At 50.4% G+C, this 57,671-nt stretch carries 42 protein-coding genes, 1 tRNA gene and 1 rRNA gene (1 of these 44 running past the window's edge); 25 read left to right on the top strand and 19 right to left on the bottom strand.

Annotation, left to right across the window (positions count from 1 at the left end):
• A protein-coding gene (leuB, locus tag BZG78_RS04590) for a 3-isopropylmalate dehydrogenase (RefSeq protein WP_077660507.1) crosses the window boundary here: on the bottom strand, nt 1-628 show its 5' portion. The gene continues 464 nt to the left of window position 1, outside the view; 628 of the gene's 1,092 nt are visible here — the first part of the coding sequence; it begins with the start codon at nt 626-628; its stop codon lies off the left edge, out of view.
• Nucleotides 629-630: 2 nt separating this feature from the next.
• Nucleotides 631-2,193 carry a 2-isopropylmalate synthase gene (leuA, locus tag BZG78_RS04585; protein WP_021023371.1) on the bottom strand — a complete coding sequence of 521 codons (1,563 nt, stop codon included), beginning with the start codon at nt 2,191-2,193 and terminating at the stop codon, nt 631-633.
• 529 nt (nt 2,194-2,722) lie between these two features.
• Here leuA and BZG78_RS04580 point away from each other — a divergent pair.
• From BZG78_RS04580 to ilvN, 5 genes are all read left to right on the top strand, one after another.
• The gene (locus tag BZG78_RS04580) at nt 2,723-3,262 is read left to right on the top strand and encodes a phosphatase PAP2 family protein (RefSeq protein WP_077660506.1); all 540 of its coding nucleotides are present in this window, start codon (nt 2,723-2,725) and stop codon (nt 3,260-3,262) included.
• Nucleotides 3,259-4,386: an MJ1255/VC2487 family glycosyltransferase gene (locus tag BZG78_RS04575; protein ID WP_077660505.1), complete on the top strand. Its 1,128-nt coding sequence runs from the start codon at nt 3,259-3,261 to the stop codon at nt 4,384-4,386. The genes BZG78_RS04580 and BZG78_RS04575 overlap by 4 nt, the downstream gene beginning before the upstream one ends.
• Before the next feature lie 177 nt (nt 4,387-4,563).
• Nucleotides 4,564-6,351 carry a long-chain fatty acid--CoA ligase gene (locus BZG78_RS04570; RefSeq protein ID WP_108743357.1) on the top strand — a complete coding sequence of 596 codons (1,788 nt, stop codon included), beginning with the start codon at nt 4,564-4,566 and terminating at the stop codon, nt 6,349-6,351.
• A gap of 397 nt (nt 6,352-6,748) precedes the next feature.
• Nucleotides 6,749-8,467, top strand: a complete 1,719-nt coding sequence (locus tag BZG78_RS04565; RefSeq protein ID WP_077660503.1) for an acetolactate synthase 3 large subunit — start codon at nt 6,749-6,751, stop codon at nt 8,465-8,467.
• Nucleotides 8,467-8,964 carry an acetolactate synthase small subunit gene (gene ilvN / locus BZG78_RS04560; protein ID WP_021023377.1) on the top strand — a complete coding sequence of 166 codons (498 nt, stop codon included), beginning with the start codon at nt 8,467-8,469 and terminating at the stop codon, nt 8,962-8,964. The genes BZG78_RS04565 and ilvN overlap by 1 nt, the downstream gene beginning before the upstream one ends.
• A 59-nt stretch (nt 8,965-9,023) precedes the next feature.
• Here the strand turns inward: ilvN and treC are convergent, their stop codons facing one another.
• The 4 genes from treC to pykF all read right to left on the bottom strand — a co-directional run bounded on the left by treC (nt 9,024) and on the right by pykF (nt 15,067).
• Nucleotides 9,024-10,688: an alpha,alpha-phosphotrehalase gene (treC, locus tag BZG78_RS04555; RefSeq protein ID WP_077660502.1), complete on the bottom strand. Its 1,665-nt coding sequence runs from the start codon at nt 10,686-10,688 to the stop codon at nt 9,024-9,026.
• 60 nt (nt 10,689-10,748) lie between these two features.
• Nucleotides 10,749-12,167 (bottom strand): PTS trehalose transporter subunit IIBC, encoded by a 1,419-nt coding sequence (gene treB, locus BZG78_RS04550; protein ID WP_077660501.1) that lies wholly within the window; start codon nt 12,165-12,167, stop codon nt 10,749-10,751.
• A gap of 151 nt (nt 12,168-12,318) precedes the next feature.
• Complete coding sequence (gene treR / locus BZG78_RS04545) at nt 12,319-13,275, bottom strand: trehalose operon repressor TreR (protein ID WP_077660500.1); 957 nt, start codon at nt 13,273-13,275, stop codon at nt 12,319-12,321.
• Nucleotides 13,276-13,654: 379 nt separating this feature from the next.
• Nucleotides 13,655-15,067 carry a pyruvate kinase PykF gene (gene pykF / locus BZG78_RS04540; RefSeq protein WP_021023382.1) on the bottom strand — a complete coding sequence of 471 codons (1,413 nt, stop codon included), beginning with the start codon at nt 15,065-15,067 and terminating at the stop codon, nt 13,655-13,657.
• Between the two features lie 575 nt (nt 15,068-15,642).
• On the opposite strand from pykF, the gene BZG78_RS04530 reads away from it, so the two are divergent.
• From BZG78_RS04530 to BZG78_RS04515, 4 genes are all read left to right on the top strand, one after another.
• Nucleotides 15,643-17,091 carry a sensor domain-containing diguanylate cyclase gene (locus BZG78_RS04530; RefSeq protein ID WP_199877161.1) on the top strand — a complete coding sequence of 483 codons (1,449 nt, stop codon included), beginning with the start codon at nt 15,643-15,645 and terminating at the stop codon, nt 17,089-17,091.
• 173 nt (nt 17,092-17,264) lie between these two features.
• Entirely contained in the window at nt 17,265-17,957 is a 693-nt protein-coding gene (gene imuA, locus BZG78_RS04525; RefSeq protein WP_077660497.1) for a translesion DNA synthesis-associated protein ImuA, read from the top strand.
• Complete coding sequence (locus BZG78_RS04520; RefSeq protein WP_077660496.1) at nt 17,957-19,360, top strand: DNA polymerase Y family protein; 1,404 nt, start codon at nt 17,957-17,959, stop codon at nt 19,358-19,360. Before imuA ends, BZG78_RS04520 begins: the two co-directional genes overlap by 1 nt.
• 11 nt (nt 19,361-19,371) lie before the next feature.
• Nucleotides 19,372-22,437 (top strand): error-prone DNA polymerase, encoded by a 3,066-nt coding sequence (locus BZG78_RS04515; RefSeq protein ID WP_077660495.1) that lies wholly within the window; start codon nt 19,372-19,374, stop codon nt 22,435-22,437.
• Here BZG78_RS04515 and BZG78_RS04510 read toward each other — a convergent pair.
• From BZG78_RS04510 to BZG78_RS04495, 4 genes are all read right to left on the bottom strand, one after another.
• Nucleotides 22,434-23,684: a multifunctional CCA addition/repair protein gene (locus tag BZG78_RS04510; protein ID WP_077660494.1), complete on the bottom strand. Its 1,251-nt coding sequence runs from the start codon at nt 23,682-23,684 to the stop codon at nt 22,434-22,436. The genes BZG78_RS04515 and BZG78_RS04510 overlap by 4 nt on opposite strands.
• Nucleotides 23,685-23,966: 282 nt before the next feature.
• Entirely contained in the window at nt 23,967-24,581 is a 615-nt protein-coding gene (locus BZG78_RS04505) for a TIGR04211 family SH3 domain-containing protein (RefSeq protein ID WP_077576470.1), read from the bottom strand.
• Between the two features lie 127 nt (nt 24,582-24,708).
• Nucleotides 24,709-25,965 carry an inorganic phosphate transporter gene (locus BZG78_RS04500; protein WP_077576469.1) on the bottom strand — a complete coding sequence of 419 codons (1,257 nt, stop codon included), beginning with the start codon at nt 25,963-25,965 and terminating at the stop codon, nt 24,709-24,711.
• Between the two features lie 28 nt (nt 25,966-25,993).
• Nucleotides 25,994-26,674, bottom strand: coding sequence for a TIGR00153 family protein (locus BZG78_RS04495; protein WP_077660493.1), 681 nt, complete (start codon nt 26,672-26,674; stop codon nt 25,994-25,996).
• A 224-nt stretch (nt 26,675-26,898) separates the two neighbouring features.
• On the opposite strand from BZG78_RS04495, the gene BZG78_RS04490 reads away from it, so the two are divergent.
• The 3 genes from BZG78_RS04490 to glnE all read left to right on the top strand — a co-directional run bounded on the left by BZG78_RS04490 (nt 26,899) and on the right by glnE (nt 33,352).
• The gene (locus BZG78_RS04490; RefSeq protein WP_077459936.1) at nt 26,899-28,422 is read left to right on the top strand and encodes an inorganic triphosphatase; all 1,524 of its coding nucleotides are present in this window, start codon (nt 26,899-26,901) and stop codon (nt 28,420-28,422) included.
• A 372-nt stretch (nt 28,423-28,794) separates the two neighbouring features.
• The gene (locus tag BZG78_RS04485; protein ID WP_077660492.1) at nt 28,795-30,396 is read left to right on the top strand and encodes a methyl-accepting chemotaxis protein; all 1,602 of its coding nucleotides are present in this window, start codon (nt 28,795-28,797) and stop codon (nt 30,394-30,396) included.
• 97 nt (nt 30,397-30,493) lie between these two features.
• A complete protein-coding gene (gene glnE, locus BZG78_RS04480) occupies nt 30,494-33,352 on the top strand; it encodes a bifunctional [glutamate--ammonia ligase]-adenylyl-L-tyrosine phosphorylase/[glutamate--ammonia-ligase] adenylyltransferase (protein WP_077660491.1) in 2,859 nt (952 codons plus the stop codon).
• Between the two features lie 22 nt (nt 33,353-33,374).
• Here glnE and lpxL read toward each other — a convergent pair whose 3' ends face one another.
• Nucleotides 33,375-34,295, bottom strand: a complete 921-nt coding sequence (gene lpxL, locus BZG78_RS04475) for an LpxL/LpxP family Kdo(2)-lipid IV(A) lauroyl/palmitoleoyl acyltransferase (protein WP_077660490.1) — start codon at nt 34,293-34,295, stop codon at nt 33,375-33,377.
• Nucleotides 34,296-34,492: 197 nt separating this feature from the next.
• Here lpxL and hldE point away from each other — a divergent pair, with 197 nt between their 5' ends.
• The gene (gene hldE, locus BZG78_RS04470; RefSeq protein ID WP_077660489.1) at nt 34,493-35,920 is read left to right on the top strand and encodes a bifunctional D-glycero-beta-D-manno-heptose-7-phosphate kinase/D-glycero-beta-D-manno-heptose 1-phosphate adenylyltransferase HldE; all 1,428 of its coding nucleotides are present in this window, start codon (nt 34,493-34,495) and stop codon (nt 35,918-35,920) included.
• 133 nt (nt 35,921-36,053) lie between these two features.
• Here the strand turns inward: hldE and tolC are convergent, their stop codons facing one another.
• A complete protein-coding gene (gene tolC / locus BZG78_RS04465) occupies nt 36,054-37,367 on the bottom strand; it encodes an outer membrane channel protein TolC (RefSeq protein WP_077660488.1) in 1,314 nt (437 codons plus the stop codon).
• A gap of 231 nt (nt 37,368-37,598) precedes the next feature.
• Here tolC and nudF point away from each other — a divergent pair, with 231 nt between their 5' ends.
• The 8 genes from nudF (at nt 37,599) to idi (ending at nt 45,997) form a co-directional block, all read left to right on the top strand.
• Entirely contained in the window at nt 37,599-38,225 is a 627-nt protein-coding gene (gene nudF, locus BZG78_RS04460) for an ADP-ribose diphosphatase (protein WP_077660487.1), read from the top strand.
• A gap of 102 nt (nt 38,226-38,327) precedes the next feature.
• Nucleotides 38,328-38,774: a DUF1249 family protein gene (locus BZG78_RS04455; RefSeq protein ID WP_021023397.1), complete on the top strand. Its 447-nt coding sequence runs from the start codon at nt 38,328-38,330 to the stop codon at nt 38,772-38,774.
• Nucleotides 38,775-38,835: 61 nt separating this feature from the next.
• On the top strand, nt 38,836-39,621 hold the full coding sequence (cpdA, locus tag BZG78_RS04450) for a 3',5'-cyclic-AMP phosphodiesterase (RefSeq protein WP_241824030.1): 786 nt from the start codon (nt 38,836-38,838) through the stop codon (nt 39,619-39,621).
• A 5-nt stretch (nt 39,622-39,626) separates the two neighbouring features.
• Nucleotides 39,627-40,205 (top strand): esterase YqiA, encoded by a 579-nt coding sequence (gene yqiA, locus BZG78_RS04445; protein ID WP_077660486.1) that lies wholly within the window; start codon nt 39,627-39,629, stop codon nt 40,203-40,205.
• Between the two features lie 210 nt (nt 40,206-40,415).
• Nucleotides 40,416-42,308, top strand: a complete 1,893-nt coding sequence (parE, locus tag BZG78_RS04440) for a DNA topoisomerase IV subunit B (RefSeq protein ID WP_077660485.1) — start codon at nt 40,416-40,418, stop codon at nt 42,306-42,308.
• Between the two features lie 25 nt (nt 42,309-42,333).
• A complete protein-coding gene (gene parC / locus BZG78_RS04435) occupies nt 42,334-44,583 on the top strand; it encodes a DNA topoisomerase IV subunit A (protein WP_077660484.1) in 2,250 nt (749 codons plus the stop codon).
• A 98-nt stretch (nt 44,584-44,681) separates the two neighbouring features.
• Nucleotides 44,682-45,416 carry a 1-acylglycerol-3-phosphate O-acyltransferase gene (locus BZG78_RS04430; RefSeq protein ID WP_077660483.1) on the top strand — a complete coding sequence of 245 codons (735 nt, stop codon included), beginning with the start codon at nt 44,682-44,684 and terminating at the stop codon, nt 45,414-45,416.
• Nucleotides 45,417-45,430: 14 nt separating this feature from the next.
• Nucleotides 45,431-45,997, top strand: coding sequence for an isopentenyl-diphosphate Delta-isomerase (gene idi / locus BZG78_RS04425; RefSeq protein ID WP_021023403.1), 567 nt, complete (start codon nt 45,431-45,433; stop codon nt 45,995-45,997).
• A 54-nt stretch (nt 45,998-46,051) separates the two neighbouring features.
• Here idi and BZG78_RS04420 read toward each other — a convergent pair whose 3' ends face one another.
• The 7 genes from BZG78_RS04420 to BZG78_RS04390 all read right to left on the bottom strand — a co-directional run bounded on the left by BZG78_RS04420 (nt 46,052) and on the right by BZG78_RS04390 (nt 53,423).
• The gene (locus BZG78_RS04420) at nt 46,052-46,444 is read right to left on the bottom strand and encodes a RidA family protein (protein ID WP_077459924.1); all 393 of its coding nucleotides are present in this window, start codon (nt 46,442-46,444) and stop codon (nt 46,052-46,054) included.
• A gap of 66 nt (nt 46,445-46,510) precedes the next feature.
• Nucleotides 46,511-46,999, bottom strand: a complete 489-nt coding sequence (locus BZG78_RS04415; protein ID WP_077459923.1) for an arginine repressor — start codon at nt 46,997-46,999, stop codon at nt 46,511-46,513.
• A gap of 170 nt (nt 47,000-47,169) precedes the next feature.
• Nucleotides 47,170-48,174: an ornithine carbamoyltransferase gene (argF, locus tag BZG78_RS04410; protein WP_077459922.1), complete on the bottom strand. Its 1,005-nt coding sequence runs from the start codon at nt 48,172-48,174 to the stop codon at nt 47,170-47,172.
• A gap of 27 nt (nt 48,175-48,201) precedes the next feature.
• Entirely contained in the window at nt 48,202-49,164 is a 963-nt protein-coding gene (gene arcC / locus BZG78_RS04405) for a carbamate kinase (RefSeq protein WP_077660482.1), read from the bottom strand.
• A 57-nt stretch (nt 49,165-49,221) separates the two neighbouring features.
• Entirely contained in the window at nt 49,222-50,442 is a 1,221-nt protein-coding gene (gene arcA, locus BZG78_RS04400) for an arginine deiminase (RefSeq protein ID WP_077660481.1), read from the bottom strand.
• A 543-nt stretch (nt 50,443-50,985) separates the two neighbouring features.
• On the bottom strand, nt 50,986-52,428 hold the full coding sequence (locus BZG78_RS04395; RefSeq protein ID WP_077459919.1) for a YfcC family protein: 1,443 nt from the start codon (nt 52,426-52,428) through the stop codon (nt 50,986-50,988).
• A 509-nt stretch (nt 52,429-52,937) separates the two neighbouring features.
• The gene (locus tag BZG78_RS04390) at nt 52,938-53,423 is read right to left on the bottom strand and encodes an RDD family protein (RefSeq protein WP_077459918.1); all 486 of its coding nucleotides are present in this window, start codon (nt 53,421-53,423) and stop codon (nt 52,938-52,940) included.
• A 215-nt stretch (nt 53,424-53,638) separates the two neighbouring features.
• On the opposite strand from BZG78_RS04390, the gene BZG78_RS04385 reads away from it, so the two are divergent.
• The 4 genes from BZG78_RS04385 to BZG78_RS04370 all read left to right on the top strand — a co-directional run bounded on the left by BZG78_RS04385 (nt 53,639) and on the right by BZG78_RS04370 (nt 57,627).
• Nucleotides 53,639-53,725, top strand: a tRNA-Leu gene (locus tag BZG78_RS04385).
• Nucleotides 53,726-53,877: 152 nt separating this feature from the next.
• The gene (locus BZG78_RS04380) at nt 53,878-55,338 is read left to right on the top strand and encodes a PLP-dependent aminotransferase family protein (RefSeq protein WP_077660480.1); all 1,461 of its coding nucleotides are present in this window, start codon (nt 53,878-53,880) and stop codon (nt 55,336-55,338) included.
• Nucleotides 55,339-55,413: 75 nt separating this feature from the next.
• Nucleotides 55,414-55,632 carry a hypothetical protein gene (locus tag BZG78_RS04375; RefSeq protein WP_021023412.1) on the top strand — a complete coding sequence of 73 codons (219 nt, stop codon included), beginning with the start codon at nt 55,414-55,416 and terminating at the stop codon, nt 55,630-55,632.
• A gap of 426 nt (nt 55,633-56,058) precedes the next feature.
• Nucleotides 56,059-57,627 (top strand): 16S ribosomal RNA (locus BZG78_RS04370).
• Nucleotides 57,628-57,671 lie beyond the last annotated feature (44 nt).

The following is a 57,671-nucleotide window of genomic DNA, read 5'->3' as shown; positions in this document are numbered from 1 at the left end:
CTACCACCTCGCGCCACAGCATTGAGCTTTGCAGTACATTGGCTTTGTCGATTGAGCACACTTGTTTGTGGCGAAGCTGGGCGGATTGAAAGGCGATGTGTGCGATGCGCTCAATTTCATAGCGATGATAGACTTCCGTATCAAACGCCTTTTCCTCGCGGCCTTCGCCTTCGCGCCCTTTGGGCTCACCAAAATAAATCCCGCCGGTCAGCTCTCGTACCACCACGATATTAAAACCTTGGTCGGCAATATCGGCGCGCAGCGGACAAAAGCTTTCGAGACCAGTATGGATTTGTGCCGGACGCAAATTACAAAACAGACCAAAGTGCTTGCGTAGCGGCAGTAAAGCACCGCGCTCCGGTTGTTCGGTCGCGGATAAATGCTCCCATTTAGGGCCGCCGACTGAGCCGAATAAAATCGCATCGGCTTTTTCACAGCCAGCCAAGGTGTGTGCGGGCAGCGGCGAGCCATGGGCGTCGATTGCAGCACCGCCAACCGGATAATGCTGACGCTCAAAGGTGACAGCGAAGCGTTCGCTAACCGCATCAAGCACTTTTTCGGCTTGCGCCATCACTTCGGGACCGATGCCGTCGCCGGGTAAAATTGCAATCTGGTGTGCGCTAGCCATGGTTATACTGTCTCCTGTTTTAAATGGGATTGTTCCTTAATCTGCGCAATTTTGTTGGCGCGATAAATAGCATTGATCACGTTTAATAAAGCTTCGCCGGAGGCCTCGATAATATCGGTTGATACCCCGGTGCCGTGATATTTACGGCCTTTGTAGTTGGCAATGATATCGGCTTGGCCGAGGCCATCTTCCCCTTCTCCTTTGGCGGTCAGATCGAATTTATCCAGCTCAATGTCATAGCCGGTGATCCGATATATGCACTGGTACAAGGCGTCGACGGGACCGTTTCCAATCGCTGCTTCGCGTTTTTCTTCATCGCCACATTGCAACTTGATGCTGGTGGTCGCCATTAAGCTGCCCGATTGCACGCCTAAATAATTGAGCTTATAAAAATCGTCCTCTTCTTTGAGGTTGTTGAAGAACATTAAAGCTTCTAAGTCGTAATCGAACACCTGACCTTTACGATCTGCTAACTGCAAGAATGATTGATACAAGGTCTCCAAATCATAGTCTTGCTCGTTGTAGCCAAGGTTATCCATATGGCTTTTCACCGCCGCGCGGCCGGAGCGACTGGTGAGATTCAATGATTTTTTACCCAATCCAATCGACTCTGGCGTCATGATTTCGTAGGTATTTTTGTTTTTCAGCATGCCATCTTGGTGAATGCCAGAAGAGTGGCTAAAGGCATTGGTACCGACCACGGCTTTGTTGGGCTGGATTGGCATGTTGCAAAGTTGGCTAACCAGCTTACTGGTGCGGGCGATTTCAGTATGGTTTAAGCCTGTCTCCACGCCTAACAAGTCAGCGCGGGTTTTTAAGATCATTGCAATTTCTTCCAGCGCACAGTTACCGGCGCGCTCGCCGATGCCATTAATCGTGCCTTCGACTTGGCGGGCGCCGGCCTGTACAGCGGCAATAGAGTTGGCGACCGACATCCCCAAGTCATCATGGCAATGAACAGAAATCACCGCTTTGTCGATATTGGGTACGCGGTTGAACAGGTTGGCAATGATATCGCCAAACTCACTGGGGACCGTATAGCCGACTGTATCTGGGATATTGACCGTGGTGGCGCCAGCATCAATTGCCGCTTCGACCATGCGGCATAAATTATCAATCGGGGTGCGTCCGGCATCTTCGCAGGAAAACTCCACATCATCCGTATACTGGCGCGCATGTTTGACCGCACGCACGCCCATTTCTACTACGTCATCGTAGCTGCGGCGAAGCTTGTCTTTGACATGAATGGTAGAGGTGGACAAAAAGGTGTGGATACGAAAAGCATCGGCGGCTTTGAGCGATTCCGCTGCCACATCAATGTCTTTAGGGACAGCGCGAGACAAAGCACAGACACGGGCATGCTGCATATGCTGAGCAATGGTACGTACGGACTCAAAGTCGCCCGGAGAGGACACAGGAAAGCCAGCTTCAATGATGTCTATTTTCAAACGATCCAAAGCTTGCGCGATTTGTAGTTTCTCTTTGACCGTTAAGCTTGCCGACAACGCCTGCTCGCCGTCACGTAATGTGGTGTCAAACAGAATGACTTGGCTGTTCTCGCTCATGAGTAACTCCCTGTTGTGTTTGCTGGCCGCCGTCATGGCTCTTTAATTGGCGATATGTTTTATTTTGGCGACATTAGATACAAAAAAACCCGCGTCTGGCGCGGGTTTTTGAGATTTGGCATTCACTGTTTTCTGCCCAAAACCTACCCGCGCGACTGGGTTACGATAAGGAGGAGAATGAGGCGTAGGTGAAACAGTGTCATGCTGATGTCCGTCAGTAAATACTCTGTTACCAGAAATAACAGAGCGATGGGGAAAGCGTCAATCTGAAAAAAACAAAACCCGTTTTATGCGCAATACAAAGGCGAAAAACCGGTTAATTAAACTGCTTTTTACACTAAAAGTTAGACTTTTGTGCTGTGGTCTGGGGCGGCTTTGTCCACCCTGCATTATTTTAATTACGCCAATACAGCTGATCTTTAGCGGCAACGGGGCAGAGTAAATTCATTGAGATGTCCCAATAACGTCACCGACCTGTCACACCGGCTGGCTAATGTTTAATCATCAGCTCGCTGTATTGGGAGATACCATGAGACGCTTTGCTGCGATTCAACGCTTTGACCACTCGGTATCGACACTTTGCCTATCGCATCGCTTTAGCGCTGACACCGCCAAAGTGGCCCGTGCCGTTTCCCGCTCGGGCGATGGACCTCTTTATATCGTGATGGGGTTAGCTGCTTGGTGGCTGCAAGAAGCCGTGGGGCTCTGGTTTTTACTCACGGGGCTCACTGCATTTGCCATTGAGCTGCCAATTTACTGGGTATTAAAACGCAGTTTCCGGCGCACACGTCCTTCGCAGCTACCCGCCTTTATCACGCCGTCTGACCTATACAGTATGCCATCAGGCCACACCGCAGGTGCCTTTTTAATGGCCTCTTTGCTGAGCATCTTTTTCCCATCACTCATGCTGCTTGTATTTATTTGGGCGAGCTTGATTGGCATTTCTCGGGTGTTACTGGGGGTGCATTTTGTGACCGACATTATTGTGGGCGCAGGGTTAGGGATAATGTGTGCCAACTTGGCGCACAGCATCACCGCGGATCTTTACGGAATGGCAGGTCTTTCATGAAGCTTTTATACGGTGTTCAAGGAACCGGTAACGGCCATATATCGCGAGCCCGAGCGATGGCGCGTGCTTTGGCAGAGTACGATGTCGAGGTTGATTTTATTTTTTCTGGTCGGCCGGCAGAGCACTATTTTGATATGACGCCATTCGGTGACTATCGGACCTTCACCGGGATGAGCTTTGTGAGCCGCGATGGCAAAATTGATATGTTAGCCACGGCGAGACACAATCACTTGGCACAGCTGCGACGGGATATACGCCAGCTTGATGTATCAGACTATGATAAGGTCATTTCTGATTTTGAACCCATCAGTGCGTGGGCGGCGCGCCAACAAGGAATACCCTCGGTGGCCATCAGTCATCAAGCCGCGTTTTCACATGCGGTGCCCAAACACGGTGAAACTTGGATTAATCGTCTGATTATGCGCCACTTTGCGCCAACAGACTATGCCATTGGCCTGCATTGGTATCACTTTAACCAAGCGATTTTACCTCCGATTATTGATACCAGCCTGCCGAATGCAACAACGGTGTCGCCCGTTGCGGAAAAGGCGGTACTGGTCTATTTACCCTTTGAATCTTTATCTGCGGTCAGTGAGTTGTTGTTGCGCTTTAGCCAGCCTTTTGTCTGCTTTCACCCCGAGGTAAGCGCGCCCGAGCAGCGAGAAAACCTTACGCTTATGCCGCTGGGCAAAGAAAGCTTTCACTCGGCGCTGCATCAGTGCCAGGGGGTAATAGCGAATGGGGGCTTTGAACTTCCGTCTGAAGCGCTGACGTTGGGTAAAAAACTGTTATTAAAACCACTGTCTGGTCAGTTTGAGCAGTTAAGTAATGTCGCGACACTCGCCCAGCTTGGCTTGGCGCACACTATGAATAGCTTGGATGCGAGTGCTGTCCGAGAATGGCTACAGACACCTGCAGTGGGCGCGATTGCATACCCAGATGTTGCTAAAGCTCTGGCGGAATGGCTAGTCAAAGGTGAGTTGGACCAGACGCGCAGCCTATTTCACCATTTGTGGGCTCAGGTTGATTATCCGGAAACAGTCGAAGAGTCGATCTTAGACTTCAACCGCTTATCAACACGCGTTGAGCCGAACCGGTTGAGGTTACAGCGGTTGAACCGTTAATAGGATCCGTTATGCACAAGGTGACTGATTAACGCCTCAACGCCGCTGAATCACGTTTTTACATTTTCACTAGAGTATTCGCTCGATTTTGCTTGTTTTTACCCGAGCGGTCAGTAGACTCGCTTTATTATTTGAGCGTACAAGTGTTCGCCTAAAGGTGAGCCCAAGAGAAGCATAGTGAACACCCAATACCATATTGTTACCCGCCTTCGTGAGCAAATTCGCACTCAGCATCAGCGAGAAGCGATTCGCTTCCAGCAACACAACCAGTGGACAAGTATTAGCTGGCGTCAACTCGGCGAGCGTGTTGATCAACTGTCTCGCTGTTTACTCAAAGCCGGCTGTCAGGTTCAGCAAACCGTCGCTATCTTCGCGCCAAACAGTGAAAAGTGGGCAATGTTAGATTATGCCGCACTGCAAATTCGCGCTGTGCCGGTGCCGATTTACGCGACCAGCACGGCCCAGCAAGCGGCATACATTATTAACGATGCCGATGTGCAATGGATTTTCGCGGGTGACGATCAATTGGAAATGGCGGTAGCGGCGTTGGAGCAATGCCCAAACATCAAAGGTGTGGTGGCGTTAAGCCAAGAGACGCCGGTGCCAGCACACCCTAAAGTGTGGGATTGGGCGAGTTGGTTATTGCAAGACGAACGTGGCTATCAAGCCGAATTAGAGACGCGCATTGACGCACGCTGCATGGACGATCTGATCACCTTGATTTATACCTCAGGCACTACTGGGGAGCCCAAAGGGGTCATGCTCGATTATGCCAACGTCGCGGCGCAGCTTGATGTACATGATCAGGTGCTCGCCATTGAACCGCATGACGTCTCTTTGGCGTTTCTGCCCTTAACACATGTCTTTGAGCGCGCCTGGAGCTATTACGTCTTACATCGTGGGGCGGTCAATGCCTATCTCTCAGACCCGCAAAAGGTGCGATCGGCATTGGCGTCGGTTCAGCCAACAGTGATGTCCGCCGTACCGCGCTTTTACGAAAAAATCCATGGAGCTATTCACGACAAACTCAGTCGAGCCACCGGCGTTAAACCGCATTTATTCCGTTGGGCCCTGCGCCAAGGCGAGCGTCATGCTGCTCAGTTACGTGCTGGCCAATCACTGTCGCGGCGTCAGCAATGGCAATTGGCGTTGGCCGACAAGCTGGTGCTCAGTAAGCTGCGTGCGCTACTGGGTGGTAAGATGCGCTTGATGCCATGCGGTGGGGCGCGTCTTGATCCTGACATTGGCGCGTTTTTCCATGCAATCGGTATTAACGTGAAGCTCGGTTATGGCATGACCGAAACCACGGCCACCGTGTCTTGTTGGGATGATACCTGCTTTGATCCCCAGTCGATTGGTTCTCCGATGCCCGGCGCCCAATTGCGCATCGGTGAGGATAATGAAATTCAAGTTCGCGGGCCAATGGTGATGCGGGGTTACTTTAATCAGCCCGATGCGACGGCGGCCACCTTTACCGCGGATGGTTTTTTGAAAACCGGCGATGCGGGGTATCTCGATGCTCACGGCAATGTATTTATCACGGACCGAATTAAAGAGCTGATGAAAACGTCAGGCGGTAAGTATATAGCACCACAACGGGTAGAAGGCGCTTTGGTGCGTGATCATTTTATCGATCAGATAGCGGTGGTGGCCGAGGCGCGTCATTTTGTCTCTGCCTTGATTGTGCCTTGCTTTGATGCCTTAGAAGAGTGGGCGCGAACGGCTAACATCGAGTATCAAAATCGCAAAGAGCTGTTAAAACATTCTGATGTGGTGGCCTTGTTTGAAAAGCGTTTACAGAGCTTGCAACATGAATTGGCCAAATTTGAGCAAGTCAAACGCTTTACCTTGTTGCCACAGGGCTTTTGTATGCACAGTGGTGAACTTACGCCAACCATGAAGTTGCGTCGTAAAGTGATCCTGTCGCGTTACCAGCATCATATCGACGCCATGTACCAGCGTTGACGGTTTCTAGCTAGGGGGCTCATTGGTGAGCCTCTTCATACTGTTTTTATCCCTTTTCTCCTCTTTATCGCCTTTTGTCAGAATAGCAAATCTGGCAAATTGGTTTTCTTGTAGTGGATCTTTTCGATTTCTCACCTCCCAGTCAGTGTTATCCAGCAACATTCAATCAACATTTAGATTAAAAATGTAAACACTGATTAGCTAATAGACAGTTTTGCAAATAAAACGTTACATTGGAGGTCGTTTCTGTCGAGGCGGGCCAACGAACAATCTAACGCTACCTTACCGCCAGTATTTGGTTTTGATGTCCGTGTGATCACACCACCAGTACATCCAAGTGTAAGGAGCTGGATTAGGCTAAAAGTAAGTCCTAACTATGCAAACAGGGAGGCGTAGAGTGGAAATGTTATCTGGTGCCGAGATGATCGTGCGTTCCATGATCGATCAAGGCGTAAAACATATTTTTGGCTATCCAGGCGGGTCGGTGCTGGATATTTACGATGCATTGCATGAAAAAAGTGGTATCGACCATGTGTTAGTGCGTCACGAACAAGCGGCCGTGCATATGGCGGATGGTTACGCACGCGCAACCGGTGAAGTAGGCGTGGTGCTGGTGACTTCAGGCCCAGGCGCAACCAATGCGATTACCGGTATCGCCACCGCCTACATGGACTCAATTCCCATGGTGGTTTTTTCTGGGCAGGTGATGAGTAGTTTGATTGGCAATGATGCCTTTCAAGAGTGCGATATGGTGGGGATTTCTCGTCCTGTGGTGAAACACAGCTTTTTAGTCCAGCGCGCTGAAGATATTCCCAATATTGTCAAAAAAGCCTTTTATCTTGCCTCGACTGGACGTCCCGGCCCTGTGGTGGTGGACATCCCCAAAGACATGGTCAATCCGGCTAAAAAGCATCCGTATCAGTATCCTGATAGTGTGCGCATGCGCTCCTACAACCCGACAACAACCGGCCATAAAGGGCAGATTAAGCGCGGACTAAAAGCACTACTGGCGGCGAAAAAGCCGGTGCTGTATGTCGGCGGTGGCTCTATCATGGCCGATTGCGGCGAACAAATCCGCCAGCTATCAGAAAGCTTGAACATCCCGGTGGTCAGCACCCTGATGGGGCTAGGTGCCTTTCCTGGCACCCATGAACATTCGTTGGGTATGTTGGGCATGCATGGTACCTACGAAGCCAACATGGCGATGCACCAAGCCGATCTGATTTTTGGTATTGGTGTCCGGTTTGACGATCGCACCACCAATAACCTCGAAAAGTACTGTCCCGATGCCACCATCATGCACATTGATGTGGATCCCTCGACCATTTCCAAAACTGTCTCGGCCGATATTCCTATTGTCGGCTCTGCCGATGCTGTACTCAGTAGTATGCTCAAACTGCTGGTGGAGCAGGGAGGCAGTAACGACAGCGATGCGCTCAGCACCTGGTGGCACAATATTCAAACTTGGCGTGAGCGCCAGTGTTTGAAATATGTTGCTGATCCTGAGCGGATTAAACCGCAGCAGGTGATTGAAACCTTGTACCGCCTCACTCATGGTGATGCCTATGTGACCTCGGATGTCGGCCAGCATCAAATGTTTGCCGCACTTTATTATCCGTTTGATAAGCCACGTCGTTGGATTAACTCGGGTGGCTTGGGCACCATGGGCTTTGGGCTTCCCGCCGCCATGGGGGTCAAGTTTGCGCTACCGGACGCGCAGGTGGTGTGTGTGACGGGTGATGGCAGTATTCAGATGAACATTCAGGAGCTCTCCACCGCGTTGCAATATGACATTCCAGTGGTGATTGTGAACCTCAATAACCGCTTCCTCGGAATGGTCAAACAGTGGCAGGACATGATTTATCAAGGCCGTCACTCGCACTCTTATATGGACTCGGTACCAGATTTTGCCGCGATCACTGAGGCCTATGGTCACGTGGGAATGCGTATTAGTCATCCGTCCGAGCTGGAAGCCGGCCTAGAAAAGGCGCTGGCAATGAAAGATCGTTTGGTGTTTGTCGATATCCATGTTGATGAAACCGAGCATGTATATCCAATGCAGGTACGCGGTGGGGCGATGAATGAAATGTGGTTGAGCAAAACGGAGAGAACCTAATGCGCAGTATTGTATCGGTTTTAATGGAAAACGAACCAGGTGCCTTGTCGCGGGTTGTGGGGTTATTCTCTCAGCGTGGCTACAACATTGAATCACTGACGGTGTCACCCACCGATGATGCGACCTTGTCGCGCTTGAATATCACCACCTCGGTGGTCAGCGACGCGGACCGCGAGCAAATCGAAAAGCACCTGCATAAGCTGATTGATGTGCTGAAAGTGAGCAATGTCACCGAAAGCGATCACATTGAGCGTGAACTGGCGTTGGTGAAAGTAAAAGCCAGCGGCTTTGCCCGCGCGGAGGTAAAACGCACCGCCGATATTTTCCGTGGTCAGATTGTCGATGTCACGAACTCGCTGTATACCGTGCAGCTGACCGGTGACAGTGACAAACTGGATGCCTTTATTCGCGCGGTGGGTGAAATTACCGAGATCATTGAAGTTGCACGCAGTGGCGTAGTGGGCATTGCACGTGGCGAGCGAGCGTTGCGTCAGTAACCAAAGCCACTGGCCGTTGTAAGAAAAATGGCACGCTAAGGCGTGCCATTTTTTGTCGGTCAGGCGGGATGAATCAAATACACCAAGGCTTCATAGGGTGCCAGTTGCATTTCTGGCATCAACGGCTTGGCTTCTGGGTAATTATGGCTCACCAAGTCTGCGTTCGGGGCAGGGGCGATAGGCAAGGTCGCTGTGACCGGTTCGCCATAAAAGTTACACACTACTACCAGTTGGTTATCACCGTTGTCGCGACGATACGCGAGCAATTGTGGGTGGTCAGACAGCAAGTCCTGATAATCTCCTTCACGGATCACCGGTAAGGTTTTACGCAGGGAAATCAGCTGCTTGTAGTGATAGAACACAGAGTCTTTATCCGCCAGTGCGGTGTCGACATTGACGTCAACATAGTTAGGCGCAGGCTTTAGCCAGGGTGTGCCTTGAGTAAAACCGGCGTTTGCTGAACGGTCCCACTGCATGGGCGTGCGTGAATTGTCGCGTGAGCGTGCAGCAAGAATGGCCAACACTTCCCCTTCAGGCATGCCTTGTTCGCAAAGCAGATGGTACATGTTGCGGCTTTCGACGTCTTGATAGTCATCAATATGTTGATAGCCAGGGTTGGTCATGCCAATTTCTTCCCCTTGATACATGTAAGGCGTGCCTTGCTGCATATGTATCGCAGTGGCGAGCATTTTGGCTGATTCGACCCGGTGGTGGCGGTCATCACCAAAGCGGCTGACCACACGCGGCTGGTCGTGGTTACACCAAAATAATGCGCCCCAACCTTGATTATGCAGGCCGTGCTGCCAAGTGCGGAACAGCTGTTTTAGGGCTAAGAAATCAAATGGCGCCAGTCGCCACTTCTCACCGCCCGGATAATCGACTTTTAAGTGGTGGAAGTTAAACACCATGGAGAGCTCTTTGCCATCTGGCGCGGAATACTGCTGACAGTGCTCTAAGGTGGTCGAAGACATCTCGCCCACGGTGACGCTGCCGTAACGCTGGAAAATGTCGCGGCTGATCTCTTGCAAGTATTCGTGAACGCGGGGACCGTCGGTATAAAAACGGCGACCATCGCCTTGGTGATCGTCGGGGAACGATTGATCTTTGGAGATCAAATTGATCACATCGAGTCGAAAGCCATCCACGCCTTTTTCGGCCCAAAAGGCCATCACGTCTTTGACGGCGGTCCGCACCGCTGGGTTTTCCCAGTTAAGATCGGCTTGCTCGGTGGCAAATAAATGAAGGTAATACTGACCGGTCGGTTCATGCCATTGCCAGGCGCTGCCGCCAAATTTTGACTGCCAGTTGTTCGGAGCGCCGCCGTTAACCGGGTCTTTCCAGATATAGTAATCGCGATAGGGGCTGTCTTTGCTGGCAAGCGCTGATTGAAACCAAGGATGCTCAGTTGAAGTGTGGTTAATGACAATATCCATGATGATACGGATATCGCGTTTGTGCGCCTCGGCGAGCAGGATGTCGAAGTCGTCCATGGTGCCTAGGCTTGGGTCAATCGCGTAATAATCGGCAATGTCGTAGCCATTATCGACTTGTGGCGATACATAAATGGGGGTGAGCCACAAGGCGTCGATGCCCAAAGTCGAAAAGTAGTCCAGTTTTTCGATAATGCCCGGCAGATCACCTGTCCCTGTTTGTGTGGTGTCACGGAAGCTTTTTGGATAAATCTGATAAATGGTGGCCGTTTTCCACCAGGGATGTGCGTGCATAATGTCTCTCTCAACGCGAATAAAGCAGGGAGCGTTCCCTCCCCGCAGACTGAAGGGGAATTAGATGACGGCCAGTTTGCCTTTGCTGGCTTGGCGGCGATACATAAAGGCGGTGAGTGCAATGGGCACGATAATGGCTATCAGCATCGCGACCGCATAAACACCCCAGAACTGTGGCTGAATGGATAAAATACCTGGCAGGCCACCCACACCAATGCCGTTGGCCATCACGCCGGAAAGACCACACACAATCGCCGCTAGGGCCGAGCCAACCATGGCGCATAGCATCGGGAATTTGTAACGTAAGTTAATCCCGTACATGGCCGGCTCCGTGACGCCAAGGTAGGCAGAAATCGCGGCAGGCACCGATATTTCGCGCTCGTTTTCTTTTTTGCTCATCCAAATGATCCCGACCACCGCCGAGGCTTGTGCAATGTTGGACAGGGCAATCAGTGGCCAAATAGGGGTACCGTTCATTTCTTGCATCAGCTGCAAGTCCACCGCGTTAGTGGTGTGGTGAACACCCGTGATCACTAAAGGTGCATAAAGGAAGCCGAACAGAGCCGCACCTATGTAAGCGTAATCGCCGGTCATCGCCGAACGGGCTAAGAAGGCGACACCATTACCGATTTCGCGGCCAAATGGGCCAATCAAGGTGTGTGCCAAGATCACGGAAGTGAGCAGGGCGATAAAAGGCACCACCACCAAATACAAATAATCCGGAATAATGCGTTTTAACTGGGTTTCAATAAACGCCAACGCCATCCCCGCAAACATCGCCGGGATCACCTGCGCTTGATAACCGACTTTTTCAATCGAGAACCAGCCAAAGTCCCACACTTCGGGGATTTCTTTACCGATAAGGTAAGCGTTCATCAACTGGGGTGATACTAGGGTAATACCGAGCACGATCCCCAAGATTGGCGTACCGCCCATTTTTCTCACCGTCGCCCAACAGACACCGACAGGCAGGAAGTGGAAGATGGCTTCGCCAAGCAGCCATAAGAAGCCGTGAGCGGTGGCCCAAAACTCGCTGATCTCGGTCAGGGTTTTGCCATCGAACATGCGGATATCACCGATCACATTACGGAAGCCGAGGATCAGACCGCCGGTGATGATCGCGGGAAGAAGGGGAACAAAAATTTCCGCGAGGTGTGAAATCGCACGTTCAGTTAGGGTCATATTTTGGCGAGCCGCTTGTTTGGCTTCGTCTTTTGATTGGCCCTCGACGCCGGTGGCTTGTTGTAACAGCGCGAAAGCTTGGTCGACGCTGGTGCCGATCACCACTTGAAATTGACCGGCACTGGTAAAGCAGCCTTTCACCATGGGGATCGCTTCAATCGCTGCGACATCGGCTTTCTCCGGATCGTTTAACACGAAACGTAAACGGGTGAGGCAGTGGCTTACGGTTGCAATGTTGTCTTTGCCGCCAATATGAGTAACCAATTGGTCAACGTCTTTTTTATCTATCTGGCTCATAAGCAATCCTGTATTGCTGTAGGGTATTCATTGGTAACGTTCCCACTGATTATGGATCGTACGATCGAATTTATCAGTGGAATCGTTCCCATTATTTGAAAACCATCACACAGAATTTTTTAACTGCTTGATTCATCGTGTAGAGAAAAGGTTAGGGCAGCACGAGATGACACGGTTGTGTCCAATGCGTGATCTCAGTAGGCGTTTCATCAAGCTGCTTGAGCAATAGCTCGGCTGCATGCTGACCTGCTTGATGGTAACCCAGCTCCACACTGACTGCGCGTGGGAACATAAAGCGTAGCATGTCATGATTGCCGATGCCGCCAATAGCAATGTCCTCTCGGCCAAGAGTTTGTAATCGCTTAGCGACGCCAAGCGCCAGGGTATCAGACGCACATACAACCGCCTGGGTTTGGCTATCAATCAGTGAGTCGGTTGCCTTATAGGCAGCATGTAGGCTCATTTCGCAGCGATGCAGACGGGCAGGTAGTTGGTGGCGATCACAGAAAGAATGGTAGGCATGGGCCCGAGCACGCCCCGTGGTTTCATCGTGTTCATCAATACCGAGAAAGTGAATGTAGCGCAGTCCTTGGGCATAGAAATGCGCCATGACTTGTGTGACAGCGCCTTGGTTGTCATAACTCACACTGGCATAGTCGTTACTATCGATCGCGAGTACCACACAATGGGGAGCAAAAGGCGCCAGAGCAGAGAGATCACACCCCGAAAAGCCAAAAAAGATAATACCATCCACATTACGACGTTTTAGCACGTCCAAATGGGCTTGTGCTTTTTGTTGCGAAAATTGCGTTTCCATAATCGCGGCGTCATAGCCTCTGGCATACAAGGTATTGAGCAAGCCAGTCAGCGCGGTATTTTCGGAGTTGGAGCTCAGCTTAGCTACAATCACACCCACAACACCACTGCGTTGTGCTCGCATCGCCCGTGCGGATTTAGAAGGGAGAAAGTCGTGTTGGTCGATCACCGCTTGCACTTTAGCGCGTGTGCTGTCTTTAACGCGTGCGTCATTGTTTAACACACGGGATACGGTCGATTTCCCGACCCCGGCTAAGCGGGCAATATCCAAAATGGTTAATGGTTTTGTCATCTTTTTCTCTGTGATAGCGGTAAATCAGTGGCTTAGACACAGCGCCTTTACCTGTCATGATAACAGCCGTGATTGGCGCTTGCGATTTATTGATTAATTTATAAACTACAGCCTGATTTTTGAACAACGACCTTTTTAGACTGAAATGATGATGAGCCACCCTTTACTACAAACGATCAATAAGTGCCTAGTGCGCATGACCACCTTGACGCTCGCGGTATTGGCATTAAAGCTTAGCGCGATTTATTTGGTGCCGTTAGCGGTATTGATCAAAACGCACTTCAAAGAAATTGTCCACTGGTAAGCGCAGATAAAAAAACGCCCCGACATAGTCGAGGCGTAAGTTTTGTTATCGCTTTTACTATATAAGTGCGATCAATTACAGCACGTGCACTGATGTAGTATTGGTTGTGCCTGAAGGAACTAAAGCACCGGACACCATCACGACGATATCGCCTTTGTTGGCCAAGCCTGATTCGAGAGAGATGGTCTTACCGCGACGGTAGAACTCATCCGTGCTGTCGATGCTTTCGATCATCACAGGCGTCACCCCTTTAGTCAGACACAAGTGTGCGGCTGTTTTCGGATTAGTGGTTACCGCGATGATATTAGCCGTTGGGAAGTACTTACGTACTGAGCGTGCTGATTTGCCCGCTTCGGTCGCAACGACAATCAAAGGTGCGCCCAGTTTTTGAGAGGTATCGACAGCGCCTTTACAGACCGCTTCGGTGATGCGCAGACGGCTGCTATCGAGACGAGAACCCAACGCAGGTGACATTTGACGGTCTGTACGCTCACAGATTTGCGCCATGATGCTTACCGCTTCTAATGGGTACTTACCTTTTGCAGATTCCCCTGACAGCATGACGGCATCGGTACCATCCATGATAGCATTCGCCACGTCACCGGCTTCAGCACGGGTTGGACGTGGGTTTTTGATCATCGAATCCAGCATTTGTGTTGCGGTAATAACCAGCTTGCGAGCACGGTTACATTTTTCGATCATCATCTTCTGCGCGAAGATCACTTCTTCAACCGGGATTTCTACACCCAGATCACCACGAGCAACCATGATGCCGTCTGAGGCCTCTAAGATAGCGTCAAAGTTGTCGACACCTTCTTGGTTTTCGATTTTAGAGATGATTTTGATGTCGCTGCCACCGTTTTGGGCTAGTAGCTCGCGGATTTCTTCCACGTCTTCTTTTTTACGGATAAATGAAGCGGCAACAAAATCAACACCTTGCTCACAGCCGAACTTAAGATCAGACTTGTCTTTTTCTGCCAATGCCGGAAGGCTAACGGAAACGCCTGGCAGGTTAACGCCTTTGTTTTCACCTAGCTCGCCATTGTTCAGTACTTTACAAACCACTTCTTTTTCAGTCGTTTCTAGTACTTCCATCTCAAGCAGACCATCATCGACTAAGACAGTATTACCCGCTTTTAAATCCTGAGGTAAACCTTCGTAAGTGACCGCAACGCGATCTTTATTGCCCACGACAGAGGTGTCTGTGGTGAAAGTGAAGGTTTGACCGGCTTCTAGCATGACATCGTCGCCATTTTCTAGTTTTACCGTACGGATCTCTGGACCTTTAGTATCCAGCAAGATAGCGGCTTGTTTACCCGTTTGCTTCATCACGTTACGTAGGTTAGCAATACGAGCACCGTGCTCTTGATAGTCACCGTGTGAGAAGTTAAGGCGCATAACGTTCATACCAGCTTCAACAAGCTGAGTCAGCATCTCTTCAGATTCGGTTTTTGGGCCAATCGTACATACGATTTTGGTCTTTTTCATCGACACATTTCTCCGGTCAAAAATTGAAACATAAGCTTGGTGCTTTTTCACAACACACTGAAAAAGTGTAATTTTACCACGCACTTTTTGCTCAAGTAGCTGTGAAAGCGAAACCTCTGCATTTTTCAATGGCGTTACCGCAACTAGGATAGCTGGGGTAACATCACTGTTTATCGCCTGTGAGTATAGATGGTCTGCGGTGATCTATGTTGATCACGGGCAATAAAGCCGCTATCGATTAGAAGACTTAAAGCACGCGATCTGAATATCCAAGCCCCTTTCTCCATTTGGGCGCGTAAATTTACCACAACTACCGATTTAAATCATTACAACAGCATGACAGGTTAATGAGGGGGTAAGATATTTTTGTATTGATTACGCTTTCTGTTGACGCGCGCTCCTTTACCATACGACGTATTCCTTTTTGATTAGTTTCTATACCGTTAATGTCTAACTTGACATTATATGGTGTGATCTGGCTTCCAATTTGAACTGGATCATGCTTTTTTATTAAGTCTTTTGCGTTCTGTAAGAATTTATCTACCATCAAGACTCTTTTCATGGGCTGCCTAACAATGTTTGCGCGTATTTTACGGTTTTTGACAGGGATGCTGCTTATAGCCTGCACGTATGCAAGTACGTTTGCATGGGCTGACGACGCGTATCTGTCAGAAAAAAAAGACATACTAGTCGTTGCGCATTCGTCTGAATGGAAACCCTACAGCTACATACCGGGTAATGGCCAACCCAAAGGCTTATTGATTGATTTTTGGCAGGCTTACGCTAAATACAATCACGAATCGATTCAGTTTATGCTGCTCGACTGGGCTGACTCCCTTTCGTATATGAAAGAGGGAGGCAATCGCGTTCACGCGGGGTTACTCAAGTCTCCCGAACGTGAAGCCTATTTGGATTATGTGGCGCCTATCTTCAATACGAATGGGTCTTTATATGTGCAAAATCAGGCGGGACAAGTTAGTAAAGATCCATTAGCCGCAGACAAAGTGGTTGGCGTGGTGGCTGGCAGCTACGAATCTTGGTTTTTAGCTGAACATTATCCTAATGTGAAGCAAAGACGCTTTCGGCGTAATGAAACGTTATTTAGTGCCGCGCTCGATGGCGAAATCAGTGCACTCGTTGCCGATAGCCAAACCGCAAACTTTTATTTTTTGACGCAAGGTAAGCCGCTGGCGTTTGTTGCCGATCAAGTGCTGTATACGCGTCCGATTTATGCGGCGGTACCCAAAGGTAATCAAGCACTACTGAACGAGGTACGTGCCGGCATTGATAACATCCCCGCACAAGAGCTACTGCGTATTAAACAAAAATGGATTAATACCGAACGCGTCGAAGCCTATCCCACTTGGCTTATCCCGAGTGTCGCTCTTGCGGTGTTATTAGGCGCGGTGACCTATATTTTTATTCTAAAGCGTATGGTGTATAAGCGGACTGTTGCGCTGCGCCAAGCCAATTCACGTCTGCGAGAGTTTGCTAATACGGATCCTTTAACGCAGCTGTTAAACCGTCGTGGTTTAGACGCTTACTTTTCACGTCAAAAGCCCAAACTTAGCCGTCAGCAAGAAATGGGATTGATCCTGATTGATCTTGACCATTTCAAACAAGTCAACGATACCTACGGGCATATGCAAGGCGATAAAGTGTTGGTACACCTTGCCAGCTACCTAAAGCGATTAGTCAAAAAAGGCGCTGCAGCACGTCTGGGAGGCGAAGAGTTCTGTGTACTCTGTCCAACGCCAAATTTAGATGCCTTGATTGAAATAGCGAACCATATTCGCTGTGATGTGGCGGATAGTGTGTTTGAGTTTGACGGTGCTGAGATACGGGTAACGGTCAGTATCGGTGCAATCATTGCCAGTGATGTTACCGATGATATGGACGCGTTAGAGCTTGATGCTTTGATTCATGCGGCAGATGTGTTGATGTATCGCGCTAAGCACCGAGGACGTAACCAAGTAATGCTCGCCTCGTCTCAATCGGTGAAGACGCCTATTTCAGCGATGTAATCCCCTTAGCGCGTTATACCTTATCAGACACGACATCCCACCAAGAAAGTCGGCTCCTTTTTAGGGGGCGTTTTTTTATCAACCGGTTATAGAGCGTGCACTGGTTTTTTCTTTTTCTTTCTCTTGCAGCGCGACGAAAGTTAAATATACTGTATATATATACAGGTATTTTAATGATGAAAACGCTCGAACAATTAGCCCAACAACACGGCCTATGGCGTGCTAGTCAGCGTCCGCTAATGGCTGAGTTACCCGATAAGCAAGCGACCGGTTATGCTGCGTTTGATCAGCGTCTGGGTGGGATCCCTACGCCAGGGGTTACGGATATCATCAGTGATTTTGGCGTTGGTGAGCTGCGGTTAGTATTGCCTGCGCTGTATCGCGCCACCGGTAAAGAGATCGCCTGGATCCGTCCTCCGGTCGGCATTAATGCGGCAATGTTGCATCAGCAAGGTTATCCAACAGAAAACACCTTGCTAGTGTATCCCGATAGCGATCAACATGCGCTGTGGGCAGCCGAGCAAGCGGCGCGCAGTGGTGCGTGTCAGGCGGTAGTGTTATGGCCATCTTCGATCACGATTGGGCAAGTAAAACGCTTAAAACTGGCGGGCGAACATGGTCAATGTGCGGTGGTGTTGTTGCGCCGTCAGCAATCGTATTCATTGAGCTTGCCTGTTGATTTAAGTGTGGCGCTGGCCCCTTCTGCGTGTGGCGTGACAGTCACGGTGCGCTATTGTCGCGGCCAATGGCCACCGGCCCCGTTTACCCTCGATTGGCGCGAGCAATGGTCCGCTTTGGTGACTTGGCCGAGCAGCGCAGATAATTTGCTCGCCTTTCCCTCACGGCAACAGCGGGAGCAAGCGTGATGACTCTGTGGCTGTACCTGCATTGCCCGAGCTTGTTGTTAGATAGCCTCTATGTGCCGTCACCTGAGCAGGCAGTGGGGCTGGTCAACGAGCAAGAAGGCCGTTTAGTGCAGCTCTCTGTGGCGGCTAACACACACGGTCTGAATACCGGTATGGGATTAGGGGCGGCGGCAGTTAACTGTCATCAGCTTGCGGTCTATCCTTATTGCGCGAAAAAAGAGCAGTCGGCCCTTGAGCAGATCGCCACACAGCTTTATCCGTTGGTCGCGGAAATCAGCCTTAATCCGCCTAAAGGTTTATGGCTACACGTGTCACCGATGTTAGCGCTATATCAAGGGTTTCCCCCTCTATGGCAGGCAGTGACTCAAACATTGGTTGAAAATGGCATCCGTTATCAGGCTGGTGTGGGCCAAACGCCACGTGCCGCCGAGCTTATGGCGTATGGCCACGCGGGCAAGATCAGCACCGACCCCGAACATTTGCAGGCAGCGTTGCAGCAATTGCCGTTGGCCGCAGCGCCTTTACCGGACACGGTGAAAACCCAGTTCACGCGTCTAGGCCTCTCTCAGTTAGGTGAGCTTATCGCCTTGCCCACCGCTTCGCTGACGCGACGTTTTCCCCGCACAGTGGTGGATTATCTTGCCGAAGTGAGTGGCGATAAGCCGACGCCACTGCGTTATTTTCAGCCACCGCTGCAATTTTTTCAGCAGCGGGTCTTGTTGTTCGAGCTTAGTGAGCAAGCCCATTTATTGCCCATTATCGAGAATCTCGTCTCGGCACTGTGCCACTTTCTTGAGCAGCGTAGTGCCTGCACGCCTGCGCTGACGTTGGGGTTTAGCTTGCGTGATAATCGCGAAGAAACCCTTTCCGTGGTGGCCGCGCATGGTGAGAAAGACCCCGATCGCTGGATGGCGTTGGTGCGTTTACGCCTGGCGTCATGGCAAGTAAGCCAGCCAGTAACGGCGGTGAGTGTGGCTGCCACGCACATCGATTGCCACCAACCCGGCCAAGTGGATCTGTTTAGCCCGCAGCAAGGTGATCAAAGCCGCGATGAGTTGGTTGCGACTCTGGCGGCCCGATTAGGGGAGGAGGCGGTCATGCGGTTAGCGTATGTGGTTCATCACCGTCCCGAGGCCGCGAGTCAGCACCTACCGCATCATCAACGCGTTACTCAGCCAACGTCGGTGCCGACGCGCCCGCGTCCAAGTTTATTATTGCCGCAGCCTACGCCACTGGTGGGTAAGGTCACCTTACGTGAAGGGCCGGAGCGGATTGTCACGGGCTGGTGGGAAGATGCGCCTATCCAGCGCGATTACTTTATTGCTCAAAACGCTCAGCAACAATGGCTATGGGTATTTCGCACGCCAGAGCAAACTTGGTTTTTACACGGTTGGTTTAGTTAGACGGTGAAGCGATGAGTACGTATGCCGAGCTGGTATGTTGCAGCAATTTCTCCTTTCTTGAGGGCGCCTCACACCCGGAAGAGCTGGTGGCGCAAGCGGCGGCATTGGGCTATCAAGCGCTCGCGATCACCGATGAATGCTCGGTCGCAGGCGTGGTGCGTGCGTATCAAGCTCAGCGTGATTATCCGCAGCTTTCGCTGATCATTGGCAGTCGCTTTCGTCTGCACGCGTTAGATGTTGTTCTACTGTGTCCCACCCAAGCGGCTTACCAAGAGCTGTGTCGGATTATCACCAATGCGCGGCGGCGCAGTCACAAAGGCGATTACCAGCTGAGCGAGTGGGATCTGATGTCGATACGTCATGGCTTGGTGCTATGGCTACCCAGTGGCGCGGAGAGTGATCATCATTGGGCGACGTGGCTGCTGCGTTATCATGCTGAGCGCTTGTACCTGGCTGTGCGCCGCGATTTAGCAGAACACGATCATCCGTATCTGGCGCACTGTCGCATGCTGGCAAGCCAGTATCAACTTTGTGTGACAGCGTGTGGTGATGTGCAGATGCATCACCCTGAGCGACTAGCATTACATCATACTTTAACCGCGATTTGGCATCGTCAGCCTGTGGCTGAATTGGGGCAGACTTTATTGCCCAATGCAGAGCGGGCTTTACGCCCGCTATCTAAGTTACAGACTCTATTCCCACCCGAGTGGCTAGCGGAAAGTGCCAAGATTGCCGCTCAGTGTCAGTTCTCCTTGGCGAGCCTCAAATACAGCTACCCCAAAGAAGTGGTGCCAACCGGCGAGTCTGCGATGGCGTATCTGCGTGACGCGGTCAAGCAAGGCGCACAGCAGCGTTTCCCCAAGGGGGTACCCAGTGACGTGGGAGCCATCATTGAAAAAGAGCTCGCGCTTATCGAGGCGCTCGATTACCCGTATTACTTTTTGACCATTTACGATCTGGTGCGCTTTGCTCAATCGCGTGGGATCTTATACCAAGGACGCGGCTCGGCGGCGAACTCGGTGGTGTGTTATTGCTTAGGGATCACCGCGGTGGATCCGTGCAAAGTCGATGTGCTGTTTGAGCGCTTTATTAGCAAAGAGCGCGACGAGCCGCCGGATATTGATGTCGACTTTGAGCACCAGCGCCGTGAAGAAGTGATCCAGTATTTGTATCAAAAATATGGCCGTGAGCGGACTGCCTTAGCGGCAACCGTGATCCGTTATCGGCTTAAAAGTGCACTGCGTGATGTGGGCAAAGCGTTGGCGATCCCCGCTAGCCAGATTGATTTTTTTATTCAAAACCTCAATCGGCGCGATAAAACTCAGCCTTGGACGCAGCAACTTCAACAGTTGGGCCTGGATCCTAAAAGCGCGAAAAGCCAACAATGGCTGTCGCTTACCCAGACATTGATCGGCTTTCCGCGCCACCTTTCTCAGCATGTCGGTGGCTTTGTGATTGCAGATGGGCCTTTGTATGAGTTGGTGCCGGTGGAAAATGCGGCGATGGCAGAGCGGACGGTGATCCAGTGGGATAAAGACGATCTGGAAACACTGCATCTGATGAAAGTCGACGTACTGGCGCTGGGTATGCTCACCGCGATTCGACGTACCTTTGATTTGATTGCCCAAACCGGTGGCCCTCGCTTGAGTTTGGCGGCGATCACTCAACAAGGCGATGATCCGGCGGTGTTTGCGCGCATTCAGAACGCCGATACCGTAGGGGTATTTCAAATTGAGTCACGGGCACAAATGAGTATGCTACCGCGGCTCAAACCGGCTTGTTATTATGATTTGGTGATCCAAATTGCCATTGTCCGCCCCGGCCCGATTCAAGGTGACATGGTGCATCCGTATTTAAAGCGCCGTGATGGGGAAGAAGTGGTGAGCTACCCGTCCAAAGCGGTTGAGCAAGTGCTGGCGCGTACGCTTGGAGTGCCCATTTTTCAAGAGCAGGTGATCAAACTGGCGATGGTGGCAGCCGGTTTTTCTGGTGGCGAAGCGGATCAGCTGCGTCGTGCGATGGCCGCATGGAAGAAAAAGGGTGGACTGGCGCCGTTTCGCGACAAATTGATTATTGGGATGACCGCGCGTGGCTATCGCGTCGACTTTGCCGAGCAGCTTTACCGGCAAATCTGTGGTTTTGGTGATTATGGTTTCCCAGAAAGCCACTCGGCGTCGTTTGCGGTCTTGGCCTATGTATCGGCGTGGCTGAAGCATTATTATCCCGCCGCGTTTTATACCGCCTTGCTCAATAGCCAGCCGATGGGGTTTTACTCGCCGTCACAACTGATGCAAGATGCCACGCGCCATCAGGTACCCGTGTTGCCGGTTTGTGTGCAACACTCGGGGGAGGATCATTGCTTAGAAAAGGTCGACGATCACTGGGGCGTGCGGCTGGGATTGCGATTAGTCAAAGGGTTGAGTGCGGCGGCGATAGACCGATTGCTGGTCCATCGTCCAGAGTCGGGGTTTGCGTCTTTGTCGGCACTGCAAGAAATTAACCTTGACCGCGATGCCTATCAAGCCCTAGCCAGCAGTGGCGCATTGGCGGCGCTGGCTGGCAATCGCTATCAGGCGCGCTGGGCACTGATGGATCAGCAGCGGCAACTGCCGCTACTGGCCACCAGTGACGATGAGGTTGTCTTGCCTCATTCGCCTTCCCAATGGCAGAACGTGATTGAAGATTATGCGTCCATGGGGCTGTCGCTCACCGATCATCCTATTCGTTTGATGGCGCAAGCCGGCACGCTGGGCCGTTTTACCCGCGGCGTTGAATTATCACAGTGTGCGCCGCAAAGCTGGGTCGCGGTGGCGGGCGTGGTGACGGGCAAGCAATCACCAGGTACCGCCAGTGGTGTAACCTTTGTCACCTTGGAAGATGATACCGGCAATATTAATGTGGTGGTCTGGGCGGGGACGGCACGGGCGCAATCCCGTGCTTTTATGCAAGCCAAGGTGTTGAAAGTGCATGGCATTGTCGAGCGTCAGGGCGAGGTGGTGCATGTAATTGCCGGTAAGTTGATTGACCTTACCCCTAAGCTCACCACCTTGTCGGTCACGTCGCGTGAGTTTCGTTAATAGGGTGTGCCCGCGATTTGCTGATCGCTTGGCGCAGCGCATGCCGCAATCGCCTGAATACGTTGGCGATGAAGCTCATCACGAATCGCTGCCCCTTTAAAGCCAGCGTCGACAATCGGCTTTACATCGACGTTCTCGGCACAGGCAAAGCGCTCACGTAAGGCATCGGCTTGCGGGTAATGATAATTTTCACGTCCCTTGCGGCCACGAACATCGGCTAAACATGCCAAGGCCAATTGCTCAACCCGTTCAGGTTTTCGCCACGCATCAATTTGATTAAATAATGCCACCCAATGCTCGGGGCTGAGTTGATCGCATTTATGGATCTTAGAGTGATGTGCACTGACTACCAAGGCTAAATCTCTGCATTGATTGGGGATTTTAAGCCGCTCGCACAGATCTTTTATCACCGGCAGCCCACGATCGCCATGGCCGCGATGGCCGGGCAAGATGGAGGAAGGGGTGAGGGCTTTACCGAGATCATGGACTTGTGCAGCAAAGCGAATGCATTTGTCATCGGTCAACGAGGCGGCATAACGGCTGACCATTTCAGTGTGGATGCCGGTATCGATCTCAGGGTGCCAGTTGGCAGGATTCGGCACGCCGTACAGGGCGTCGATTTCAGGAATTACTACCGCAAGTGCACCACAATCGCGCAGCACAGCAAGAAACACATCGGGACGATCACTGCCAAGCGCTTTCTCCCACTCCCGCCAAACTCGCTCTGGGGTGAGGTGGGCAAGTTCGCCGTTGGCGACCATCGTTTTCATCAGCGCCAATGTATCGTCGGCAATGGTGAAGCCGAGAGGCGCAAAGCGGGCAGCAAATCGTGCCACACGTAGCACCCGCAATGGATCTTCGCTAAAGGCGGGCGAGACATGACGTAACATCCGGTTGTGCAAATCTTGCTGACCGCCATAAGGGTCAATCAAGGTGCCATCTTCATCTTGGGCAATGGCGTTTATAGTGAGATCACGCCGCTGAAGATCGGCCTCTAACGAGATATCTGGCGAAAAGTCACACACAAAACCTGTGTAGCCTTGGCCCGATTTACGCTCTGTGCGTGCTAATGCGTACTCTTCATGCGTTTCTGGATGCAAAAAGACTGGGAAGTCTTGGCCAACTTGTTGATAGCCTGAGGCTTGCATTTGCTTCACTGTCGCGCCCACCACGACCCAATCTTTGTCCGTGACCGGTAAACTTAACAACGCATCGCGTACCGCGCCGCCGACAAGATAGTGTTTCACACAAAGCTCCTTGGTTGCAGAAAGTGAAGAAACAGCAAAGATGCTGAGTCATACCTTCATAGAAGTATACATATAGCGTAGCAGCACGCCCACCGTGTGCTGATAATGGTTATCGTTGGATGGCTAATCGTTAGCTAGCCAACGAAAGATGGGGTTGCTCATCAACGACGGGATTGCTTATCAACGACGGGATAGAAAAAACGCGGGATAAAACGTAAACGATATAAACGTGGCGATCTAAATAAAATAGGCTGCAAACGCAGCCTATTTATCGGAGATTGATTATGCCCAGCCGTCACGGCGACGTTTTTTACGTGGGATAAGATGTGGCAGCACAAGGCCAAACAGTAAGCCGCCGCCGGCCACCATGCCGCCGTAGGTGAACCAGCGCATTAATAAGTCATCTTTTTGCGTATCAATTTTTGCACGCAAAGCACGAATTTCATTTTGTGCATCAATCAGCTTTTTATTGAGTTCGCTGCTGTGTGTTTCTAGCTTCTCGATTTGCGCATTACGCTTTTTAAGCGACTCAACCAACCCTTTTTGTTGTGCTTTGGCATCATCCTGTGCACTCGATAAGGCTGTTTTTACTTTTTTGAGCTCGGCTTCAAGCGCAGGTACACGTTCTTTCAAGCCAGGTTGAGTAGTGACGAAGTCACTTTTCACCCAGCCTTTACGGCCGCGACTATCGACAATTTGCGAATAGCCCGCATTTTGGTCGCGCTTGAGTACAGTGATTTTATCGCCCGCATCAACACTGCCGATAATGCGATATTGTGTACCAGGGCCAGAGTGCATATAGGTAAATAATTCATCAGAAATATAGTTCTCCGCCATGGCTTGCGGCGCGGTGACGAGAACGAATAGCAATATGAGAGCAGAATACAGGTGTTTCACGTCTGGGGTCCTTTGCATTATTCAGTGTGGGACACATCGGCTTTGCTAGGCATAGTGCCATAGGCTAAAAAGAAAGGGGAGCCATGCCCCCCTTTTTTTAACCGTGATTTGACATCGCTGCCGACTGTTAGGCAAAGAAGGTGATCATTACTTGGTAAAAGATCACAGCTAATAAAGCGCCTGCTGGAAGCGTGATGAGCCACGAGGCAACAATATTGCGCACCACGCCGAGGTTGAGTGCGGCAATGCCTCTGGCAAATCCAACGCCGAGAACGCCACCGACTAATGTTTGCGTGGTCGAAATCGGTAAGCCTGTTCCCGAGGCTAAAACGACTGTGCTCGCGGTGGCTAATTGCGCGGCAAATCCGCGGCTTGGTGTGAGTTCTGTTATTCCTGAGCCAACGGTCGCCATGACACGATGCCCCAAGGTCGCAAGGCCGATGACAATGCCGGCACCGCCCATCGGAAGAATCCACCAAGCAATGTGTGCTTTTTCTGCCACAGTACCGAGGTTTTGCACGGTCGCGACAATCGCTGAAAGGGGACCAATGGCATTGGCAACGTCGTTTGAGCCATGCGCGAAGGCCATGGCACACGCCGTGACGACCATGAGTAAGCTGAATATCCGCTCAACGCCTTGAAAACCTTGGCTCTCATCGCCGCGATATTTTCTAGAGATGTAATACACGCCAAAAAACATCACCAGTGCAGACAAGACAATTGACGCACTGACTGACTCTAACGTGGTCAAATGCAAGCCAACATGCTTGAGCCCTTTTTTAATGGTCACCATCGCAATAATAAACGCGGTGAGGAACATATAAATGGGGACAAAACGTTTTGCATTGAGTACGGGGCGGTCAGTGTCAAAAATGAGGCGCTGGGCGCTAAGAAAAATAAAGTAGGCAAAAAGACCGGAGATAAAGGGGGTGATCACCCAACTGCCAACGATACCTTGGACGGTATGCCAATCGACGGCCTCAGAGCCAACCGATAGGCAAGCAAAGCCAATGATCGCGCCAATTATCGAATGGGTGGTGGAGACTGGCCAGCCCATATAGGAGGCAAGGAGCAGCCAAGTACCCGCCGCGAGCAGAGCGGACATCATGCCAAAGACCAATTCTAACGGTTGATCGGCATAGAGACTGGTATCGATAACACCTTTTCTAATGGTATCTGTGACTTCACCGCCAGCTAAATAAGCGCCGGCAAATTCAAAAATCATGGCAACAATAATGGCTTGCTTGATGGTTAGCGCTTTAGAGCCCACAGACGTGCCCATTGCGTTGGCGACATCATTGGCACCAATACCAATTGCCATTAAAAAACCAAAAGCCGCGGCGACCATAATAAGAATGGTCCCGTGATTCATCAGGATTTCCATTGTAATACCTTGTTGTTACATCACTCGGTTAGGAACGGGAAAGCATGACCTCTAAGCGCGCACCGACACGTTGCGCTTGATCAGCAATTTCGCCGACCCACTCGAGGATTTTGTACAAGAACATGACGTCGACAGGATTGTATTCCTGTTCCACCGCCATCAATGCCTGGCGAAGCTGGATTTGCATTGAGTCAGTATCATCTTCAATCACATCCAACTGATGAATCATTTCGGCCACTAAGGTGACTTCGCGTCCTTTAAATCCAGTCTCAAGCAGTTCTTCGAGCTCATTAATCACCCGACGTGCTTGAGCGGCTGCATCTAGGCACCGTTGTACATAAGCAATGAAAGCGGTATTCATTGTTGGGGGCATACGAAGCTGGCGGCCGATCACTCGGCCGGCAATATCTTTGGATAAGTTTGCCAATTTGTCTTGCTGAGTCAGTAACTCGAGCATGTCCGTTCGATCAACGGGCATAAACAAACCGCGGGGCAACTTGAGTCGGATATTGCGCTTCAGGGTGTCAGCATCTTTCTCTATCTCAGAGATTTGGTGACGGAGTTGATTCGCCTTTTCCCAATCTTGCTGTTCGCAAGCATGGAAAAACGGGATCAGTAGCTCACAGCAATCATTGACACGATTGACGTGGCGTTGCAGAGGTTTTATAGGGCTTTTTGCGAATAGCCCAACAATTGTATTGACTGGCATAGCCGTAATCTACCTGGTTGCCTCACGCCCAAAGGGCAAAGAGTGGAGGCTAAACGTTCAACGATGGTATATCGGAGCGGCGAATGGTAGCGCAGAACATTGGCTAAAGAAACAGCTTTTGTGATCTATGCCGCAGTGCGTTTGATCAAGACTGGTGGTTATAGTCCTTGCCGACAAGATCAATTGTTCATATCCTTGTCAGGCAATTGGCTATAGGTACCCGTATGGACACTGAGATAGAGCTCAAATTTTTTGTCTCTTCTGACTTTCCTCATCGCATCCGCGATAAGATTGTCAGTGTAAAGCAGCTACAGCAAAGCCAGCGTGAGCTGGGCAACATCTACTTCGATACGCCAGATTTTACCCTACGCGAACACGATATCGGTTTGCGTGTGCGTTGTTTTGATGGTGTTTATATTCAAACGCTCAAAACCGCTGGCCGGGTGGTAGCTGGGCTGCATCAGCGCCCAGAATACAACGCTGAGCTTAATGGACCTGAGCCCGACCTTTCTTTGATCCCGGTCGATGCATGGCCTGATAGTGTCAATATTGATGCACTGAGTCAGTCGATTCAGCCGCTCTTTTCCACCGACTTTGTCCGCCAACAGTGGCTCTTAGCCACTGACGACGGGAGTCAAATAGAGTTAGCCAGCGATCAGGGTGAAGTCTCCACCGAAGCCGGTGATAAAGATGTGATTTCTGAGGTCGAGTTAGAGCTTATTTCGGGTCAAACCGATGCCTTATTTTCATTGGCGCGCAACCTTGCCGATGAGGGAGGACTGCGACTGGGAAATTTGAGTAAAGCCGCGCGAGGCTACCGCTTAGCCACTGGCTATCAAGGCGATCCGGTCAAAGCGCTGTCTATCGTCAAACTGAGCGCCGACGATACGCAAGAGAAAGCGCTCATTCGAATTCTTGAGCACGCGCTCAGCCACTGGCATTACCACGAACAAATCTACATAGAGCGAGAATCGCTCGATGCGCTGCAGGAAATTCGCTACGCGGTATTACTGATCCGCCAAGCCTTCGTTCTATTCGGCAGCGTGTTGCCGAGACGAGCGAGCACATTATTGCGTCAAGAGTTGCAATGGTTTGATGGCGAACTCGCTTGGCTGGATGATGCGTGGGCGAATGCACGCTTGTGTGAAGATAAGGGCCAATACCTGCGCAAACTCAATGCCCGAAAAATGATGGTCAAAACGCTGAAAGCTGAGCAAACTCAGTTGCCGGAGCGCGAGGATATCGTGGCGTTACTTCATACCTCTCGCTACTGCAATCTGTTGCTTGATTTAAGTCGTTGGATTCTCTCGAAAGGTTGGCAGCCGTTTTTAGATGAAAAAGCAGCGGATAAATTAGCGCAACCGATTCAAACCCTGGCCGATAAGGCATTACCTGAATCTTGGCATGAGCTCCTTGATGCCTTTGACGAGAGTAAGACACTGACAAGGCATGAGTATTTTGATCAGTATCCACGTCTGCAACGCAACTTGGTGTTAGGGACCTGCTTGGCGTCACTCTTTGATAAAAGTCGCCGTAAAGCGTTCCGACTGCCTTGGCTAGATTTACTGCAAGGTATAGAGGAACTTCGGCTACTTGAGCCAGTACGCGATTTAGTTGCAGCGATTGACGATGACGACGATAAGCAACAAGCGGAAAAGTGGTTAGCGAGAAAAGAAGAATCACTTTTTCATGCGATGACGCAAAGCCGTCAAACAGGCTTACGCCTCACGCCTTATTGGCAAGAATAAGCGACGCTAAAAAGTGTAAGAGAATAAGTAGAAGCAGCCAGATGGCTGCTTTTTTTAACCGAATCGATTATGCAAATAAGATGTGTCTGTATGCATCACCATGGCGCCTTTGGTCTCGACGTTGACTCGGTAAAAACCCAGTCAAGATCAATCTATGTTGATGGCTTTTGCGTTATAAACGGTTTACGCGTCACATGATAATTTGACTAAGTTATCATTATGGGCAATGTTTGTGGTTAAATTTCACAAATACGGTAAACAAGGATTCAGCCTGCGTGGTGTTTGTCGATATAACATCATCTAGTATCAATAATCGCCCGTTTGTTTGGGTCACTCAGTTGGCTTGATAGCGGTCATGGAGCTTTCAGGATTATGGCTAAACATACCTTCTATGCGTGGGAAAAACCCGTTACCAATCTGCGCTTGATTCCAAAACTCGTGATTCTTATGGTCTTTAGTACCATTATTTTGGTCGGTAAGCAGATGTGGGACGCCAATACATTTCGCCAATCCGTCATTGATTTCACCTTAAGCCAGACCCAAGAACTTGCCCGTTCCAGTGCCGCAATGACTGGCACATTAATCGAGCAACCGGACGGAGAGCGTCTGATGCGAGAGACGGTCGACACCATGAACAATGAGTTCAGTGAAGGCGCGTATTTATTTTTAGTCAATGGCGAGACGCGTCAGATTTGGGCGCACCCCTCCATGAGACAATTTGATCAATTGCGTGTGCCGGATGACACCTCAGGCGCTGATATTACTGAGCTTTTTATCAATCAGTCACAGCCGTTCAGTTACACCGTCTATGATGGCGGGCGACATGGGTATGCCGTGCCTGTAGGCAACAGCGACTGGTGGTTAGTGGCCTCGCAACCCACATCTGAAGCGCAAGCGTATTACCAAGATTATATCATCAAAGTGGCGTGGCAGACTGCGGTAATGATTGTGTCTTTTATGGTGATCTTGCTGGGTGGATCTAACATCATGCTGCGCCAAATCAACTACCTGACCGATAGGATTCGTGCGTTGGCGAATCGCGATTTGAGTGAGCCGATTGAAATGAATAGCCAAGACGAGTTTGGCGATCTTGCGCGCGAGCTGGAAACGTCTCGTCGGCAATTGGTCGACGTGATTCAAGCGCAGCGACAAGCGTCAGACGATCTGTCGTCTCTGGCCGAGATCATGACCATCAGCATGTCGGAAACCAAAGAATCGTCGAAAGAGCAGTTCGATGAAATGGATCAACTGGCGTCAGCCATGAGTGAAATGAGCGCCACCGTGCAAACGGTCGCAGAGCATACCCGAGAAGCAGCTAAGGCGACTGAAAGCTCCAGTCAGCAAGCCAGCAGTGGCCAAGCGCATGTTAGCACCACCATTAATACCATCAATGCGCTGTCAAATGACATTAGTGAGTCATCACAAGTCGTCGGTCAGGTCGACGCGCAAGTGGAGAAAATTGGTACTGTGGTGGTGACCATTCAAGGTATCTCAGAGCAAACCAATCTATTGGCGCTTAACGCCGCGATTGAAGCTGCCCGGGCGGGGGATACAGGACGCGGCTTTGCGGTTGTGGCGGATGAAGTACGTAAGCTGGCACAACATACCCAAGAAGCGACGGTTGAAATTCAAGATATGATCACCCAACTGCAGCAAAGTGCACAAAAAGCGGTGGGACTGATGGATCGCAGTGTGACGGAGGCGAGTGCCGGGGTAGACTCGGTGAGTCAGGCAGGTGGCGAGTTAGAGCAAATTGTTACTCAAATCCAATCACTGAATGATATGAACTTCCAAATTGCCTCGTCGGCAGAGCAACAAGCCTCGGTGGCCGGTGAAATGAATCAAAACCTCACCAATGTTAAAGACTTGGTTCAGGCCTCAGTGACGGTGGCGAGCGAGCTGCATGAAACGGCTGAAATGGTCGAGCAGAGTGCTCAGTCACTGAAAGATAAGATCGATGCCTTTAAAGTGTAATCGTTGTCCCTTCACGTCCCGATAAAGATAACGGCTCACTGCATTAGTGAGCCGTTTTTGTTAGTGTCAAATGAAGGAATTATCAAAAGGAATGCCCATGGTGCTGTCTGACTCCCTTTCCGCCAACCTGAATCAACATTGGACACAATTGGCTGAATTCGCCCCCCAAGCACTTGACCAATGGCAAGGATCCGCCCGCGACCAGCTGGAAAAGGCATTGGTATGCAGCGATTTTATTGCCTCTGCGCTCACGCACACTGACGGATTGTTGCAATGGCTTTATCAACATCACCGCGATGTATCACGCGAGGCTTGCTATCAGCCAGAACTGACGGCAGCGCTTGAGACGGTGAATGATGAGCATGAATTCCATCGTCAACTACGTTTGTGTCGGCAACGTGAACTTGTGTGGATTGCTTGGCGCGATATTCATCAGCAGTGGCCAGTAGAGGCGAGTTTACAGCATTTATCGGCCTTGGCTGAGGCGCAGATCCTCAGTGCTTATCACTGGTTATATCAGCGTTGTTGCTATGATTGGGGCACGCCAATGAGCCCAGATGGCGACCCTCAGCCTATGTTGATACTCGGGATGGGGAAATTGGGAGGCGGTGAGCTCAATTTTTCTTCCGATATCGATTTGATTTTTACCTATCCCGAAAATGGAGATACTCAGGGAGCAAGGCGCAGTATCGCCAATGCCCAATTCTTTACGCGACTGGGTCAAAGGCTGATAAAAGCGCTCGACCAGCCTACCGTCGATGGTTTTTGCTATCGCGTTGATATGCGATTGCGCCCATTTGGCGACAGTGGGCCTTTGGTGATGAGCTTTTCTGCATTGGAAGATTACTACCAAGAACAAGGGCGTGATTGGGAGCGTTACGCCATGGTCAAAGCACGGGTGATGGGCAAAGAGCAATACGACTGTTATCAAACGCTTAGACAAATGCTGCGTCCTTTTGTCTTTCGACGCTATATCGATTTTAGCGCGATACAAGCTTTAAGGCGGATGAAGCAGTTAATTCAACGAGAAGTACGTCGGCGTGGACTGACGGATAATATTAAACTGGGTGCGGGTGGCATTCGAGAAATTGAATTTATTGCACAATCTTTCCAATTAATTCGTGGGGGGCGAGAGCCCAGCTTGCGTCAACGTGGCTTACTGGAAACTTTGGATGCGATAGAAGAACTGGCGTTACTGCCAGCCGCTGAAGTCAGTCAGTTAAAAGCGGCCTACTGCTATTTGCGTCGGGTCGAGAACTTATTGCAGGCCATTGATGACAAACAAACGCAGACCTTGCCCGATAACGCGCTTGATCGGGATCGTCTCTCCTTCGCCATGGGGAGCAAAGATTGGGCGAGTTTACACGCGGAGATCGCGCGGCACATGCAGGCGGTCAATCAGGTTTTCTCTGGCTTAATTGGCGAAGATGAACAAGATAACGACATGGATGTTGATAGTGAGTATCACGATCTATGGGCGATGGCGCGCGATGTCGACAACGCTAAATTGATCCTCACAGGGTTGGATGTGCCGGAGACCAATATTGCTGAGCAATTATTAACGTTTAAGCAGGAGCTGGCGAAACGGACCGTTGGCCCACGTGGCCGTGAGGTGGTCAATCGTCTGATGCCGGTGTTGTTAAGTAAATTATTAACCTTGCCTGAGCCTCAACAGGTTCTGCCGCACATTACCCATTTATTATTAAATATTGCCACTCGGACAACGTATTTAGAGTTATTAGATGAACATCCGGGGGCGATTGATCAAGTCCTTCGGCTTTGTACCGCCAGTCCCATGGTAGCGGAAAAGCTGGCACGCTATCCCTTATTGCTCGACGAGCTGTTGGATCTGACCCACTTGTATCAACCTCTTGCGCCTGATGCGTATCGCAGCGAATTGCGCGATTATCTGGCACGGATCCCGGTTGAGGACATGGAGCAGCAGATGGAGGCCGTACGTCAGTTCAAGCAAGTGCAACTATTAAAAATTGCCGCCGCAGATATTGCCGGTGTCTTACCGGTGATGCGGGTCAGTGATCATTTGACTTACTTGGCCGAGGCGATTGTAGAGGCGGTGGTCAATCAGGCCTGGCACCAGATGGTGGAAAAATATGGCCAACCGACACACTTAGGCGAGCGAGAGGGACGTGGCTTTGCGGTGATTGGTTACGGCAAGTTAGGGGGCTGGGAGCTGGGTTACAATTCCGATCTCGACGTGGTTTTTCTCCATGACTGCCCGGCGGATGTTGAGACTGATGGGCGAAAAGTGATTGATGGCCGGCAATTTTATCTGCGTTTGGCGCAGCGCATTGTGCATCTTTTCTCCACCCGAACTCCGTCTGGGATTTTGTATGAAATCGACACGCGCCTTCGCCCATCAGGTACCTCAGGGATGCTGGTGAGCACGTTAGAGGCCTACGCGGATTATCAACAAAACGAAGCCTGGACGTGGGAGCACCAAGCGTTAGTTCGCGCGCGGATGATCGACGGCGATCCCGACCTTGAGTCTGGGTTCGCGCAGGTGCGGCATCGCATTTTATCGGCCTCGCGCGATCAGGACATATTGCGCGAGCAAGTCAGTGGTATGCGTGAAAAAATGCGTCAGCATAAAGCGACGCGTGATCATACTGTCTTTTCGATCAAGCAAGATAGCGGCGGGATCACTGACATTGAGTTTTTGGCTCAATACCTGGTGCTCGGCAACAGTGCCACACAACCTGCGTTAACCCGTTACAGCGATAACGCACGTATTTTTGAGCAAGCTGGCGAGCTTGGCGTGATGACGATGGCACAAGCAGAGCGCCTGAAATCGGCGTATACCCGCATGCGCAATGCATTGCATCGTAGCCACTTGGCCGGAGAGAGTGGCAAGGTCGAAGCCAGTGCATTCCTCGACGAACGCGATGCCGTGATGCAAGCTTGGCAACAATGGCTAGCGACAGAAAAGGCGTCGTAAATCAGCGATCCGCGTGCGATGCTCAATAAAGCGATGGCTCGCCCTCAGGGCGTGTTTTAAAGCGTCGGTGTAACCACATATATTGCTCCGGCGCTTGTAGGATTAACTGCTCAACCGCGCGATTGGTGACAACGGCAGCCGCATCGGCGTCCTTGGGAAAGTCCTGCAGCGGAGAATGGATGGTTATCCGGTACTGACCACCGCGTCGATCTCTCACAATCGAAAACGGTACCACAGCAGCGTGACCGGCTTGCGCGAGTAAGCTCGTCCCTGTGGTCGTACACGCTTTCTCAACGGCGAATAATGGCGCAAAGGTTGAACGGCGTCGGCCGTAGTCATGATCCGGTGCATACCACATCCTATCGCCTTGCTTGAGATGATGAATCATGGCTTTAACGTTTTTCCTGTCGATGGCCCAGTTGTGCCGAGTACGGCCACGGTGCTGGAACCAATCATAAACAGGGTTATTGTTAGGACGGTACACACCCACGCCAGGAGTGACCTCACCTAAGGCTCGCGCACCCAACTCTAAGTTCATCGAGTGCACAGCGATAACGAGTACCCCTTGCCCCTGATTTTCTAGGTGTTTAAGTTGGTCTAGGCCTTCATAGACCACATGTTTTTTGATGCGCCAAGAGGGCCAAAACCATGCCATACAGGTTTCAAAAAGGGCTAAGCCAGAGTTGGCGAAGTTTTCTTTCACCATTGCTTGGCGCGAGGCGGGGCTCATTTCAGGAAAACACAACGCCAGATTACGATCGGCGATCTTCACACGCCGTTTCATCAGCGTATGCATCAGTCGACCTAATCCGCGCCCCGCGTAAAACTGAACGCGATAGGGAAGCCAGCTGGCTAGGTACATCAGCCCCACACCGAGCCAAGTGTGAAGATAGCGAGGGTGAAGAAATCCAATGTGAAATTTAGGCGGTGAAAAATCGCTCATAGTGTCAATGACTCGTGAAAACAAAAATGAAACCAGCCGTCAGGCAGGCGCCACATTGTAGAGTAAATTGCAGGGGCTGTCCCGTGCTTGTCTGCCAGATGGATGTCGAGATTGTGCGCAGCGCACGCCTGTACGCGCCCCATTTGGTTTTTGGCTATGCTACTATCGCTCGGTAACGACAGTATTCGGAGATCCAGATGAAACTCAGCCTGCCTAATTATAACCAAGCCAATGTTCTGGTCGTCGGTGATGTGATGCTTGACCGCTATTGGTATGGCCCCACCGGACGTATATCACCAGAAGCCCCCGTGCCAGTGGTCAAAATTAATCAAACGGAAGAGCGCCCTGGCGGGGCTGCCAACGTGGCGATGAACATCGCTGCTTTAGGGGGACATACCCAGTTAATTGGCTTAACAGGCAAGGATGAGCAAGCGGATGCGCTGACCCAAACCTTGGACTCTTTAAACGTCAATTGTGACTTTGTGGCGCTGGACTCGCATCCGACGATCACTAAGTTACGGGTGATGAGCCGCAATCAGCAGCTGATCCGGCTCGATTTCGAAGAGGGATTTGCGGGCGTGGATCTCACCCCGATGCTCGTAAAAGTGAAAGCGGCCTTACCCAAGGCGCAGGCGATGATCTTATCGGATTATGCCAAAGGCGCATTGGCGCAGGTGCAGTCACTGATCCAAGCCGCCAATCAAGCCGGCGTGACCACCTTGGTGGATCCCAAAGGGACGGATTTCGAGCGCTATCGTGGCGCCAGTCTGCTTACGCCAAACCTGACAGAGTTTGAAGCCGTGGCTGGTACGGTGACAGACGATCAAAGCTTGGAAGAAAAAGGCTTAGCGTTGATTGAACACTATGAGCTTGGCGCGTTGTTGGTCACCCGCAGTGAGCACGGTATGACCTTGCTTCGTCCTGATGCCGCCCCACTTAACCTGCCGACACTAGCAAAAGAAGTGTATGACGTCACCGGCGCCGGCGATACCGTCATTTCGGTGCTGGCGGCCTCGTTAGCTGCCGGCAAACCGATCGAACACGCATGTGCACTGGCCAATGCCGCTGCCGGTGTGGTGGTCGGCAAGCTCGGCACCTCAACGCTATCAACCATTGAGTTAACCGAAGCCATACACGGCTCGCACGAGTCCGGCTTTGGGGTCACCACAGAATCGCAACTGATCGAAGCGGTTAAGGTGGCGCAAGGACGGGGTGAGAAAGTGGTGATGACCAATGGCTGCTTTGATATTTTGCACGCCGGTCATGTTGCCTATTTAAACGAAGCCGCTAAATTGGGCGATCGCCTGATTGTCGCGGTTAATACTGATGCGTCGGTACAAGGTTTAAAAGGACCAGGTCGCCCGGTGAATCCCACCGATCGACGCATGGCAGTCTTGGCGGGGCTTGGCGCTGTGGATTGGGTGGTACCCTTTGGCGAAGAAACGCCTGCGCGCCTGATTAGTGCGGTGTTACCGGATTTATTGGTGAAAGGCGGCGACTATCAGGTCAGTGAAATAGCCGGAGCTGAAGCGGTGCTTGCTAATGGCGGTGAGGTCAAGGTGCTTAACTTCGAAGAAGGATGCTCAACGACTGAGATCATTGAATCGATTCGTCGCGGGCAATAACCTTGTTCCCGGTATAAATAAGGTCAGCGATCAACGCAACGGCCGGACGAGCCAGCTGGGATAATGCGATAAAAAGATTATGCGATCAAAAAAAAGGTGCCGATGTGGCACCTTTTTTTATTCAACGCATGGACTAGTCTTGTTTCACCAGCCCTTGGTTAATATCGAGCAAGTCTTGCTCAGACAAGGTGCCTGTCGCTTGGCGTAAGCGTAAATGGCTAAGAATATAGTCGTAGCGCGCATTGGAGAGATTACGGTTGGCGTCATACAAACGTCGTGTCGCGTCTAACACATCGACAATGGTACGGGTGCCCACTTCAAAGCCGGCTTCTGTCGCTTCTAATGCAGAGCGAGCTGAAATCACCGTTTGTTCATAAGCACGCAGCGCGCCAATCGAAGCATTAATGTCGTTATAGAACGCGCGCACATCTTTTACCGTGCTGCGGTATTTGGCTTCCAGACTTTGTGACGCGGCTACATACTCATACTGCGCCTTTTCCACATTAGCCGAGGTGCTGCCACCGGTGAAGAGCGGTAAGCTAAAATCAAGGCTGGCAGAGCCTTGATTGTAATCAGTGGAATAAAAATCATCGTGCTGATTATCCCTATCCGTCATCCCGTATTTGGCGCTAAACGTCAACGTAGGCAGATGACCGGTTTTGGCGAGCCTAATCTGCTCTTTGGCGGTGTCACGCGCAATGCGGTTGGCCAGCAGTTGCAGATTTTTCTCTTCTGCGGTCTTCACCAAAGCAGCGGGTTGCTGTTGCGGGTTGCTGGCACTAAAACGCGCTTTATCGAGTACGCGTAAGTCTCTCGGCGCTTGGCCGGTGATCTCACGTAAGCCTTCATAGCTGTTGGTGAGGGCGTTTTCTGCCAAGATCTCATCGGCGAGCACAGCGTCATACTGCGCTTGAGCGTCGTGCACATCGGTAATCGCCGACAAGCCAACTTCAAAACGTTGCTTGGTTTGCTCAAGCTGACGGCCCACCGCCGCTTTTTCTGCTTGAATAAACTCAAGCTTGTCCATCGCACGTAGGACATCAAAATACGCTTGCGCCACGCGCAGCATCAACCCTTGTTGCTGGGCAGCATAGGCGGCATCCAGTTGACGCGCTTGCATTTCGCTAATATCCAGATTCACCCAGCTATCACGCTTAAATACTTGTTGGCTAAGGCTGATATCGGCGGAAGTGACATCGTTATCACTTTTATCGTCGCTGTCATTGCGTTGGATCGCGTAACTGGCGTTAAGTGCAATTTGAGGCAGCAAGGTGCCGCGGGTAGCATCCACGGCGGAAAACGCCGCGTCACGTTCAGCGGCCGCTTGATTAAGAGTGGGATCGCTTTGCTTCGCTTGTTGGTAAATTTGGGCGAGATCATCGGCAAAGGCTGCATTGCTTACGCTGCCGAGTGCCAAACCTAACGCCAGAGGGAGCAATTTTTTCATAGATAGAATCCCTGAATCTGTGCTATTCGATAAATATACAGTTACTAGCTTAACGCAATTATGCTTGCGTGAAACTGACAATTTGTGAGGACATTGAGTGTAAACTATCCAATTTGTAAATGGGACTTAAAAATAGTTGTAACTTTTATCAAAAAAGTTAAGTTTAAAGTTTGCAGTGAATCAGGGCCAGTGATAAGACTGCGCCGCGACAGCCTATCATAAGGAGCTAGCATGTCAGACCATCCGCCCGGACAATTTGGTCGCGACGATATCGTGATTGAAGATATCTCACCACTTTATCAAGGCTTCTTTTCTATTCAACGCTATCAGTTTCGTCATCGTCTATTTGAGGGCGGCTGGAGCGGTGCGGTGGTACGAGAGCTGTTTGAGCGTGGTCACGCCGTCGCGGTATTGCCGTATGATCCAGGGCGAGATGAGGTGGTCATGCTTGAGCAAATCCGCGTCGGGGCGATGGCAGCGGGTGCGACGCCGTGGCAGTTAGAAATTGTCGCGGGCATGATCGATAGCGATGAATCGCCAGAGCAAGTGGCACACCGTGAAGCGCGAGAAGAAGCTGGATTGTTGTTGCAGCAAATGGAACATGTCACTCGTTATTTATCCAGCTCCGGTGGGTGCTCTGAGCAACTCGATGTATTTGTTGCCATTGTGGATGCTAGTGATGCCGAGGGGATTCATGGCCTAGACACTGAGAATGAAGACATTCTTGTTCATCGTTTTTCTCGAGAGCAGGCGTATCAAAAAGTGGTCGATGGTGAAATTGAGAATGCAGCCTCGATCATTGCTTTACAATGGTTGGAACTCAATGCGGCGAGATTGCGTCAGAGTTATAATCGTTAAACGTGATTTTTGCACAAGCGACGAGTCGTCACGGCGATGATCGTTAAAACCGATAACCGATCGTGTACGCATTGCGTAGGCTCGAATAACAAGTAGGTACCCGTGAAAACTAATTATCGTGTCGACTTATCGGCGATGATGCGCCTTTATGAAACCAATTACGCCAAGCTTGTTCGTCTGATGCCACAGCCGGATGAGGTAGGTCGCGTCTGTCGATACGATATTCATGGTCAGGAATATGCGCTGGTGGTACGCGAGTCGACGCGTTATACCACCTTGCTTGATATCGCGCAGCTTAGTCCAGGAGACGCACCTTCGTATTTACATGCTAACCTGACTGTACGCTTGTATCACGACGCACGCGTGGCGGAAGTGTGTACCACGCAGCAGATTTCGCGTTTGAAACCACGTTATGATTACCCAAATCCGCGCATGCATCAGCGCGATGAAAAGCATCAAGTGAATGCATTTTTATCGGATTGGCTCGGCCATTGTTTGCGTCGTGGCATTAGCGCGTCTAATCCTATGTATAAATCATCGTTAAACTAAACCAGCAAAGGTACTTTCAACGTTGCAGCCTTGTCAGATAGATAACGCCCACGGCGATTGCATTCGTCTCTTGCAAATTACCGACACGCACCTGTTCGCCGATGAGCAGGGCAGTTTGCTGGGTATCAACACACTTCAAAGCTATCACGCCGTGTTAGAGGCAATCAGTGCGACATCGAAGCCTTTCGATGCCATTATTGCCACGGGCGATTTATCGCAAGATCACTCTGCATTGTCATATCGCCGTTTTGTCGACGGGATTCAGCGCTGGAAACAGCCTTGCTTTTGGCTGCCAGGCAATCATGACTTTCAGCCTGAAATGCGCGCGGTGCTGCACTCGAACACCTTGATGGCCCGTTCGCAGGTCTTATTAGGAGAGCACTGGCAAATGATCTTGCTCGACAGCCAGGTCGCGGGTGTGCCGCACGGTGAATTATCCCACGATCAACTCAAACGCTTAGATGCGGATTTAAGTGCTTATCCAGAGCGACACGCGCTCGTGCTATTGCATCACCATCCTTTGGAGGCAGGAAGCACTTGGCTTGATCAGCATAAACTGGTCAATCGAGAGGCGTTTTGGCAGATTATGGCGCGCCACCCTCAAGCGAAAGTGGTGGTGTGTGGCCATATTCATCAGGCGTTAGATATTCGTCATCAAGGCGCGCGTGTGATGGCAGCGCCTTCAACCTGTATCCAGTTTATGCCCGATTCGCATGATTTTGCCCTCGATAACCAAAACCCGGGTTGGCGCTGGCTGACACTTTATCCTGACGGACACATTGACACGCAAGTTGAACGTGTTACTGGGCGTTACTTCCGTCCTGACTTTGACTCGAGCGGGTATTAATCAACATGGCATCTGCGTTACTTTACTTACATGGCTTTAATAGCTCGCCACACTCATTAAAAGCCACGCAAATGCGTGAGTTTTGTCATCGTTACCGGCCTGATATTGATGTATTGATCCCGCAACTCCCTAGCCATCCCGCGCCGACTATCGATTTACTTTCTGAACGGGTAGAGGCCTATAGGGAAACGCATCAACTTGGATTGGTCGGAAGCTCATTAGGGGGATTCCTCGCCACTTGGTTGAGTGAACGTTATCAATTGCCTGCTGTACTGGTGAATCCTGCGGTTCGCCCTTATGAGCTATTGCAAGACTATATTGGCGAGCAGGTTAACCCTTATACCCAAGAACATTACCACTTGGATGCCGCTGATATTCTCGCCCTGCGTGAGCTTGATGTGCCCACGCTGTCTGAGCCTTCTCGCTTTTGGTTATTACAACAAATGGGTGATGAAGTATTAGATTACCGTCAGGCGGTGGAGAAATTTAACGCGAGCAAACAGACCGTTGAGCCTCATGGCGATCATAGTTTTATTGGCTTTGAGCGCTATTGCGAGGAGATACTGCAATTTCTCGGCGTATAATCTGCTTACCACGCCAATGTTTGTCCACTCATGCTTTGACCAATGCCTTGTCCACCCATGTTTATCTGCCAAAGTGCTCTGCTAAGCGGATGACTAAGCCAATTATGACTCGGATGGCAGTTCACAGAAACTCGTGGCAATCTGGGGTCGCGCTTGACAAGCGGATCCCCCTTGCTGACCATGTCATCACATTTATTAAGCTAATCGATTATGACAGAACAAAACTATAACGCAGGATCGATAGAAGTCCTCAATGGGCTCGAGCCAGTGCGCCGACGTCCGGGTATGTACACCGATACCAGCCGTCCCAACCATTTGGGGCAAGAAGTGATCGATAATAGTGTCGATGAAGCGCTAGCCGGTCACGCCAGTAAAATTGATGTCATTCTTCATGCAGATCAGTCATTAGAGGTGATTGATGATGGGCGAGGGATGCCGGTTGATATCCACCCAGAAGAGGGCGTCTCTGGAGTCGAACTGATTTTATGTAAACTCCATGCTGGCGGTAAGTTTTCCAATAAAAGCTACCAGTTTAGTGGCGGCCTGCATGGGGTGGGTATTTCGGTTGTTAACGCTTTGTCTCATCGGGTCGAGATCAGCGTTAAACGCGACGGTCAGGTGTATGACATCGCGTTCGAAAATGGCGATAAAGTACAAGACTTGACTGTCACCGGAACATGTGGACGCCGTAATCGAGGTACCCGCGTTCATTTTTGGCCCGATAGCCAATTTTTTGATTCGGACAAGTTCTCGCTTACGCGCTTGAAAACCATTTTAAAAGCCAAGGCTGTATTGTGTCCGGGCTTGACGGTGAACCTGACGGATAAAAACACCAATGAAACCATTACTTGGTGCTATGAAGACGGTCTCAAAGACTACTTAGCACACAGTGTGAAAGGTTATGAGGTACTGCCCGAGACGCCTTTTATCGGTGAATTTAGTGGCCAAAGTGAAGCCGCTGATTGGGCGGTGATTTGGCTCCCAGATGGGGGAGAGTTAACCACCGAAAGTTATGTGAATTTAATTCCAACCCCACAGGGCGGTACCCACGTTAATGGCTTACGACAAGGTATGTTGGAAGCAATGCGGGAGTTTTGTGAATTTCGCAACCTATTGCCTCGCGGAGTCAAGCTGACCGCGGACGATATTTGGGAGCGTTGTGCCTACGTGCTCTCGGTTAAAATTCAAGACCCGCAATTTGCCGGACAAACCAAAGAGCGCTTGTCATCGCGCCAATGTGCGGCGTTTGTCTCTGGCGTGGTAAAAGATGCGTTCAGCCTTTGGCTTAATGAGCGCCCTCATGTTGCTGAGCGCTTGGCAGAAGTCTGTATCGCCAGCGCCCATCGACGGATGCGTGCCGCCAAGAAAGTGGTGCGTAAAAAAGTGGCGTCTGGCCCTGCATTACCTGGCAAGTTAACGGATTGTGCCATGCAAGATTCCAGTCGTACCGAGCTCTTTTTGGTCGAAGGGGATTCTGCAGGCGGGTCGGCCAAACAAGCGCGCGATCGAGAATTCCAGGCGGTGATGCCGCTTCGAGGAAAAATCCTGAATACCTGGGAAGTCTCAGCAGACCAAGTACTTGCCTCGCAAGAAGTACACGATATTTCGGTCGCGCTGGGGATCGATCCGGACTCGAGCGATTTATCTCACCTGCGTTACGATAAAATTTGTATCTTGGCCGATGCGGACTCAGATGGCCTGCATATTGCGACCCTTCTATGCGCATTATTTATGCAACATTTTCACGCGTTGGTCAGAGGTGGCCACGTTTATGTCGCGATGCCGCCTTTGTATCGGATTGATTGTGGAAAAGAGGTCTTTTATGCCTTGGACGAGGATGAAAAGTCCGGGATCTTGGAGCGTTTAAGTAATAAGCGCGGCAAGATCAATGTTCAACGTTTCAAAGGGTTAGGGGAGATGAACCCCTTACAACTGCGTGAGACCACCATGGACCCCAATACTCGGCGCTTGGTACAGCTCACTATCGATGACGAAGAGCAAACGCAACAGCTGATGGATATGTTGTTGGGGAAAAAGCGAGCGGAAGATCGCCGCCATTGGCTGCAGCAAAAAGGCGATATGGCCGAACTTATCGATATTTAAATAACTATAACGGGATCTTATTCGCATGACAGAGGTGACTTATGATGGCGTAGAGCAGCTTGCCCTTCGCCAGTTCACTGAGGATGCTTACCTCAATTACTCGATGTACGTCATCATGGATCGCGCACTGCCGTTTATCGGCGATGGCTTAAAGCCAGTGCAGCGCCGGATTATTTACGCGATGTCCGAGTTGGGGCTTTCCGCCTCCGCAAAGTATAAAAAATCGGCCCGTACCGTTGGCGATGTGTTGGGTAAATACCACCCCCACGGGGATGCGGCTTGCTATGAAGCCATGGTGTTAATGGCGCAGCCGTTTTCTTATCGCTACCCACTGGTTGATGGGCAAGGGAACTGGGGCGCACCGGACGATCCTAAATCCTTTGCTGCGATGCGGTATACCGAATCACGTCTTTCGCGCTTTTCAGAAGTGTTGCTGCAAGAGCTTGGCCAGGGCACGGTCGAATGGGGCCCCAATTTTGATGGCACCATGAAAGAGCCGAAGACCTTACCGGCACGTTTACCGCATATTTTATTAAACGGTATTACTGGGATTGCAGTGGGTATGGCCACCGACATTCCCCCACACAATGCCCGGGAACTCGCCAATGCGCTGGCGGCGATGATTGATAAGCCCAGTATGGATTTAGACGGCGTGCTTGAGTATGTTCAAGGCCCTGACTATCCGACCGAAGCTGAAGTGATCACGCCAAAATCAGATTTGAAAAAGCTCTATACCAGCGGACGCGGATCCATCAAGATGCGTGCTTTGTGGCATAAAGAAAGCAATGAAATTGTGATCACAGCGTTGCCGCATCAAGTCTCTGGTGCCAAATTATTAGAGCAAATCGCCAATCAGATGAGGGCGAAAAAGCTGCCGATGGTGGATGATTTACGCGATGAATCGGATCATGAAAATCCAACGCGTATTGTCATCGTTCCGCGCTCGAATCGTGTTGACTGTGATCAGCTGATGGATCACTTATTCGCTTCGACCGATTTAGAGAAAAGCTATCGCGTTAACCTCAATATGATTGGCCTGGACGGTCGGCCGCAGGTCAAAGGCTTACACGGCATTTTGTCTGAATGGTTAACCTTCCGACGCCAAACCGTAAGACGTCGCCTTGAGCATCGCTTGGAAAAAGTGCTCGCTCGCCTGCATATTTTGGAGGGCTTACTCGCCGCTTACCTCAATATTGACGAGGTGATTGAGATCATCCGCAGTGAAGATGAGCCAAAGGCGGAGTTGATTCAGCGCTTCGGTTTGAGTGAGAAACAGGCCGAAGCCATTCTTGAGATCAAGTTGCGCCAGTTGGCCAAGTTAGAAGAGATTAAAATTCGCGGTGAGCAAGATGAGCTGAGCAAAGAGCGCGACAAACTCGAAACATTGCTGGGATCAGATCGTCGGTTAAACATCTTGATCAAAAAAGAAATCCTAGCGGATGCAGAAAAATATGGTGACGACCGCCGTTCTCCTTTGATCGAGCGTGCCGAGGCCAAAGCGTTAACGGAACGTGATTTAGTCCCCAGTGAGCCCATCACTGTGGTGTTATCTGACAAAGGTTGGATTCGTCACGCCAAAGGCCATGATGTTGATGCCAGCAGCCTAAATTACAAAGCCGGGGATCAATTCCTCGATGCCGCACCGGGTAAGAGTAATCAACCTGCGGTGTTCTTGGGATCAGATGGGCGCAGTTATGCGATCGAATCGCATACCTTGCCGTCAGCACGAAGCCAAGGCGAGCCGATTACGGGTCGAATTAATATCACGCCAGGATCATCGATTCGTCATGTACTCATGGCAGATGAAAATCAGTTTATGCTGATGGCTTCCGATGCGGGCTATGGCTTTGTGTGTAAACAAGCCGATATGCTGTCAAAAAACCGTAGCGGCAAAGCCTTGCTAACGGTGCCCGCGCATGCTGAGGTGATGCCGCCTCGTCAAATCAGCCAGCTAGAAACGGATTTGATTGTGGCTATTTCTAATGAAGGGCGAATGCTGGTCTTTCCTGTGCATGAACTTCCCCAGTTGAGCAAAGGCAAAGGCAATAAAATCATTAATATCCCTGGCGCACGCGCGAAATCGCGTGAAGAAGTGTTAAGTCAGCTCTACGTTGTGCCCGCCGATGTAGGGATTACTCTGCACGCAGGTAAACGGAAATTAACGTTAAAGCCAGACGATTTGGCTCATTATCGTGGCGAGCGTGGTCGTCGAGGGAGTATGCTGCCTCGAGGCCTTCAGCGCGTCGATGATATAGACATTCTCACTGATGAATAACACAACGTCCGCCCTTGTGATCAAGGGCGGCGTGGGTGCATTTTTGTGCTGAATCCGTATACTGACTCGCCTTCTACGCTGGCTCTTTGGAGAGAGAAATGATTTTTGTCGTGCGACTGCTGGCATTATTAATTGCCGCTGTGTTGCTGTTTGTCTTTGGCGGGCTTTACTGCTTATTAAGCCCCCGTAACCCCCGTAATTGCTATCATATCAGTAAATGGTTTGGGCGCCTCTCTCGTTTATTTGGGATTCGCTTGGAACTGCGTTTTGCCGAAGGCGYCCCGCGCGAGCCCGGTGCCAGTGTTTGTATTGCCAACCACCAAAGTAACTGGGATATGGTGACCTTATCCAATGCATTAATGCCTGGCGCGGTCACCGTTGGTAAAAAAAGCCTCTTGTGGGTACCGATTTTTGGCCAGCTTTATTGGCTAACCGGCAACGTATTGATTGATCGAGCGAACCGCAGTAAAGCGATGGGGACCATTGCGCAGGTGACGGAAAAGATCCGTGCCAAGCAACTGAGCGTATGGTTATTCCCAGAGGGGACACGTTCTCGCGGGCGTGGGTTATTGCCTTTTAAAACCGGCGCGTTTCACGCCGCTATCGGTGCCAACGTGCCTTTGATCCCGATCGTATGCAGCTCAACGCATCATTTAAAAGCCAATCGTTGGAACAATGGTCATGTGATTGTTGAAGTGATGGCACCGATTTCATCTGAGAGCTACGATAAAGACAATGTTCGTGCGCTTGCTAAACACTGCCACCAAGTGATGAAAAGCAAGTTAGAACAGCTTGATGCAGAAGTTGCGGAACGTAATCAACGCGACCGCTAATTGAGGATTCAGCTATGACTTCAACCCAGCGCCACCATGTTGTGTTGGTCTCACCTAATGGTGAACCACAAGGGATCGCTGAAAAGTTGGAGGCGCATCAGCAAGGATGGCTGCATATGGCCTTCTCCGTTATGTTATTTCGATGCAACGCCAATGGGGAGCGTGAGTATCTACTCCAACGTCGGGCGGCAGATAAATATCACAGTGGCGGGTTGTGGACTAACACCTGTTGTTCACACCCCAAACAGGATGAACCGATTGCCGCAGCGGCAAAGCGGCGTCTATACGAAGAGTTAGGTATTGCGCGTCCGCTCAACTTTATGATGGGACCTTGGTTTGAATATCGCGCAGAGTTGGGCAACGGGTTGATTGAACACGAGTTGGATCAAGTCATTGCCTGTGAGGTGAATCGCGTCGATATGATCTTAAACCCAGATGAGGTAGAAGATTGTCGCTGGTGGCCGGAAAGTGAGGTTAGGCAGGCAGTCGCAGAGAGCCCTGAGCGATTTACCGCATGGTTTGAGCAGGTACTGACCCGGATTCATGCGATGGTTGAGTTGCCAACCGCCTCGCAGATATAAATCGAGATTGGCTGGGTGACAATTAAGCGGCGTCGTCGACGCCGCTTTTTTTCTTTAAGCGCTACGTACTGCGATAGCTTCAATTTCAATATCAACATCTTTGGGCAGGCGTGCCACTTCAACACACGAACGTGCTGGATAGTTTTCTACCCCGTGCTCGTCAAAGAATGCACCATACACTTTGTTGATATCGGCAAAGTCTTCCATGTTTTTCACAAACACAGTGAGCTTAGCAATATCGTTCACTTTCAGTCCTGCCGCTTCGACAACCGCTTTAACATTATCCAGCGACTGGCGTGCTTGCGCCGTAATTTCTGGTGAAATCTGTCCAGTTACCGGGTTAACCGGGATTTGGCCAGAAGTAAGGATCATATTGCCAAGATCAACCCCTTGTGAATAAGGACCGATCGCTTCTGGCGCCTGTTCAGTTTGCAGTACTTGGATCATTGTCTATTCCTTTGTTAAAACGCAACACCTATAGTCTGCAACGGTTATCCAGCCAGGTAAAGCCGTTTACACGGGGGCAAGGCGATCACGGACCACTTGCTCGCAGGCACTGAGATCGCTTAAGCGGCGAGGGGCGACCAAAATGGTGTCGTTGCCGCCTACCGTGCCTAAAATTAAGGGGTGCCGGTGAAGATCGATTAAGCGTGCAATCAGTTGGGCACCGCCTGGATGTGTTTTTACCACCACCATGGCGTGGCTACAGGTGATCGCGTCAATTTGTGATCCAACCGAAGAGATCGCATACACAGGCTCCATCTCGCCACTCAGCGTATAGACTTTTTGTCCATGCGCATTGGGTACTTTGGCGACCCCCAGCTTGGATAATAACCGAGAGACAGTCGATTGGCTGACATCAAGATAGCCAAGATCCACCAGTTGCTGACGCACAGCATCTTGGGTAGTAAAGCTTTGGGTTTGGAGTAGATGCCGGCACGTTGAAAGGATATCTTCCTCTGGTGTGGCGGCTGTTACCGATAGAATTGCATCATCAACCACGGGCAACCCCTTATAATTAACGGCACTTTACTTTAATATCAGTAGATAAAACTGATGATTAGCGATTCAATCGCATATGCTATCAGTTGCCGTAAAGGGAAACCTTGATGCGTGTCACTGCGTGGTATCAAGAGGAGAAGCAGGGCGCCGTGTGACGCCCTGTTAGGGGATTAATCGCCGAGGGTGGCGACCATCACCGCTTTGATGGTGTGTAAGCGATTTTCTGCTTCGTCAAAAACGATAGAGCAGTCTGACTCAAACACATCTTCGGTGACTTCTAGTCCTTTTAGGCCGTATTTTTGTTCTATTTCGGCGCCGACGGTGGTTTCGTTATTATGGAACGCGGGCAAGCAATGCATGAATTTTACATGTGGATTACCGGTTGCTTTCACTACATCCATATTGACTTGATAGGGTTTCATCATCGCGACGCGCTCGTCCCAAGCCTCTTTAGACTCGCCCATGGAAACCCAGACGTCGGTATACAAGAAATCACAATCTTTAACGCCTTCTTGTACGTCTTCGGTGAGCGTAATGCGCGCGCCGGTTTGCTCTGCAATTTCACGGCATTGTGTCACCAATGCGTCTTCCGGCCAGAATGCTTTTGGTGCAACCAAGCGAATATCCATCCCCATTTTCGCTGCACCGACCATCAGGGAGTTTCCCATGTTGTTGCGAGCATCGCCTAGATAAGCAAAGCGCATTTCATGAAGCTGCTTACCACGGCCATGTTCGAGCATGGTCATTAAATCGGCTAAGATTTGTGTAGGGTGAAACTCGGTGGTCAGGCCATTCCATACAGGTACCCCGGCAAACTCACCGAGCTCTTCGACAATGTCTTGTCCAAAGCCACGGTATTCAATACCGTCATACATGCGGCCGAGTACGCGAGCGGTGTCTTTCATCGACTCTTTATGACCAATTTGAGAGCCGGTTGGGCCGATGTAGCTGACTTGGCCGCCTTGGTCGAACGCAGCGGTTTCAAAGGCACAGCGGGTGCGTGTTGAGGCTTTTTCGAAGATCAGAGCAATGTTCTTACCTTTTAGACGCGGCGTTTCATAACCATTGTATTTGGCTTTTTTGAGTTCAATAGCCATGTCGATAAAGTGTTGGATCTCACGAGGCGTGAAGTCCAGTAGTTTCAGAAAGTTACGGTTGCGTAGGTTAAAAGCCATAATGGGAAATCCTCTTCGTTATTGGTCTCAGGCTTGTGCAGGAGCAGGTTGGCCGTGAGAAATATTGTTTTTATTCATTGAATGTGGACGAATACGCGTGCCCGCCTGACCGGCTAGAATCGCTAAACCATCTTCTAAAGCGCCGATGCCAACCAGTTTTCCACCTTGGCGCACAAATTCGCACGAGGCATCAATTTTAGGCCCCATTGAGCCTGCATCGAAGGTGTATTGGCTTAGATCCTCGGGTGTTGTCTCGGCGATGGCCCGTTGATTGGGTTGACCATAGTCGAGATACACCGCCTCGGCATCGGTCAAAATCAGCAGAGCGTCGGCATTGATTTGGCGGGCTAAGAATGCGGCTGACATGTCTTTATCAATCACCGCTTCAATGCCTTTGAGTTGATCACCTTCTTTAATGACTGGGATACCGCCACCACCGGTACAAATCACTAAATGCCCCTGTTTGATCAAGCTGGCAATGGCATCATCCTCAATAATGCCAGTGGGTTGCGGGCTAGGTACCACCCGACGGAAATATTGGCCATCCGGTTTGATATCCCAGCCATATTTGTCAGCAAGCTGATTCGCTTCTTGTTGGTCATACACGGGGCCAATCGGTTTGGTCGGATTGGCAAATGCCGGGTCCTTGGGATCAACCGTCATTTGCGTGAGCATACAAGACACATGTTGATCCGGTGCTAAGTTATGTAGCTCTTGCATCAGCATGTAGCCAATCATGCCTTGAGTTTCAGAGCCGAGCACATCCAACGGATAAGGGGTCACAGATTTATACTCTAACCCTTGCAGTGCCAATAAGCCGACTTGTGGGCCGTTGCCATGAACCAGAACGACGTTATATTGCTCACCAATCGCCGCGATGGTTTTCGCTGCTTTGGCGATATTGGCACGTTGAATGTCGGCTTCTAAAGGCTCGCCTCGACGCAGGAGGGCGTTGCCACCTAATGCAACCACGACAGTGGGTTTATTCATAATCATACTCTCTACAGTCGTTGGGGCTGAGCGCAAGCAGGCTCAGCCCAATGCGTTTTAAATACCATCACGATGGATAGGGCAGCTCATGCAGCGCGCGCCACCCCGGCCGCGGCCCAATTCGTCACCGGGAATCGACAAGACAGTGATACCCGCTTTATCGTATTTTTCGTTGGTATAGGTATTCCGTTCATAGCCCACCACGACACCAGGACGAACGGTGAGTACGTTGTTGGCATCATTCCATTGCTCACGCTCGGCTTCAAAGCTGTCACCGCCTGTGGTAATCAGATTCAGTGGGCCGACATCAAGTCCTTTTTCAATCGCGGTCAGGAAGTAATCCTCTTCGCGAACATTGAGTTTGCCAGTGCGATCACCGGTGAGGCTCCAGCATTTGATGTCTTTGCGAATCACTTCTGGGTATACCGAGAAGGTATCTTCGCGCATATGGGTCATCACGGTATCAAGGTGCATGCATGAGCGGTGTTTAGGGAGTTCCATCGCAATCACTTGCTTGGCTTGTCCGTGTTTGAACAAACTGGATGCGAGGTTTTCTACCCCTTGCGGCGTGGTGCGTTCAGACATCCCAATGAGGACCACGCCTTTACCCAAGACAGTGACATCGCCACCTTCTATAGTGGCATTATCATAATCAATGTTCTCGCCACCAAAGTAGGTAATAAAGTCGCCATTGGCGAAACGTGGGTGCCATCTATAAATGGCGCGTAGATGGTTGGTTTCACGTTTACGCGCCGGTTTAGCCATTGGGTTAATCGATACGCCGCCGTATAACCAGCACGAGGTATCTCGCGTAAATAAGTGATTAGGCAGTGGGTCGATAATAAAGTCTGAAGGGGAATGCATCGCTTGCAACATCGATGTTGTCGCCAGCGGAAGCTCAGAGTAGGCGAGCCCGCCTAAGAACATCGACGCTAACTCATGATGAGGAAGATCATTTAAGTAGCAGCGGATATCGTTCGCAAACGACGGACCAAAGGTATAGTCAGATATTTTTAGGTTCATCAGCCAAGCTTTGGCTTCAGGGACATCCAGCGTTTCAGCCAGCAGGTTTTGCAACAATAAGACTTCCACACCCTGGTCTCGAAGCGTTTGTGCGAACTTGTCATGCTCTTCACCTGCGCGTTCAACGGAAAGTACATCGTCGAAAAGCAGGTCGTGACAGTTAGAGGGAGTGAGGTGTGTCAAAGCACGCTCAGGACGGTGTAACATCACTGTACGTAATTGACCAATTTCTGAGCCGACATAGAAGTTGTTCATCTTTCTTTCTCCGTATATCTCTGCTTGGCTTTTCATCGGAAGGGATAAATAAAAAGTGCAGATTTATTATTGGGTACAAATTCATTCTAACGCGGCGTGATAATGGAACTGGAAGTTGGATCACATTGACTCAATACATCCTAGAGAGCGGTTTTTACCCTGTGTTAATGGTATTTATGGCAGATGATTTACGTGGTCTTTAATAATTAATCACTTTTAATGATTGCTTAGCGTTTTTATTTTTTTATCTTCAGAGTTTGCGCGGACTTTGTGTTTGTTTTATGCCTATTTTATTTTGCGTGTATTAAAGCTTATGCGTCATTAATGAATGACTATCTTTTGATTTTTTTTAATTTAACAAGTACAGGCGATTTTTTGGTTTGAATTGTGACGGTGATCATTATTATACTGCTTGTTGTTAAAAAATGTTGTTTTATTGTGAAAAATACAAAGCGACAAAAAATAAAGCAGGTCAAGGTCGTTTTTAGGCAAAAAAAAGCGCACTTGCTTATCGCAAGTGCGCGTGTGTTGCGGTGATAGTGTTTACAGCATGACACCGACGCTGAGCATAACCATAATCATGATAGTTAAAATGCCAAGCAGGGGAGCAACCCATTTTATCCATTTCGCATAGGGTACACGCGCAATGGCTAAGCCGCCCATGACTACGCCAGACGTCGGGGTCACTAGGTTGACCAAACCAGAGGCTGACTGGTAAGCGGTGACGACTAATTCACGACCGACGTTGGCGAAATCAGCGAGGGGCGCCATGATTGGCATGGTAAGAACAGCCAGTCCTGATGACGAGGGCACCAAGAAAGACAGAAGCACTTCAAGCCAATACATCACATTGATAAACACAAATGACGACAAACCCGATACTAGGCTTTCCGCGCTATTCAGTATGGTGTCGGTGATCATGCCTTTGTCCATGATCACCACAATACCACGCGCAATACCGATGATCAGCGCTACACCAAGTAGGTCTCTCGCCCCATCTATAAAGCTGGTGGTGATTTCCTCTTCACTCATGCGCGCAATAAGACCAATGATAATGGCGGCCCCTAAGAACACGGCTGAGATCTCGGCCATCCACCATCCGAGCGAGGAGACGCCATAAATCATGACCGCGAATGCACCGGCAAAAACGGTAAGGATGACCTTACGTGTGGCGGTGAAGTCTAGGCTTTGATTATCATCGTGCTCGCCAAGGAAATGCTTTTTATTACTTTCATATTGGTCATAAACAATGGATTGGCTTTGGTCAGCGCGTACTTTTCGAGCATAGCGCATGACATAGGCGACACAAATGAGCCAACCAATGGCCAAAATGGCGAGGCGCAGCAGAATACCGTCGGTAAAAGGAATGCCTGCGGCATTGGCAGCAATCACAGTCGCAAACGGGTTAATGGTTGAGCCTAATGTGCCAATACCTGCGCCAAGTAGCACGGTGGCAGCGGCAACGACAGGATCAAAACGTGCGGCCATCATCACAGGCACAAGCAAGGTATAGAAGGGGAGTGATTCTTCAGCCATCCCGTAGATGGTGCCCCCTGCGGCAAATAGGCCCATCAAGATAGGGATCATCCACTCTTCGCGCCCTTCCAAGCGTTTGGTGACCCGCTCAATACCAGCATCAATAGCGCCCGTTTTCGTCACCAGCCCTAAAAAGCCGCCAATAATAAGAATAAACAGGGAGACATCAATGGCCGCCGCTTCATAAGTTTGGTGATTATAAAAGCCATCAATGGGGGCTAAAAGGACATCAACGATGCCTTGCGGATTACTCTCAACTTGCTGATAAGTGCCTGATACAGGGACTTCTTGACCAAGCTCTTCGTTCATGGTGCGGTCGTATTGCCCTGCGGGTACGACCCAACTTAGGGCGGCAACGACGGCAATAAGAATAAACAGTATCGTATAAGCGGATGGGAACTTCAGATTGGCAAACCAACCTTTTTTCTCAGGAACACTCTGGTTACTCATGGTTTCTCCTCATACCTCTTCTCAGTACAGGGGCGTACTACACGTGTTGAGGTAAAGCGTTAAGTTTCACGTCATTATTATTTTGAGCAATAAACATTTGCTTTGTCTTTATTGTAAAAGCGAGAGGCTTCTTACTTCTTGGTGATATCTCACAAAAGGAAATGTGGCTTTTTATTAAAAAAGATGATCTAAAATTTTAAAGTGAATGTTATGTTGGTTTTTAYGCGTACTTATCCTTTTTTTCGCCAAGGGAAAGGTGGGTTTTTATTGATTAAAATGTATCTACTTGCAGCGTAAGGTAGATATTATCTCTTTGTTCGAGAGCGTTTATGTGAGCAGATTGCTTAATTAGTCATAAGTGGTGGGCGTTAATGATGAATAAAACAGGATAAAACACCAAGGGTTCCAACGTGAGATAATTAGGCTTTTCTTGTTTTAAATCAAATTAGCGTTGGCTTAAACTGAAGTCCGCATAGGAAAGGGCGCACTTGCGCCCTATTGATGGGGCGTTATTTCTTTTTGGTGGGTTTTGGCAGCACAATCATATCGCACTCAGAAAAATGGTCTTGGAAAGCGCGATTATTGATATCGAAGATAACAATGAGGTTGCCAAGGCCAAAGCAGGCCGTTGCCATGCGGATCAGTGCCTGAGTGGGGCGAATATTACTGCCATCGGTATTTTGCAGGCGCAGGCGCCATGCTCGCATCCCGAGTGTTTGTCCTGCCTTACACCAAAAATAGCCATAGAACCCACCGATGACACAGGCTAAATACGCTGTATATAATGGGTTAACAATGGGGTGATGGGTGAGAAAGTCACTGATATCTTGGTAGGGCGCGATAGACATGCCGAGCGCTTGTGCGATCGCGAGCAATGCCATCATGCCGCCCCCCGCAAGCATAAGAAGTGCGGCAACCACGAGGATATCATAGACCCAGGCCGCTAAGCGGCGAAAAAAACCTGCGGTTGGGCAAGCGATAGAAGACGTTTGCATTGGTGTTTACATCCCAGTATTCAATTCGATGCTAGCCTAGCACAGACACTGTCTTGGCGAGTAAGACTAGGCTGTTGTTTTTTGACCAACTATGGGGGTTTTTTCTGCATAAGTGTATCTTAGTGTCCTGAGTTGGTTAAAAATAATGCGAACAAACACTTTTTTGCTTTTTGTGCTTGCACTCGAAAGGGCGGTACGTATAATTGGCCCCACTTGCCGAGATGGCGGAATTGGTAGACGCAGCGGATTCAAAATCCGCCGCCTTAACGGGTGTGAGGGTTCAAGTCCCTCTCTCGGCACCAAATCCCAAAAAAGCCCCAGTCTAAAGACTGGGGCTTTTTTCGTTATGCGCCCGCATAAGCGATGTGCAAGTCACAATCCGCCACATTCTATCCCGCTAATCCTGACGGCCCAAGGTATGATCCCTCGATAAGCAAAAAGAGGGAGTAGTAAGGTGCAAGTGCGTTATCAAGACATTGCTCGTTGGATCGAAGCACAAATCCAGCAGCGCGTTTGGCAAGTCGGCGAGCGGATCCCATCGGTAAGAGAAATGAGCCGTCTCCAGCGCGTGAGTCCAATGACAGTGATGCGTGCTTATGAACAGTTGGAAGCTGATGGCTGGGTTGAAGCGAGACCTCGGTCCGGTTTTTTTGTTCGCCCTCATTATAACCAGTTGGCAGAGCATGTATTGGCGAGGCCACAAGCTGATTCTCAATGGCTTTCCACGCATCAGGATGTCTTTGATGTGATCAGTGCTAGTCACCAAGGAACGCGCTATCCATTTGGTTCGGCATTTCCCGATCCTCAACTGTTCCCCATGCAAGCCTTGGGACGGGCAATGGCGCGAGTGCTTCGTCAGTCTTCACATCCAGACCACTTTACTATTTTACCACCCGGTGACACTGGGCTTCGTCGGTTGATTGCCCAACGCTATCTGCGTCAAGGCATTAAAGTTGGCATTGACGAAATCATTATCACCAACGGCGCAATAGAAGCATTAAGTTTGTCATTAGCCGCACTCACTCAACCTGGTGATAAAGTCATTATCGAAGCACCCGCTTTTTATGGGGTACTGCAAACGCTTGAAAGGCTACAACTTGAACCCGTTGCTGTATCGGTTGATCCAAGTTCTGGTATTGATATAAATGCGCTTGAGCACGCCTTAATCTCACACCAAGTATCGGCATGCTGGTTAATGAGTAACTTTCATAATCCTACCGGGGCATCGATTCCTGATGATGACCGGCCCCGTGTGGTTAGCCTACTTGCGTCTCATCAAGTCCCACTTATCGAAGATGATGTATATGGTGAGCTCTATTTCACCCCTTCACGGCCCATGCCTTTAAAAGCCTACGATGCGCAAGGCGGCGTCTTACATTGCGGCTCTTTCTCCAAACAGCTTGCACCTGGTTTTCGAGTGGGCTGGGTCGCGGCAGGGTGCTATGCGATGCAAATAGAGAAGCGTCAGTCCGTTTCGAGCTTAGCCGTAGGGGCGCCCAATCAACTGGCGATTGCTGATTACTTAAAACAAGGCGGCTATGACGCGCACTTACGCCGATTACGTGAAACGCTGTCTACTCGTCAAAACCAGGTCGTCACCCAACTCAAAGCGATCTTACCGGCCAGTGCCTCGGTTAGCGAACCCAAAGGCGGTTATTTTTTGTGGGTTACATTGGATAAAAACATCGATACGCGTGATCTGTTTCAGGCGTTAAGGCCGTTTGGTGTGACCATCGCCCCGGGTGCATTGTTTGCGACAGATGGACGGTTTAATCATTGCTTTCGTCTCAATCTCTCGATTGATGGAAAAGTAACAAGAGAGCTCGAGCACAATGATGCCGAGTGTGATGGGTTAAATCAGATTGCGACGGCTCTCTCATCGTTACTCGCCGCGTCACCTGTACCAGTTAAATAGTGATCACTTTGTACTAGGCCGCGACGGCACTTTTCCCTTTAAACTGGATGTGCAATACCAGCTTGGGAGGAAAAGATGAAACAAGAGATGAGCATGATGGTGGTCGCAATAATTTGTGCAGCGTTACTGATCCTTGGCCACATCATTATTATTGAAACACTTGCCTATTACACATGGGCGCAATGGACCGCTGGCGCAATTCCTTTTGTGCTTTTGCTCATGGCGTGGGGCGCTGTGCGTTATTGTCGAGCGAAAGAGCGTGCGGAGGAAAGGCAACAATCGCACTTGCACTAATTGTTTTTTTTGTATTGAGGGAGCGTGAGCACCAGCCATCTCTCGCTCTCCACGACTAGAAAAGCTCTCAACGACCGGAAAAAGGGGCCTTTTGTCTGTTTTTGTTTGTTTTGTGAACAAACGAGCAGCAAGGCGCTTTTTTTTTATATTTAGGGGTTGCGGTAAAAACTGAGATCTCTATACTGCGCTTCCTGTCGACGGGGCAACGAGACGCAAGTCACGAAATGCCGACCACGAATCGACACGCTCTTTAACAATTTGACCTATGCAATCTGTGTGGGCACTCGTTGAGAATAGACAAAAAGATTTATTCGATGAACTGAGTGACCAATTCATGTTGGTACAGCCTTGAGCTGTTTTGATTTCACTTTTTTAAAAGTGGATGCCAACAAGAGCACAGTCAAGGAAAAGCAAACACCAAAACTTTAATTGAAGAGTTTGATCATGGCTCAGATTGAACGCTGGCGGCAGGCCTAACACATGCAAGTCGAGCGGAAACGGCAGTATTGAAGCTTCGGTGGATTTACTGGACGTCGAGCGGCGGACGGGTGAGTAACGGCTGGGAACCTGCCCTGACGAGGGGGATAACCGTTGGAAACGACGGCTAATACCGCATAATGTCTTRRTTCRTTAGAGYYRKGACCAAAGGTGGCCTCTACATGTAAGCTATCGCGTTGGGATGGGCCCAGTTAGGATTAGCTAGTTGGTAAGGTAATGGCTTACCAAGGCAACGATCCTTAGCTGGTTTGAGAGGATGATCAGCCACACTGGGACTGAGACACGGCCCAGACTCCTACGGGAGGCAGCAGTGGGGAATATTGCACAATGGGGGAGACCCTGATGCAGCCATGCCGCGTGTGTGAAGAAGGCCTTCGGGTTGTAAAGCACTTTCAGCAGTGAGGAAGGTCGTGTACTTAATACGTGCACGGCTTGACGTTAGCTGCAGAAGAAGCACCGGCTAACTCCGTGCCAGCAGCCGCGGTAATACGGAGGGTGCGAGCGTTAATCGGAATTACTGGGCGTAAAGCGCATGCAGGCGGTTTGTTAAGTCAGATGTGAAAGCCCGGGGCTCAACCTCGGAACCGCATTTGAAACTGGCAGGCTAGAGTCTTGTAGAGGGGGGTAGAATTTCAGGTGTAGCGGTGAAATGCGTAGAGATCTGAAGGAATACCAGTGGCGAAGGCGGCCCCCTGGACAAAGACTGACGCTCAGATGCGAAAGCGTGGGTAGCAAACAGGATTAGATACCCTGGTAGTCCACGCCGTAAACGCTGTCTACTTGGAGGTTGAGGTTTTAGACTTTGGCTTTCGGCGCTAACGCATTAAGTAGACCGCCTGGGGAGTACGGCCGCAAGGTTAAAACTCAAATGAATTGACGGGGGCCCGCACAAGCGGTGGAGCATGTGGTTTAATTCGATGCAACGCGAAGAACCTTACCTACTCTTGACATCCAGCGAAGCCTTTAGAGATAGAGGCGTGCCTTCGGGAGCGCTGAGACAGGTGCTGCATGGCTGTCGTCAGCTCGTGTTGTGAAATGTTGGGTTAAGTCCCGCAACGAGCGCAACCCTTATCCTTGTTTGCCAGCACRTAATGGTGGGAACTCCAGGGAGACTGCCGGTGATAAACCGGAGGAAGGTGGGGACGACGTCAAGTCATCATGGCCCTTACGAGTAGGGCTACACACGTGCTACAATGGCAGATACAGAGGGCAGCGAGACAGCGATGTTTAGCGAATCCCTTAAAGTTTGTCGTAGTCCGGATTGGAGTCTGCAACTCGACTCCATGAAGTCGGAATCGCTAGTAATCGTGGATCAGAATGCCACGGTGAATACGTTCCCGGGCCTTGTACACACCGCCCGTCACACCATGGGAGTGGGCTGCACCAGAAGTAGATAGCTTAACCTTCGGGAGGGCGTTTACCACGGTGTGGTTCATGACTGGGGTGAAGTCGTAACAAGGTAGCCCTAGGGGAACCTGGGGCTGGATCACCTCCTTACTGACGCTATTCTTGCGAGTGTTCACACAGATTGACACAGATTG

The sequence above is a fragment of the Salinivibrio sp. MA351 genome (assembly GCF_001996065.1).
GTDB classification, from domain to species: Bacteria; Pseudomonadota; Gammaproteobacteria; order Enterobacterales; family Vibrionaceae; genus Salinivibrio; species Salinivibrio costicola.
This window is presented reverse-complemented; position numbering and strand designations above follow the sequence as displayed.

What these genes read in the sequence shown, in the direction of transcription:
- leuA (WP_021023371.1), bottom strand. Translation starts at nt 2,193, where the DNA reads ATGAGCGAGAACAGCCAAGTCATTCTGTTTGACACCACATTACGTGAC.
- BZG78_RS04580 (WP_077660506.1), top strand. Translation starts at nt 2,723, where the DNA reads ATGAGACGCTTTGCTGCGATTCAACGCTTTGACCACTCGGTATCGACA.
- BZG78_RS04575 (WP_077660505.1), top strand. Translation starts at nt 3,259, where the DNA reads ATGAAGCTTTTATACGGTGTTCAAGGAACCGGTAACGGCCATATATCG.
- ilvN (WP_021023377.1), top strand. Translation starts at nt 8,467, where the DNA reads ATGCGCAGTATTGTATCGGTTTTAATGGAAAACGAACCAGGTGCCTTG.
- treC (WP_077660502.1), bottom strand. Translation starts at nt 10,688, where the DNA reads ATGCACGCACATCCCTGGTGGAAAACGGCCACCATTTATCAGATTTAT.
- treB (WP_077660501.1), bottom strand. Translation starts at nt 12,167, where the DNA reads ATGAGCCAGATAGATAAAAAAGACGTTGACCAATTGGTTACTCATATT.
- treR (WP_077660500.1), bottom strand. Translation starts at nt 13,275, where the DNA reads ATGACAAAACCATTAACCATTTTGGATATTGCCCGCTTAGCCGGGGTC.
- pykF (WP_021023382.1), bottom strand. Translation starts at nt 15,067, where the DNA reads ATGAAAAAGACCAAAATCGTATGTACGATTGGCCCAAAAACCGAATCT.
- BZG78_RS04530 (WP_199877161.1), top strand. Translation starts at nt 15,643, where the DNA reads ATGTTTGCGCGTATTTTACGGTTTTTGACAGGGATGCTGCTTATAGCC.
- imuA (WP_077660497.1), top strand. Translation starts at nt 17,265, where the DNA reads ATGATGAAAACGCTCGAACAATTAGCCCAACAACACGGCCTATGGCGT.
- BZG78_RS04520 (WP_077660496.1), top strand. Translation starts at nt 17,957, where the DNA reads ATGACTCTGTGGCTGTACCTGCATTGCCCGAGCTTGTTGTTAGATAGC.
- BZG78_RS04515 (WP_077660495.1), top strand. Translation starts at nt 19,372, where the DNA reads ATGAGTACGTATGCCGAGCTGGTATGTTGCAGCAATTTCTCCTTTCTT.
- BZG78_RS04500 (WP_077576469.1), bottom strand. Translation starts at nt 25,965, where the DNA reads ATGGAAATCCTGATGAATCACGGGACCATTCTTATTATGGTCGCCGCG.
- BZG78_RS04495 (WP_077660493.1), bottom strand. Translation starts at nt 26,674, where the DNA reads ATGCCAGTCAATACAATTGTTGGGCTATTCGCAAAAAGCCCTATAAAA.
- BZG78_RS04490 (WP_077459936.1), top strand. Translation starts at nt 26,899, where the DNA reads ATGGACACTGAGATAGAGCTCAAATTTTTTGTCTCTTCTGACTTTCCT.
- BZG78_RS04485 (WP_077660492.1), top strand. Translation starts at nt 28,795, where the DNA reads ATGGCTAAACATACCTTCTATGCGTGGGAAAAACCCGTTACCAATCTG.
- glnE (WP_077660491.1), top strand. Translation starts at nt 30,494, where the DNA reads ATGGTGCTGTCTGACTCCCTTTCCGCCAACCTGAATCAACATTGGACA.
- lpxL (WP_077660490.1), bottom strand. Translation starts at nt 34,295, where the DNA reads ATGAGCGATTTTTCACCGCCTAAATTTCACATTGGATTTCTTCACCCT.
- hldE (WP_077660489.1), top strand. Translation starts at nt 34,493, where the DNA reads ATGAAACTCAGCCTGCCTAATTATAACCAAGCCAATGTTCTGGTCGTC.
- tolC (WP_077660488.1), bottom strand. Translation starts at nt 37,367, where the DNA reads ATGAAAAAATTGCTCCCTCTGGCGTTAGGTTTGGCACTCGGCAGCGTA.
- nudF (WP_077660487.1), top strand. Translation starts at nt 37,599, where the DNA reads ATGTCAGACCATCCGCCCGGACAATTTGGTCGCGACGATATCGTGATT.
- yqiA (WP_077660486.1), top strand. Translation starts at nt 39,627, where the DNA reads ATGGCATCTGCGTTACTTTACTTACATGGCTTTAATAGCTCGCCACAC.
- parE (WP_077660485.1), top strand. Translation starts at nt 40,416, where the DNA reads ATGACAGAACAAAACTATAACGCAGGATCGATAGAAGTCCTCAATGGG.
- parC (WP_077660484.1), top strand. Translation starts at nt 42,334, where the DNA reads ATGACAGAGGTGACTTATGATGGCGTAGAGCAGCTTGCCCTTCGCCAG.
- idi (WP_021023403.1), top strand. Translation starts at nt 45,431, where the DNA reads ATGACTTCAACCCAGCGCCACCATGTTGTGTTGGTCTCACCTAATGGT.
- BZG78_RS04420 (WP_077459924.1), bottom strand. Translation starts at nt 46,444, where the DNA reads ATGATCCAAGTACTGCAAACTGAACAGGCGCCAGAAGCGATCGGTCCT.
- argF (WP_077459922.1), bottom strand. Translation starts at nt 48,174, where the DNA reads ATGGCTTTTAACCTACGCAACCGTAACTTTCTGAAACTACTGGACTTC.
- arcC (WP_077660482.1), bottom strand. Translation starts at nt 49,164, where the DNA reads ATGAATAAACCCACTGTCGTGGTTGCATTAGGTGGCAACGCCCTCCTG.
- arcA (WP_077660481.1), bottom strand. Translation starts at nt 50,442, where the DNA reads ATGAACAACTTCTATGTCGGCTCAGAAATTGGTCAATTACGTACAGTG.
- BZG78_RS04395 (WP_077459919.1), bottom strand. Translation starts at nt 52,428, where the DNA reads ATGAGTAACCAGAGTGTTCCTGAGAAAAAAGGTTGGTTTGCCAATCTG.
- BZG78_RS04390 (WP_077459918.1), bottom strand. Translation starts at nt 53,423, where the DNA reads ATGCAAACGTCTTCTATCGCTTGCCCAACCGCAGGTTTTTTTCGCCGC.
- BZG78_RS04375 (WP_021023412.1), top strand. Translation starts at nt 55,414, where the DNA reads ATGAAACAAGAGATGAGCATGATGGTGGTCGCAATAATTTGTGCAGCG.